The following is a 57,671-nucleotide window of genomic DNA, read 5'->3' as shown; positions in this document are numbered from 1 at the left end:
GATCTGCAAGCCGGTTCAGGCGGCACCGAAGCGCAGGACTGGGCGAGCATGTTGCTGCGAATGTATCTGCGTTGGGCTGAAGCCAAAGGCTTTAAAACCGAAATCATCGAAGAATCTGACGGTGACGTCGCAGGTTTGAAATCTGCCACCATCAAGATCATCGGTGAATACGCGTTCGGCTGGTTGCGTACTGAAACCGGCGTACATCGCCTGGTGCGTAAGAGTCCGTTCGATTCCGGTGGGCGTCGCCACACCTCTTTCAGCTCTGCTTTTGTCTACCCGGAAGTCGATGACGATATTGATATCGAAATTAACCCGGCAGATTTGCGTATTGACGTATACCGTGCTTCCGGTGCCGGTGGTCAGCACGTAAACAAAACTGAGTCTGCGGTACGTATTACCCATATTCCGACCAATATTGTGACTCAGTGCCAGAACGACCGTTCTCAGCATAAAAACAAAGATCAAGCCATGAAACAGCTGAAAGCCAAGCTGTATGAGTTTGAGATGCAAAAGAAAAATGCTGATAAACAGATGTTGGAAGACAACAAATCCGACATCGGCTGGGGCAGCCAAATCCGTTCTTATGTACTGGATGATTCCCGTATTAAGGATTTACGCACCGGCGTTGAAACGCGTAATACGCAGGCCGTACTGGATGGCGACCTGGATAAATTCATTGAGGCAAGTTTGAAAGCCGGGTTATGAGGAACTGAAATGTCAGAGCAAAAACCACAAGTCGCTGAGCAAGTGCAAGAACTGAATAGTGAATTACAGGCGCGTCGTGAAAAATTGGCTGCACTACGTGAGAAGGGTATTGCTTTCCCGAACGATTTTCGTCGGGAGAACCTCTCAGATCAACTGCATGCTGCGTACGGTGATAAAGATAACGAAGAATTAGAAGCGCTGGGCGTAGAAGTGACCGTGGCTGGCCGCATGATGACTCGTCGCATCATGGGTAAAGCCTCTTTTGTTACCTTGCAGGACGTCGGCGGTCGTATCCAGCTGTACGTTTCCCGTGACGATTTGGCAGACGGCGTTTACAACGAAGAGTTTAAAAAGTGGGATCTGGGGGATATTCTCGGCGCTCGCGGTAAGCTGTTCAAAACCAAAACTGGGGAACTGTCTATCCACTGTAGCGAACTGCGCTTGCTAACCAAGGCGCTGCGTCCGTTGCCTGACAAATTCCACGGTTTGGCCGATCAGGAAACTCGCTATCGTCAGCGCTATCTGGATCTGATTGCCAACGATGAATCGCGTAATACTTTCAAAGTGCGTTCTCAGGTAATGTCCGGCATCCGCCAGTTCATGGTGGAAAAAGGCTTTATGGAAGTTGAAACGCCGATGATGCAAGTGATTCCTGGCGGCGCATCTGCTCGTCCGTTTATCACTCATCATAATGCGTTAGATATCGACATGTACCTGCGTATTGCGCCTGAGCTGTATCTGAAACGTTTGGTTGTTGGTGGTTTTGAGCGCGTATTCGAAATTAACCGTAACTTCCGTAACGAAGGCGTTTCTCCGCGTCATAATCCTGAGTTCACCATGATGGAACTCTATATGGCGTATGCGGATTACAAAGATCTGATCGTTCTGACTGAAGAACTGTTCCGCACGCTGACAGAAACCATTTTGGGCAGCAGCGTCGTTAAATACGGCGAGCAGGAATTCGATTTTGGCAAACCATTTGCCAAACTGACCATGAAAGAAGCGATTTGCAAATATCGTCCTGAAACCAACGTTACCGATCTGGACGACATGGATAAAGCTGTTGCTATCGCTGAGTCTCTGGGAATCAAAGTCGAGAAGAGCTGGGGGCTGGGGCGTGTTCAGTGTGAAATCTTCGAAGAAACCGCAGAGAGCCATCTGATTCAGCCAACCTTCATCACTGAATACCCAGCAGAAGTTTCGCCATTGGCTCGCCGTAATGATGATAATCCATTCATCACTGACCGTTTCGAATTCTTTATCGGCGGCCGTGAAATCGGTAATGGTTTCTCAGAGTTAAATGATGCGGAAGATCAGGCCGAGCGCTTTGCGGAGCAGGTTCGTGCTAAAGATGAAGGCGATGACGAAGCAATGTTCTACGACGAAGATTATGTCACTGCGTTGGAACACGGCTTGCCGCCGACCGCTGGTCTGGGCATTGGGATCGACCGTATGGTTATGTTGTTTACTAACAGCCACACCATTCGTGATGTGATTCTGTTCCCTGCGATGCGTCCGGTTAAGTAATCCCGAACTTTATCGATGAGGGCGCTTAGGCGCCCTTTTTTACAGCTATCAAATAAGCCAGTTAAGAAAATAACAACGCTAACAGCTTAAAATTCCGGCAGTTAAAGCATATCTTTCCTTGCCCCTAAGGCATAACCGGTTATAATGCCACTCGCACATAGACGCGGGTGTAGTTCAATGGTAGAACGGCAGCTTCCCAAGCTGCATACGAGGGTTCGATTCCCTTCACCCGCTCCAAAAACATGTCTCAGAATATTTCCCAACCTCTAATAAATCCATTTATATCAATGAATTAAATTTTTCCCCCTCGTTGTATCAGTCGATACTCATAGATTCTGTCTGCAAAACGCATAGTTATCCGCAGATAAATTTCCCACCTTAAAAATTTATACATGCCATGCTTTCTACGCGTGGATCTTGATATGAATAGAACGAAGCGCAAGACAACTCAATGCTCGCCTAAGAACTTCTTCAGCGTATAGCCCATAAATATTGCTATAGCTATGTATGACGGCGATCATCATCCTATTGGGAAAATGGCGATTAGTGCTTAAATAAGCTATTAGCCCACTCGTTGTGTGCACAACAATCTAAAAATAATCTTAAACTAGAAACCGCTATAAATTTAGAAAGTTGCCGTTTAACTTGGGCATAATACTTGCTCCAAGCATTGCTTTAGCGTCAGAAGAGAACACTTATATTTAAAGTCGGAAGCATCAATCACAATACCGTCCCTGATGGTTGTATTTGCTGTAAACGTATCTAAGGTATTCCCAGCATCAAATTATTTGAGCCATTGAAAATCATCTAACTTTGTATTGTGCGGGCAATGTATCGTTGGGCGAAAATAAATCCCATCCTACCTTCTTTACTCACCGCATAGCAGTTAGCATCGTGTTCACAGTGGATGCGGTCAATTTTCATTGTAAAACGTATCCAGCCGCGGCTAAGCCTATCCTTTGGCTTAAGTTCATTTTTATTACGCTGGGTCGCTACCTCATCAATATTGTATGTATATACTTCCAATTTCTGAGCTGGCTTTTCAGCTTGCTTTATAGTGCCTTGATAGAGTTTATTTTTTTAGGCCATTTTCTAAATGCTGTAATGCAAAAAAAACTATAAATTCACTAACTACCGAACACGATAAAGCCACGTCTATTACATATTACACCCAACTTTTTAATTTTAATTTTATTGAATTTTTGAGTAAGGATTGATTAATTAAATAAAAAATAGCGGGTTCGGTCTATGAGAGGATGTTTAAATTTAATGGCTTTCAGTAAAGCAAATAAGCTATTCTTGCGAGTTGGCTATGCTAATGTATTATTATCACTAACCTTAAGTTGGTTAGCGTTGGTCTCCGTTTTTAATTGATAAACTTATGTCGTAATTTTATTTAATTGGAGTTTCACTTTGTGAAGTAATAGTTTTTTCTTACAATGTAACAGCATGTAGTAAATTGAACTTAATATTATCCACATCGATGTTAAAAATAAAAATTTCTATTTTATTAATAATTTTATATAGTGTGTGTTGAACTATAGATAATAATAAATTAAATGTTCACGCAATATTAAATATATAAACATCATTAATAAAATATTCTTATTGGAATCAATTCTATTAATTTTAATTTGTGTTCTTTGATTGTTTAGTCTGGATTCGTATTGTGTGTTAACTTAACTTAACTTAACTTAACTTAACTTAACTTAACTTAACTTAACTTAACTTAACTTAACTTAACTTAACTGATTTTGATGTGATATTCGTATTCAATACAAAATTATCATCAAAGATATAAATAATTCATTAGCTAGTGAATTTAGATGTAATTATATAATTCTTATAAAAGTAAAGATGTCTTATGAACTATAGTTACATGATAATAATTACTTATTTCAGCGGTATAATGAATGATAACTCATATTAAATGGTATTCTGTTATAAGTTTAAGTTTAACTGTTATATATAGGTTGCTTATTTCGATAAATTCCTCTTTTCAAATGCAGTAATTATCTGTACTTTTAACAGTAAGGCCTAAACCTTCTTAAAGATTAAATGTAATTATATGGATATGCATAATGATTAATTAGTATGATTTCGATGTGAAAAGGGACTTTGATAATTTAACATTCAAAAATCATTGCTCTTTGTTTTGTATTTTTCTTTCATATATTCAGTGAGTTGCGTGCGTTTGAGTCTATGTGAAAGATTGCTTTGGAAAACATAATATATAAAAATATATCTTTTTATATAATTTGATTTGCTTTATCTAACGGATGATAACAATAATTATTACCGTACTTATTATTTATTGATAATTATGATTTTACGTATTTTTTGTTTTTATTATTTTACTTGGGGAGTTATCTATGTATGTTAATACTGTGTCAGTAGTTACTGAGAGTAAGTTTATCGACATTAACGGAAAAGGCATCATTGACTATGGTTCTGAGGTATCCGTTGATTGTTGCATGAATAAAATCCACTTTCATAACAGAAAGCTAACTATCAACATTAATGAAAAGCAAAAACGCTTGGTTATGTGCTTATTCAATGATGTGAATAGAAAGCAAGATATTATAAAGGTTGTTTGGTATGAAAACCATAAAGGTATTTCAGATAATAATTACCATCAATTAATTCACAAATTTAGAACCTTACTGTCTGAATTTGAGATTCCTGCCGATATCATTAAAACCATCAACAGATATGGCTTGCGCCTTGATACAAGTTTGCTGTGTGCTACAGGAAATAATCATTGTGATGATCGTTTTTATGGCTATTGTTGATCTCAAGTTAGTAGTTAGATAAGTGCTAAAAATAATTAGCACTTATCAGCTATATTTAAGTAACATACTTTTAATGGAAAAAGGTGGTCAATGCTTAAAATTATTAAATTAAGTTATGCCACCTTTTTGTTAAGTAGTTCTCACAGGTTTTCAATTTTTTTACCCGTAATTTTTTGTATATATAATGCATTTTTATTAATAAATGATTTTTATAACGAAACTCATGCCAACAATGACGTTGTTATTTTATATAAAAATGATGAAAGAAAGGTTAAGTTAGATCAGAAAGTATCGTTGGATAAAATTAATTACGATATAGATAGAGTAAAAGCCATTGGTATATTTGGTGAAAAAGAAAAAGCTGTTTCTACATACACAAAAAAGTTAGATGATATTGACGTTGAAAATATGAGTCGTGATGAGTTTTTACTCATTAAAAAATACTATGGGGATTCACGCCTGACAGGAACAATAACCAGTTCTAATTCATCATCTATGGCTATAGTTTCAAGTAATCAGATAAATAAAACGTATTTTAAAAATGATTTTCTTAGTGATGGTGAGACTAAAATTTTAAAAATAATTGAAGATGGAATTGTAGTTAGTAAGAATAGTGAATTATTTATAATGATTTTAAGAGATGGCGTTATGTAATCAATTCATAATCTCATAACTTAGGGGTAAGCAATGCCGCTCTCTATTATAAGAACTATTTATGTGGAAAAAAGTAAGTTTCCGTTTTTTTTGTTTTTTATTATTTTTATAAATATAAAAAACAAACTGTGCTTGTCTGTCGCCATCATAGCTGTACAGCTATTTTCGGTTGTAACTTATGCAAATGATTACACTGTAAGGTTGGAAGATGCTGATATCAGAGAGTTCGTAAACTCGGCAAGTAGGATATTAAATAAAACTATAATCATGGATCCTAAAGTAAAGGGGACAATTTCAATTCGTAGTTACGAAAATATGGATGAAGATAAGTATCGACAGTTTTTTCTTAACGTCCTTGACGTGTATGGTTTTACTGTAATTGAGATGCCGAATAATATATTGAAGGTAGTTCCCGCCAAAAGAGCAAAAGGCTCAGCATCAGTAATTATTACGCAGGATGATATTTTTAATGGTGATGAGCTTATTAATAAAATAGTGCCGTTAAAGTATATTTCAGCTAAAAATATAGCGCCGTTATTACGGCAATTAAATGATAATACAGATTCTGGCAGTATCGTACATTACGAACCGAATAACTCGTTGCTAATCACTGGAAGAGCCGCAGTGGTCAATAGATTAATATCTATTATTGATAAATTTGATCGTGAAAGTGACTCAATAGCAGAAGTCTTTAAGCTGAAACATGCATCTGCGATGGATATCGCACGGATCGTCAATGAACTTTTGAGAGCAAACAGCTCGTCAAAGAAAGAAATGCCGCAGGAAGTAAAGCTTGTTGCTGATGAAAGAACTAATTCAATCCTGATAAATGGAGATGCCGGGGCTCGTAAAAATACGGTATCAATAATAAGGAAACTTGATCAGGAACAGACGGCAGATGGAAATACAAAAGTGATTTATTTGAAGTATGCCAAGGCTGAAAACTTACTAGATGTGTTAAATGGTGTAAGTTCTAGCCTAAAAGATGATAAGAAAAAATCAGTGCCTGCTTTTTCCCCAAATAAAAAAATCATGATTAAAGCTGATAATCAGACTAATGCATTGATTATTAGTGCAGCGCCTACGGTTATGTATGATTTAGAGCAGGTTATAACTAAGCTCGATATTAGGCGTGCTCAGGTCCTGGTTGAAGCCATTATTGTGGAAGCTCAGGATGGTGAAGGCATGAACCTTGGGATTCAATGGGCAAACAGTCACGGTGGTGGTGTTAGTTTGCTTGACTCTGGAAAAATAACCAATAGTGCTCAAGGGAATATGAGTGCTGTGGTGAATGGTATGAGCGGGCTGGCGACGGGATTTTATCGTGGAAATTGGGCGGGTTTATTCACCGCTCTGGCTACAAATTCAAGTAATGATATTCTGGCTACGCCCAGCATAGTAACACTGGATAATATGGATGCTGAATTTAGCGTTGGCCAAGAAGTACCTGTTCTTTCATCACAGCAAACGACACCCACAGATAAGGTTTATAACACGATATCTCGTCAGTCAGTCGGTATTATTTTAAAGGTCAAACCACAAATAAATAAAGGGGATACGGTATTACTGGAGATCCGCCAAGAGGTATCAAGTGTGGCAGAGAACTCTAGTGCAGATAAAGATAATATAGGTTCAACGTTCAATAAAAGAATCGTCAATAATGCCGTGCTGGTTAAAAGTGGGGATACAGTCGTCGTCGGCGGGTTATTAGACAAGAAAATTACGAATGTTATAAACAAAGTGCCTATACTTGGTGATATTCCTATCATTGGCGCATTATTCAGACAAAATAAAGATAGAGTAGAAAAGAGAAATCTAATTTTGTTCATTAAGCCTACAATAATAAGAGAGGCTGATGAATATTTATATGAAACATCAGATAAGTTTAGAGCTTTCAATGAAAAAAATGAAAAAAGTAGAAGCTTGTTAGTCAATTCAGAAGTTAAGGTGAATGAATATAGTGATGTTCGTAGATTGTCTACTATAAATAATAAAGAGGTAATAAATTTAATAAAGAAAGATATTAACTCTTTTTATGGTAGAGGGGGTGTTAATTGAAGTCGCTGTCGACAACCATAATTAATAAACCTATGCCATTTAGTTGGGCAAGAAAATATGGCGTATTACTTATCCCTATGGAACATGGTTGTCATTTAGTTTGCCGTTGTTCAGCGTCGTTTGATGATTTACTCGAAGGGCAGAGAGTTGCTTCTGGAAAGGTAGTACTGGCCTTGGTTACCGATGAGGAGTTTGAATCCAGGTTGGTCGATTTCTACCAGAATGATGCCCAGCAAGCCCATCAAATAATGACGGATATCGGTAATGAATTAGCTCTTAGCACCCTCATAGAACAATTGCCAAAAGATGATGACTTACTGGATACGACCGACGATGCGCCAATTATTCGCCTTATAAATGCCGTTTTGTCTGAAGCAGTGAAGCAAGCTGCGTCCGATATTCATATCGAGCCCTTCGAGCAAAGATTGCTAATAAGATTCAGAATTGATGGCATGCTAAATCAGATTCTTGAACCGCCGGTGGAACTAACGGCCTTACTGGTGTCCCGAATAAAAGTTATGGCAAGACTAGATATTGCGGAAAAGAGAGTGCCGCAGGATGGGAGAATTGCGGTAAGAGTCGGTGGGCGAGCGTTGGATGTCAGGGTGTCAACTTTACCATCTAACCACGGTGAGCGGGTTGTACTGCGAATTTTGGATAAAAGTAGTGTGAAGTTAGATCTCAAGGCTCTTGGGGTGGAGGGCGGTAACTATAAGTTAATAAGGAAGTTATTGCAGCAACCTCATGGAATGATATTGGTGGTAGGGCCAACTGGTTCGGGTAAAAGTACGACACTTTATGCTGCGTTAATGGAAATTGATAGTAGCGTTCGTAATATTATGACAATAGAAGATCCGATCGAATTTGATCTTAATGGTATCGCGCAAACGCAAGTTAGTCCTAAAGTGGATATGAGCTTCGCTAAAGGATTACGTGCCATTTTACGGCAGGACCCTGATGTTATTCTTATTGGCGAAATACGAGACACAGAAACGGCTAAGATAGCGACTCAGGCTTCATTAACCGGCCACCTGGTACTCTCAACGCTGCACACCAATACCGCCACTGGCGCAGTAACTCGTTTGCAAGATATGGGGATCGAAACCTTTATGTTGGCAAGCTCATTGCTGGCGGTCATTTCTCAACGTTTGGTACGAAAACTTTGTGTTTACTGCCGTAGCCCTCACCAGTTTCAATTTTCTGATTTGCATGAGGCAAATAATGGCTTAATTTCCGGTTTTAAAGCCGTTGGGTGTGAACAATGCAATTTTATTGGTTATAGAGGGAGAACGGCTATTCATGAGTTACTTATTGTGGATGAAAGCATAAGGAACTGTATTTATCGACGAGGTAGTGAGATTGAGTTAGAGAAACTCGCAAGAAAAATAACAGTGGGAATAAAGAATAGTGGGATAGTTAAAATAACACAAGGAATGACTACATTAGAGGAAGTGATTCGAGTCACTCGGGAGAATATTGATGATCATATTTAAATATTCTGCCATAAATAAGAATGGCTCAAGGTGTAAGGGGCAAGTTGAAGCGGAAAGTATCCGAGGGGCAAGAGAGCTAGTACGTGCTCGTGGATTAACACTCTTAAATATAAAAAAAGTTAATGCTATAAACTGGTATGGAAGAATCAAGAAAACAATTAATAAAAGAGAACTGTTGGTTTTAACGAGACAACTTGCCATTTTAACTTCGGCATCCATCCCAGTTGATGAGGCATTATTAGCCGTATCGCAGCAAACTGAACGAAAATCAGTATCTATAACTTTAGAAAAGATAAGAAATAATATTATCTCTGGCTACTCATTATCTGATTCTCTGGAATCATTTCCACGAGATTTTAACGTGTTGTACCGAGCATTGATAAAATCTGGTGAATCATCCGGAAAGTTAGATCTTATCCTGAAACGGTTGGCTGATAATATTGAGAAGTCACATCTTAAGAAAAATAAATTCATTCAGGCATTAGTCTATCCTGTCATGCTTATATTAGTGTCTTTTGCAGTTATTTCGGTCTTACTCACTGCGGTAATCCCAGAAGTCATAGAACAGTTTGTTTTCATGAAACAAAATCTCCCTCTATCAACTAGGGTTTTAATGTCGATAAGTGACTTTATGAGCAGTTATTTTTCATTGTTAATGATATCCATTGTCATTTTTTTAATGATTAATGTTTTTGGTATGAGGAAGTTAAAATATAAATTCTATGTTCATAGAAAGTTACTTGAAATTGTAGTTATAGGTAAAGTGATTAAAAAGATACATGCTTCACGCTATATAAGAATGCTGGCTATACTGTGCTCTAGTGGGATTCCTTTGATGCAATCGATGAAAATTGGTTTGACAGTTTTAACTAACGAATCAATTAAACTAGAAATGAAACAGGGAGTATCATTGGTAGAAAAAGGAGCGAGTCTTTCGGCTGCATTGAGTCATACCAATATTTTTCCTCCATTAGCCAGACATATGATTTATTCAGGCGAGAAAAGCGGTGATTTAAATATCATGTTAGAAAAAACGGCAGATATTATAGATGAGGAATTTGAACGAATCATAGAGATCTCAATGAGTATATTTGAGCCGACACTCATCATAATAATGGCTTCATTAATTCTATTTATTGTTTTATCTGTTTTACAGCCAATACTGTTACTTAACAATATGGCTTAATTTATTTTGGGGCGGTTAAAAGATTATGTGTAAAAAAAGTAGATATTACAAAGGATTTACCTTGCTAGAGGTCATGATAGTTATCGTCATTTTGGGTTTGCTGGCGAGTTTAACGATACCTAATCTTATGGGAAACAAAAGTAAGGCTGATATACAAAAAGTTATTACTGATATCGCTACGTTTGAAAATGCTTTAGATATGTATAGGCTGGATAATGGATTATTCCCTTCCGAGGAGCAAGGAATTAAGTCATTAGTGGAAATGCCGTTAGAAGAGCCTTTACCAAAGAATTTTCGGTCTGGTGGTTATTTACGTAGGTTGCCGAAAGATCCATGGGGTAATAGTTATATAATAAAAAATCCTGGTTTTTATAACAGTATAGATGTTTTATCTAAAGGTCCTGATGGTGAAATCGGCACTAGCGATGATATAGGTAATTGGCTAAATGAGCATGCAGATAGCGGAACGCAAAACTAGGTTTTATGGTTTTACATTGCTAGAAATAATGTTGGTAATTTTTATTTTATCCTCCATGTCTGTAATGGCTATTTTTAAAATAAAGGATGATAAAAAAGATGCTATTACTGAGGCCGAGCATTTATATACCACTATAGATTGGATAAGAAAACTAGGGAAGTTTGAGCAGACTGTGTACATTATTAGAATAAATGTAAAGGGATGGGCTGTAGAAAAACTATGTTTAAAAGAATGTAACGGGGACAATAAAATAGCAAAGAGCAAGTTTTGGCCAGATAAATCCTGGGAGCAAGTATATTATGGAAGAAAAGCATTAAAAAGAGATTTTGGCAATTCAGTGTTAGATATGAAAGTTGTGTTGACTGGGTATGATGAATGGGGAGATGCAAACTCAGATCATCATTTTTTTTATTTCATCCTTTACCCATTATTACCAGAATCAAGTTTGTCAATAAATCTGTATGATAAATACGGAGTGAGTGTTATTGATTATAATAACTATTCTTTAAATATAACAAGAACATGAATATTTCAGATGTAATAATAAAAAAAAGTAAAGGGATGACTCTACTTGAAGTTATGTTCTCCTTAATTATATTTTCCACTACAGGTCTTGCTATACTTCAATTTATGACGCAAAGCATATACTTAAATAACCAGGTTAAGAGTGATATATTTTCTGTGTTAATAGCAGAAAATAAATTAAATGAAATGATACTTAATCGCAATCCTCCTGGTAATGATTGGATCTCTGGTGATGAATATATGATCGAGAAAAAATGGCAGTGGCGCGCCAGAAGTGAAGATGTTGAATATTTTGGTTTGATGTTAATAGATATTGAAGTGAAAATTGAAAATAATATGGATACTCCCTTACATTTTAAATATTACAGGGTGATAAATTGATTCTGAAATATAACAATGGCTTCACCTTTATAGAAGTGATTTTGGCAATCAGTATCTTTTCACTATTGAGTTTAGCCATGTACCAGGTATTGCAAGTGACATTGAGAACGACGTCAAATGTGATCAGTCATTTAGATGAACTTGAAGATATAAGAAATTCTATTTATATCATAGAGAATGATTTAACTCATGCGATAGTAAGAACGCCAAAAGAGATCACTAATAATGGTCCTATCGATTTCTTTGTTGGTAAATCAGGAGGTGTATCCAATACTATTGAAATAGTGAGGAATAATAAACTTAATGTAAATAGTGTCGGTTATTACTATCAGTTGGAAAAAGTAGGATATAAGATTAATAATAAAAGTTTAGAGAGAATTCGCGCAATTAATGTTGATGATGCGTTATTTTATCCTCAGAGATCAGGTGAAGTGATAAAAGAACGAATATTAACAGGAGTGAAAAGCATAAAGTTTAGGTTTTTCTCAAAAGGTAAATGGCAAGATTACTGGAATGAATTTAGTAAACATCCGATGGCAATTGAAATTATTATAGATCTGGATAAGTATGGTGAAATTAATAAAATAATCATGATGAATGGCAATGATTAAATGTTAATTAAGAAACAATCAGGTATTGCACTGATCTTTGTTTTAATCATAATTTCTCTTATGAGTTCAGCCTTGATGAAGGTGAATGATGTTTGGAGTAGATTCTTTTATTTTCACAAAAGAGTGTTGGAGATAAATAAAGAAAAGGAATGGTTATTAAGTGTGCAAGGCATTGCTATGAAAAAAATAAATATGAGTGCTGAGAGTGATGAAGTATTGATTGTGAATGAAAAAATAATAGTGGGTGGTACTGCATTAAATTTATCAATTATTTCTATTACAGAGTGTTTTAATATAAACGCATTTTATACTTTGAGATACAAAGCTAAGATAGATAGGGAGAAATTAGACTATATAGCTAAAAAACTTGGCGTTGACGAGAAAGTTTGGGAAGAAAGCTCAAAATATCTTATAGATATTCTGGGACGAAATAATGTGGAACATAAAATTAAAAATTTTGATAAAAATAGAGCCTGCTATTTACCTGATGATAAAGTCCATATAAATATAAACTCCATAAATGAAAGCCATGTTGAACTTATATTCATATTGTTACTCTCCAAGGTGCCAAAAGATAACATAATCAACGTAATAAAAAGTAAACCGGATGGAGGTTGGGTAGAAGTCGATGAATTTATAAACCTGTTATTCACTGGAATTAACTCTACTATCAGAAATGAGTTATCTTCATATTTCCGTGATATGCTATCCATAGAACATAAATATCTAATGTCTATTATTAAGCTAGATAATGACGTTGGGAATTATAAGTTGATTACATTGTATAAAATTCAAAGTGGTCGAGCTACGCTAATACAAAAAAGGTATGAATTAAGGGGGTGGGATGCGGAACTATAATTAAAAATAGATAGCATTTGCGCCGATTGTTAAATGAGTTTGAGGCTTTGCTCATATTCAAAATTTTTATATTCCGAAAGCATGATTTTTTCTGTTTACAATAATAAATTATTGTCTGTGATATTGAGTTTAACAAACTGTTGGTAATAGTTGTTGTTGGTTTTTTCTCAAGAGTAAATATAAGATAGCCGACGCTATAGCTGTAGGCAATCTCGATTAGTTAGCTCTTAATTAAACGTTCTTTTTTAAAAGTAAAACCTATTTTTCTTTAACAATAGCTGAGGGGGGCGAGATAACTTTTGAGATCAACGCTTTTGCCACTTTTTGCTTAAGATATTTGGCCAAAACGCCGACACCAGTGGTACCTGCATCTCGAATGGCATCATTTGCTGTTGGTGTCGGGATATAGGCTGGGTTGGCCCCTGATGCTATCAATTATATATCTTGTTCACTGTCAAAACTGTCTGCCAGCACAATTGTGACTATCTCACTTGTTAATCTTATGATTGTATATATTTCACCCTGACGTTAGGATTCAAACCTGCGTGCCATTATTCCTGTTACATTATGGCCTACATTTGAGCGTTTCCTTCGTTCGGCTTGTTCGTCTTCAGATACGTCTGAAGGAATAGCCCTTGTTTGATAGAGTTCACCCTTGGGATTCGGTGTTCATCAATAAGTGTTCACGATTCTTTAGTATTACTATTTAATCTCTCTGAAAGAGAAGGCGAATTGGAAAACTCTTCAACTATCTCTCCTTCAAATTGTAATTCCGGGTGTTCAATCCATGAAATGTTTTCGCGGATTCTTGGTATCGTTTCTGATATTCGTAGCTGTTTAATGTTGGCTCATAAATATCTAACGGGAGAAATTGAGCAGCCTTTGGATCTGTCCCTATTCCATCAAAACGAACCATTTACTTCTAAAGATCTACCGACATATTAATTATGTCTTTTTAGGCGTTCACCATGCAAAAAGCCCGATTCACTGAGCACCAGAGCATTGCCGTTCTGAAGTCCGTCGAAGCCGGACGCACCGTTAAGGATGCCTGCCGCGCAGCTGGGGTTTCTGAAGCCTCAGACTACAACTGGAGAGCCAAGCAAGTTGGGATGCGAGCCTCTGATATGAAAAAGATGAAAGATCTTGAGGATAAAATCATCTTCTGAAACAGATGGTTGCAGATCTGAGTCTGGAATGCTGAGCGCTATCCCCGCTATGTTATCGTAATCCGACTCCGCTGCCACGCCGGGAGTACTCAATCAGAGCGGGTCTATCGATTTTATGCACGACGAGTTGGTGTGCGATCGACGTTTTCGGCGCTTCAAGGTAAAGGATGATGTTAACCGTGCAGCTCTGGCTATCGAAATTGACCTGACTATCCAAGCGCAGCGTGCTGTCCGCGAGCTGGACAGGATAGAGGAAAACCGTGGATATCCGCTGAAGATGCGGATGGATAATGGGTTGGAACTGATATCACTGGCTTTGCACAATGGGCTGAAGACCCATGGTGTGCGGCTAGAATTCATCAAACCGGGTAAGCCGACACTGAACGCGTTTATCGGATGTTTTACGTTTTAACAAGACGTACTGGACCGAAATACTGGATTTTGCCTATTTAGAACGTTGAATGAAGCACGGGAAATGACGGATCGCTGGCTGAATATAACATTGAGCGGCCCCATGCATCCCCGGATAATCTGACACCAAAAGCATACCGGCTGATGGCCGATAAACTGGAAATTTCAAAAAGAATGTGGAACTGAAGCGAGGATACTTACATGAGAATCGCCGATGTTTTTGTGTGATATATGATGTAAAAATCTATTTTTCGGATTTCTATATTGAATTTTGCGCTTATGTGGTGTTTTATAGTTTATTGATTTTTTGTTAGAACATTCATGGATTGATATTTTTAGGGGTTGTGTAGTTATTTCAATGCCATACTGAAACTTCTATTGCTATGGGACAGGTCCAAGCAGGCCGACAAAGCGGCATGGATGTTGAAACGGAGGACTAATGGATAGGATTTTTATTGGAGATATCACTTTTACCCCTAAGATTAGAGCGGTTGAACACGATGGGAATGAGGTAAAACTTAGAAATAAAGAGTCCGAAGTTCTTGCTCTATTGTGTGATAATTATCCAGACCCTGTCTCTCGTGAGCAAATAGAAAAGACAATCTGGACTGATAGCTATGTTACGGACAATACCTTGACGCAAACTATCAGTAACCTGCGCAATGCGCTAAATGATAAAAAACATGAATTAATTATTACTATACCAAAAAAAGGATATTGTTTAGGTTTGGAGCCTAAACGGGTATTTTATAACGCTGATGAAAATGAATTAACTCCTAAAGTGCTAGAGGTAATTAATGACGACGCTCAATTAATTTCTCGTAATGTAAGAAAGCCTTTCCAGTTAACACAGTTATTGCTTGTTGTACTTTCTTTTAGCGCGGCTTTTTATTTTTCATTTGTTTTCTTCTTTAATGAATACCAAATTAACATCTTCAAAGTAAAGTATCAGGATTTGCCTATACTTATTAATCTGGATGAAAAGAAAGACGCGGATTTTTTAAAGCTTTATCGTAAGCATCCTAACCTTATGTTGAAAAAAAATAGTGACGGAAGCTATAACGTTTGTGGGCGAGTGGACGGTGAGTTTTTATGTACAAGAAAATAATTGGTTTTTGTGTTCTATCTGCATTTTTGGGTGGGATTATTGGTAGTAGCTTTGGTTTTCTGTATGCCTACTTCAATCCCATGAGAGAAATAGAGGGGTATTGGGAAGTAAACCAGTTAATTAAAACACCATTAGACCAGTACCATCTTAATGCCAGAGTTACCATTTTGGGTCGTGAGATTACTACCTCTGCTGATATTTATGATGATCATGCAAGCTTTAAAGTTAATCGGGAAATGTTGTTTAGAGTTTTAGATATCAAGATGAATATCTTTAATGGAAAAGTAGTCTCTATGGTTCCTGAAGAGAGCAATGATGAAGAGCTAAATAATTTACTCAAAGCGCCTTATGTAATAAGTTATCCTCTATTTTTCTTGTTGGATTGTAATACGGTTATTATGGAGCAATCCCAAGGTCATCCTTTGGGAACGGCAAGACTATTGGAACGAGTCAATAATATTAACTGCAAAAAAACCTGAATCTTGCTTTTATATTTATAAATTGTATGATTTTTTTTTCGTATATAAGTGGCGATTTAAACAGTGGGTTATGGGGCGGGTAAAAAGTGATATGCGTTTTACCAAAAAATTATTCTATATTCTTAAAGTTGCGCAAAAATAAGTTGTCTGGTTGATTGTCAAAATAAATGAATCAACCAGACTCGTAATATCTCTAAGGTATAGCTTCATTTAACATCTGAGTCCATCCCGCTGGATCTCCAAGATATTGTCCAGCATTAATAATCTGCATTTCGCCCTTTTCATTTTGTAGAATAAAGGTCGGGAAACCTTGGCCATGTACCTTAGCCAAAAAAGCTCTGCTATTAGCAATATGCTGAGCCGTCGCCGTGCTTAAGGTTTCCTGAAATACTGGGCTAAATGACTGTACATCTAAACCTAGTTCTGTAGCTAACTCGATCAACACTGGCGTATCTGCGATCCGACGACCTTCAAAATAATGTGCGTGCTGAATACGGTGCAACATATCTAAACCGCGTTCTGCGATTATTTCTGCCGTAAGAATAGCGGTAATTGGTGGAGCCGAATCTAGTATGGCTGAAGTATCTTTCAGCAACCCATCGAAATAGCGATCGCCAAATGGCTGTCCGGTCAGTCCTGAAATGCGCTGGTCGTGAGGCATAACATAACTACGCCACTCTGCATTTATCTGACGGCGGTTTTCTCCAGTCATCATTCCACCTCCGTGGAAACTGATGGAAAGCCCTGGTATGGCCTGCGCCGCTTTTACCAGTGGGGCGGCGCCGTAGCACCATCCGCACAGTGGATCGAAAATGTAGTGTAATGTGGTACCGGACATATTTATTTCCTCGTGAATGCTTTAAATGCTGCAGCTCTGATAGATGGCAATTATTGTGGCCATTTCATTTCACCTTTCAGCACCTTCGCACTTAATTCCAAGCTAGATTCATCTTTAAGATTTGGATAATGTTTTTTCATCGCCGAAATCAATTCCGCTGAATCTTTTGCTTTCGGAATTTCAGCATTTAGCGTTGTCAGGTATTTTTGTGTGAAATTCACTGATTCCAATGTTTGCGGCGCATCACCCAGGAAATGACCAGGTACTACGGTAACGGGTTTTAATGCCTTAATCGCATCCAGTGTTTTTAACCAATTATCGCGAGATTCCACAGTTTGATTATCGGCGGCCCACAGGTGAATATCCCCGGAAACCGCCACGCCACCCACAACGGCTTTCAGTGCTGGAATCCATACGAAAGTACGCTCTGGCGATGGGCCATCTAAACCTTCTACGCTAATTTTTTCACCGTCAACGGTGAAGCTATTGCCTACTAACGGTTGAGGTACAATGACAGTTTTTGGTGCATTATCTTTCAGAATCCCGCTCCAATACGCAATTTTACCGTCTTTTGTTTCTTTAATTTCTTCGATAGTTTGAGGTGTTGCGATCACTTTTGCTTGAGGGAAAGCTTTGGTGATGACATCAAGGCCGAAGTAGAAATCAGGATCAGATTGGCTGATATAAATGGTGGTCAACTTTTTGCCACTATCTTTGATTTTCTTAATCAGAGCTTCTGCATCATTACGTTGGAACTGAGCATCAATCAATACAACCTCAGTTTTTCCACTGATAATTTCAGAAGAAACAGGGAAAATACTTTTCTCGCCAGGGTTATACACTTCCATTTTCAGCGGTTCCGCTGCAACGGCGGTGGAAATAGCCCCGAAAGTTGCAATGCTGGCAAATGTCATCTGTAAAAGGGTTTTAGTAAACATATTAGTCATCCTATTGGCTGTTAGCTGCTGGGTACGGGAATAATAATAAATTGCATATCACGCAATAAAAACCGGATAATGAGCAATTGTTTGTTGCTTAAATAGGACTAATTATGGATAGAGTAACGGCCGCTGAAGTATTTGTAGCCATCGTCGATCGGGGCAGTATGATTGCTGCCGCAGAAGCGCTAGAGATGTCCCGAGCGATGGTGACACGCTATCTGGCGCAGATGGAGCAATGGGCTGGTGCCAGATTATTGCATCGGACAACGCGTAAACTTAGTTTAACTCACGCGGGAGAAACCACTCTGGAGCGTTGCCGGAAAATGCTGGCTTTGGCTAATGAAATGGATCTGGTTGATGGGCGCGAAAGCGATGTATTGCGTGGATTACTCAGGATCAGTTGTTCCCAATCCTTAGCTCAAACTGCGCTGGGCATTGCTGTCGCGGCATTTTTGCAGCGTTACCCTCAGGTTGCTATTGATTTACAGATGAATAACCGCGCTATCAATTTGGTTGAGGAACGAATAGATCTGGCCATCCGCATCACCAATGAATTAGATCCTAATTTAATTGCTCGTCCGCTTTCTACCTGTTATTCCGTAGTCTGTGCTGCTCCTTCCTATCTGAAAAATAAGGGAATTCCCCAGACTCCCCAGGATTTGGCTCTGCACAATTGTCTGACCTATTCTTATTTTGGCAAAAGTTTGTGGCATTTCGATCAGGAGGGGATTAAATCTTCGGTACCGGTTAGCGGCAACCTGAGCGCTAATGAGTCGGTTGTCCTGCTCAGCGGAGCTTTGGAAGGCGTAGGAATTACTCTTCAGCCCAGTTATTCGGCTATGCCACATATTATCGCTGGTGATTTAGTCCAGCTATTGCCAGATTACCAACCTCAGGCGATGGGCATTTATGGTATTTATACTTCGCGGCGACAGATGCCTACAACGCTAAGAACTCTGCTGGACTTCTTAATTGAGTGGTTTGCGACCAGTGAACAATGGCAAGGCATGATGAAATGAATCGAGTTAGTAACCTTCTCGAACATATTTATATTCAGGTTCAGAGGAAAGCGTTATTACTATCTTCATATAGTTAACCTAGGATCTCTTTTTCAAACCTGATTGATTTCGCTTAACTCTGGTTTTTCTATTTGCATTCATGTTACTTCTGTTTCGCAGGATGAGAAAATAAATACTTGAAATTTATAAGGTTATATTGATGAGCCTACACTCGCTCCCACTTATTCTGTCATTCTTTTCGACTCAATAACCCGTCGGTTTTTTAGGCCGAGCATAAGATCTTTACATTGTTAATCCGTCCGCGTAACGGCTGAGGGATATTTTTGACTGGGAGTTTTTGTATGCCTGTTTCGCTACTGGCACTGGCGTTAAGTGCTTTTGCTATAGGTACGACCGAGTTTGTTATTATGGGGTTATTACCGGAGGTGGCCGGTGATTTACATATTTCTATACCAACAGCTGGGTGGTTAATTAGTGGTTATGCTCTGGGCGTAGCCATTGGCGCGCCTATTATGGCGGTACTAACGGCAAAATTGCCGCGTAAAAAGACGCTATTGTTGCTAATGGTTATTTTTATAATTGGCAACGTTATGTGCGCTTTAGCGTTCAGCTACGATTTTTTGATGCTGGCTCGCATTATTACTGCGTTATGTCACGGTGCTTTCTTCGGTATTGGTGCCGTCGTAGCGGCCAATTTGGTGCCGCCTAATCGCCGGGCTTCCGCGGTAGCATTAATGTTCACCGGACTAACGCTGGCTAATGTGTTGGGCGTACCGCTGGGAACAGCGTTGGGGCAGGCATTTGGCTGGCAATCGACTTTCTGGGTTGTGGCCGCGATTGGGCTGTTATCACTGTTCGCCCTATATGCCAAACTCCCTGATTCTAAAGATGAAATACCTACGGATTTATGCAAAGAAATCGCTGCGTTGCGCGGGGCGGGAATTTGGCTTTCACTGATGATGACAGTGTTATTCGCCGCCTCTATGTTTGCTCTGTTCACTTATATCGCACCGTTATTGACTGAGGTAACCAAGGTTTCCGCCTCTGGCGTCAGTTGGACGCTATTACTGATGGGATTAGGTTTAACTCTTGGGAATATCGTTGGTGGTCGTTTAGCAGACTGGCGCTTGTCAGTGAGTTTGACCATGACCTTTTTGCTGATTGCCGTATTCTCTGCCTTATTTAGCTGGAGCAGTTATTCATTGCTAGCAGCAGAACTGACTTTGTTCTTATGGTCTGCGGCGGCATTTTCTGCCGTGCCAGCGTTACAAATCAACGTTGTCGCTTATGGGAAAAAAGCACCTAATCTGGTTTCTACTCTGAATATTGCTGCTTTTAACGTGGGTAACGCATTAGGTGCCTGGGTCGGCGGTGTGGTTATTGCACAAGGCTTAGGATTAAATGCAGTGCCTTTAGCTGCTGCATTGCTTGCACTGCTTGGGCTGTTCTTGTGCCTTTATACTTTCCGGCGTTCGCGACTCGCTGGTGTTAACCAAGTTAGCGGGTAATGACGTTGGTCAGACGTGTCTTAAAGCGTGTTACCTGCTGTTTTAGATGAGCAATAAAAGTGTCGACTAATTCGGAAGAGGGGCGGTGCAATGGCCGAACTAGACTAACCGTGAAAGGAACCTCGACGCTAAAGGGGCGCACGCAAACGCCTTGCCCATGATGGCTTGCCGCATAATCGAGTGCGGTAAGCGGATTCACGATAGACACGCCGACGCCTTCTCGTACCATTGAACAAACTGATGCTGCGCTGTGGGTTTCCATCACTAAACGGCGACTAATTCCTTCTTCATTAAACAAATTATCCAGCAATTGTCGGTAGCTATCGGTTACCGACAGGCTGATAAAATTCTCACCGTTGAAATCCTGCGGTGTTAACACCTTTTTGCTTTGCAATGGATGGTCCGCAGGCAAAACGCAAACCTCATTGAGCGTCATTAATGTATATCGTTGGGTTCCCGCAGGCGTTTGTGTATTTTCGGTCAGACCTAAATCATGATGTTGAGCCGATAACCATTCTTCCAACAACGGCGATTCCTGCGGTATTACATTCAAGCTCACTTCCGGGTAACGATCGATAAAAGGCTTACACACCGCCGGTAGTAGTGATTGTGAAAAAACGGGTAAACAGGCAATTGAGAGCTGCGCCTGTTGGAACTGGCGAATACTGTCCGCGGCTTGCACAATGCGGTCTAAACCGTAATAAGAGCGCTGTACCTCTTCGAAAAGTCTTAATCCTTGCGCCGTTGGGTAGAGCCGACCGCGTACACGATCAAAAAGCTTAAGTTGAATTAACTGTTCAAAACGAGCCAGTTCGCGGCTTACCGTTGGCTGTGAGGTTTGTAAGAGAGCTGCGGCCTCCGTCAAATTGCCAGTTGTCATAACACCATGAAAAATCTCTATTTGTCGTAATGAAATAGCGGGCATTATTCGCTCCTGTGCACCGGCGATTTGATCTGTTTCAACGCATTCATGCTATATCATAAATGAATAGACTGTGCGTAAATAGATATTTTGAATGCCAAAGTGAATGACTAATAATGAGTTAGCCAATAAATTAATCAGAATAGATTTACCCAAAAGGAAACCCTATGCCGCTCTCTCTGACTGATACTTCCTCCGCCCTGAATGCCGAAAACCTGCTGGCATTACCTGCGCGCTTCGGATGCCCGGTTTGGGCTTATGACGGAGATATTATTGCACAACGTATCAATCAGTTGCGTAATTTTGATGTGATACGCTTTGCGCAGAAAGCGTGTTCGAATATTCATATTCTACGTTTAATGCGTGAGCAGGGTGTTAAGGTCGACTCCGTTTCATTAGGGGAAATTGAAAGAGCTTTGTTAGCCGGTTTTCAGCCGGGCCAAGAGCCTGCAGAGATTGTATTTACCGCTGATTTATTGGATCAGACGACTCTGCTGCGTGTTGTCGAGTTAGATATACCGGTTAACGCTGGATCAATTGATATGCTAACTCAGCTTGGTGAGCATGCACCGGGGCATCCCGTATGGCTCCGGGTAAACCCCGGATTTGGCCACGGGCACAGTCAGAAAACTAATACCGGTGGAGAGAACAGCAAACACGGTATCTGGCATCAAGATCTGCCTGCGGCGATAGCCGAAATCCAAAAATACTCGTTAAAGCTGGTTGGCATTCATATGCATATTGGTTCTGGTGTTGATTATCAACATTTGGAACAAGTCTGTGCTGCTATGGTACGTCAGGTAATCGAATTGGATCAGGATATCAGCGCGATATCTGCCGGCGGGGGCTTATCCATTCCCTACCAATATGGGGAGGATATTATCGATACCGAACATTATTACGGCCTATGGAATAAAGCCAGACAGCAAATCGCTGAACATTTAGGCCACCCAATTAGCCTTGAGATTGAGCCTGGCCGTTTTCTTGTTGCTGAATCAGGCGTTCTGGTTGCACAGGTTAGGGCGGTAAAAAATATGGGTAGCCGTCATTATGTATTAGTCGATGCTGGTTTTAACGATCTGATGCGACCCGCCATGTACGGTAGCTATCACCATATTTCGTTATTACCTGCCGATGGCAGAGATATTACCAATGAGCCTTTGATTGATTCGGTGATTGCCGGACCATTGTGTGAATCTGGTGACGTATTTACTCAGCAAGCTGGCGGTGGGCTGGAAACCAGAGCTTTGGCCCGGGCTGTAATAGGTGATTATTTGGTGTTCCATGATACCGGGGCATATGGTGCGTCGATGTCTTCCAATTACAACAGTCGCCCATTGCTGCCAGAAGTTTTGTTTGAAAATGGGAAACCGAGATTGATTCGCCGCCGCCAAACTATCGAAGAACTGGTTGCCTTGGAAATGCTTTAAAGATTGGCGAAGACTGATGCTTAGGCTGCCGTTGGCGGTCTGAGCCTTGCGTTGCAAACCCCCACTCCCTTTCCCTGCATGATTCTGCCCTGATATTTTTGAATACCCGCGCTGTTGATGATAGAGCCTTAAATTGCTCAGGTATTCTCCGTCACGAATGTGAGTTAGCCGCTTTGTATTTCTCAATCCAATGATTTTAAACATTAATACCTCCATTCTCGTCCTGTGAAATATGAGGTTGGCCAAGTTTTAAAGCAGAATGAAGCATTTTTTATCCCAAGGGAAATGTCAGGATAAAGAATGCGAAACGCCTCGCATCTTGGCGAATAAGGTATGGCGAGCGGTTTTGTCTAACAGTAACTTAGGGTTTATAGGGGCCGGGAGAGACAGATTCGCGAATTTTTAACTCGCCGATGAAAGGTGATAAGGGATTAACGCTTTTGCCATCGATTAATTTTAAAGCTTGAGTTATCGCAGCCTCGATCATCGCGTCAATAGGCAGGTATACGGTGGACAGCGCCGGCTGCAGATAGGCTGCGCTGGGTTCATCGTCAAAACCGAATAGCGATACATCTTGGGGCATTTTCTTTCCAGCTTGATTAAGTGCTTTCATAGCACCTATTGCCATATCGTCATTGCTGGCAAAAAGAGCGGTGAAATGCCGATTATGATGCAGTAATTCATGACAGGCGGAATAGCCGCTGGCCACGTTGCTGTCGCCCTGAACAACCAGCGAATCATTACAAGGAATATCATGAACGGCCAGTGCCTGACGATAACCAGACAGACGGGATAGCGCAGTCGGCGTATTAATAGGGCCAGTGATACAGGCAATATCTCTGTGACCCTGCTGGATCAGATAACTAACGGCGTTAAAAGCGGCCTGTTGCTGCTCAAAGAATACACACCTCTCACGCGCTTGAGGTAAATCGCGATTAACCACCATAAGCGGAGTGGGTAGGCTGGTAAGTAACGCCATCAGGTCAGCCTCAGCCATAAAACGCGTATAGAGAATGATGGCGTCACAGCGCCTGTCTGCCAACAGCCGGACGGCTTGACGCTCTCCTTCTGGTGTATCGTGGCCATCAGTTACGATCAGGTGTTTGCCGCTGGCTTCGGTGAGCGTGGCTGCTTGATGTAGCAGGCGACCAAAGTAAGGGCCGTTAAAATTGGAAACCACCAGGCCAATGCTGTTTGAGCTTCTATTCGCTAAAGATTGGGCTAAAAAGTTAGGGCGATAGCCAAGTTCGTCCATTGCTTTGAAAACCGCAGCCCGGGTGCTTTCTTTCACTTGCCCAGTGCCGTTTAATACGCGAGAAACCGTCGCTTTTGAAACGCCAGCACGTATAGAGACATCTAGCATAGTAATCATTAAGCACTAACCTCTTAGCCAGTCTGATATCCAGGGCGCGCAGTTTAACATAATAGGGATAAGTGCAGGTTACTCCGTATGTTCTGTACGATTTGGCGGATTGGTCACCGAGTGCCGACGAACCAGCGTTGGGCTGAACATGTTGGTGATTTCAGGGAGTGGGGTCTGGTTAGCCAGAGCCAAAGCCAGCTCTGCTGCCTGAGTTGCCATCGCAACTACCGGGTAGCGAATAGTGGTAAGGCGAGGGCGTAAATAACGAGAGATCAGAACATCATCAAAACCAATAAGAGAGATTTCCTGTGGTACATCAATGCTGTTATCGCTAAGTACTGATAAAGCACCAGCGGCCATTGAATCGTTGTAGCAGGTTATTGCAGTGATTTGCTTGCCGCGACCTAATAACTCGGTCATTGCCTGCTCGCCGCCCAGTTCATCTGGTGTGCCATAAGCGATCAGTTTTTCATCCACGGGAATATCATGCTCGTTTAGCGCATCCAGATAGCCCTGAAGACGGTCAATAGCGTCTGAAATCTGGTGGTTTGAACAGATAATTCCAATGCGTTTATGACCTTGCTGAATAAGGTGACGGGTTGCCAGCCAGGCACCGTAACGATCGTCAAGAGCGACACAGCGTGTTTCATATCCTGCCAGTGTCCGATTGATTAAAACCATTCCGGGAATTTGTTTCATCAATGAAACAAGCTCTTCATCGGGCAGCTTTTTCGCATGTACTACTAATGCGGCACAGCGATGGCGAATCAACTGCTCAATGGCTTGCCGTTCTTTATCGGCATTATGGTAACCGTTACCAATTAGCAGGAAATTCCCTGTGGCATAGGCAATTTGCTCAACAGCCTTGACCATTGCACCAAAAAAGGGGTCCGAAACATCGGAAACGATGAGGCCAACGGTTTCTGTTGATTGTTGTGCAAGAGCTCTGGCATTGGCATTTGGGTGATACTGTAGCTGTTCCATTGCGCTTAAAACCGCCGCGCGGGAACTTTCACTGGCTTTGGGGGATTGGTTGATTACGCGTGAAACTGTAGCAACAGACACGCCTGCCAGTTTGGCAACATCCTTAATAGTGGCCATTTCTTTTCCATAAACTTTTAGGGTAATCGCTTACATCCTTCAGTTTTGCGGAAAAAAATGCTTCTCGCAAGGGGGAGAGATCGCAACTTGGCCAGATAAAACCAAATAAAACGGAAAAGAGAGCATTTTCTATTGCGACTTAAGGTGAGTACCGGAAGGTTAGGCAAAATAGAACTTGTTTAGCTTAATTAGTTCGTTGAACTAGCTAGCTGGCGAAGGTATTTTCATCTGCAGGTTTATCTATTTTACTGATCTATATGAGAGCGCCATGACCATTACTCGTTACCCGCAGCTTGCTCATTGGGGCGCTTATACCGCCGTGGTTGAAGACGGAAAACTCATTCGTTGTGAACCTTTTGTAGAAGATCCCGATCCTTCGCCGCTATTAAACTCTATCGTACCTATGGTTTATTCCGATAAACGCATCCGAAAACCGGCGGTACGCCGTTCATGGTTGCAGAAACGAGAGGGAAGCGATCGTACCTTACGCGGGCGGGAAGATTTCGTTGAGGTAGATTGGGATGTTGCGCTGGATCTGGTTGCGGAAGAAAACCGCCGAGTCAGAGAGCAATATGGCCCGTCTGGCCTATTTACCGGTTCTTATGGCTGGTCTTCCGCAGGGCGAGTACACCACGCTCGTTCGCTAGTTCGGCGTTTTTACTTTAGCGGCGGTGGCGGCGTTGACCAAATGGGTAATTACAGTTGGGGTGCGGCTCAGTTTTTCCTGCCCTACGTCATTGGAACGTTTAGCCCACTGACTGGACGAGTGACTTCCTGGCCAAGTGTGGTGGAACACTGCGAGATTTTTATCGCTTTTGGCGGTTTAGCGTTAAAAAATGCGCAGGTATCATCCGGTGGTGCTGCGGAGCACTCTCTCAAGCCCTGGCTGGAAAAACTGGTGAGAAAAGGCACTCCGGTCGTGAATATCAGCCCTATGCGTGATGATTGCCCGGAATTCGTAAATGCGGAATGGATACCCATTCGTCCGAATACTGATGTCGCGCTGATGCTGGGGCTGGCCTATGAAATTCAGCGCCGTGGTGCTGAAGACAAGGCTTTCCTTCTTAGTCACTGCGTTGGCTACCAGCAGTTGGCGGAGTATATTCGCGGCACTCATGACGGTGTAGCCAAAACTCCGGAGTGGGCCAGCCAGATTACTGGTATTCCTGCCGATCGCATTGCAAAACTTGCACTGCAATTGATTGGTGTACGTAGTTTTATCACTTGTTCTTATTCCATCCAGCGCGCTCATCGAGGTGAGCAACCTTACTGGATGATGATTGCGCTATCGGCGATGTTGGGGCAAATCGGCTTACCCGGCGGCGGATTTTCTTTCGGGCACGGCTCAATGAATGGCGTTGGGAACCCGCGTATAGATACACCGGCACCGACTATGTCGGTGGGTAAAAATCCGTCCGGGCTGGCAATTCCGGTTGCCAGAATTTGCGATATGCTGCTTCAACCGGGGCAGAGTTACTCATTTCAAGGGGAAACCCATACCTACCCCGATATACACTTAGTGCACTGGGCGGGAGGAAACCCTTTCCATCATCATCAGCAACTGAATCGGCTAGTGAAAGGGTGGCAAAAGCCAGATACCGTTATTGTGCAGGATATCTGGTGGACGCCAGCGGCTAAAATGGCGGATATCGTGCTACCCATCACCAGCTCTCTGGAACGCAATGATATTGGTGGTTCCTCGCGCGATCGTTATGTTTTAGCCATGCATCAGGCGATAGCTCCGCAGCATCAGGCGCGAAACGATTTTGATGTTTTTGCTGATTTAGCCGAACGTTTAGGTTATCGGGAAGCTTTCACTGAAAATCGGGATGAAATGGCGTGGATCGCGCATATCTATCAACAGTGCGGTGTAGCGCAGCGTGCCGAAGGCGTGGAATGGCCGGACTTTGAGGATTTCTGGCGGCAGGGCTATGTTGGCTTGCCTGCCCCGCAGAAAGAGTTCGTTTTCTTCGATGAGTTCCGTTCGAATCCTCAGGCGCATCCCTTACAGACACCCAGCGGTAAAATAGAATTGTTCAGTGAGAAAATTGCGGGCTATCAATACGAAGATTTTGCTCCTCACGCTGAATGGAAACCGCCGGTAGAGTGGTTGGGCAGTGTCGATGCTGAAAAATGGCCATTGCATTTGATCTCAATCCAGCCAGCGGATCGGCTACACAGCCAGCTTGATCCCGCGCCGCTGGCGCAATCAAACAAAACTGCCGGACACGAAACTTTATTTATGCATCCAGATGATGCCGCTACACGAACTATTACCGAAGGTATGGAAGTGCTGGTTAGCAACGCTCGCGGCAGTTGTCTGGCCGGTGTGAGCATTACGGACGGTGTGACGAGAGGCGTCGTTTTGATGGCGACTGGAGCCTGGTTTGATCCCGGTTTTGGCCAACAGCGGCATCAGATAGAGCAGTCTGGAAACCCGAATGTATTAACTTTGGATATAGGAACGTCACCACTAACGCAGGGCCCAAATGCAATGAGCTGTTTGGTGGAGGTCAGAGCGTTATAATAATGGCGCAATTGGCAGGGATACAGTTGATGAGAAGCCGGTAACTTCAGCCTTAAATATGGCCGTAGTTACATGAATTAACAGCATATATCTTGTTTCTGACAAAGTTCATTGCTGGTTACACTTTGCGCGTAAATATTGCGATTATTTGCTGGCTGAGCTTTGGGTTAAGTCGGTACAGTTGATATCCCAGAGGTATTAATTGGTGAGTAATCAACATACGCTGTGTGTTAGAGCCAGTTTTTTATTTACACCGACCTACGTAGATACGTAGGTTTTTTTTTATTCTTTTTTCCATGCAGATTCTCTTACGTTGGTTAGCGGAATAAATGCTGTGATTATAGTATTCTGCATTTATCTGACTCATCGACTGATAGAGAAATGGATATGATTCTCCGCTTACTGCGCGCCCTTTTTCGTCGACTGTTTCGCGTCACCATTGAAGGTATCGGCGATCAGTTCTCCCATCAAAAAATTCTGATTACTCCCAATCATGTTTCATTTCTCGATGGAATATTATTGGCGTTGTTCTTACCGATAAAACCTGTGTTTGCCGTGTATTCCAGCGTGACGGAAAGTTGGTATATGCGTTGGCTAAAGTCTTACGTAGATTTCGTACCACTAGATCCAGAAAAACCTATGTCGATCAAGCAGTTAGTAAGAATGGTCGAGCAGGGAAAACCCGTCGTCATTTTCCCAGAAGGCCGGATTACCGTGACCGGTTCATTGATGAAGATTTATGATGGTGCGGCCTTTATTGCGGCGAAATCAGGTGCGACAGTTATTCCCGTGCGTTTAGAGGGGCCTGAGTTGAGTCACTTTGGCCGCCTGGGGGGGATATTAAAGCTTCAATGGTTCCCCAAAATCAGTATTTACGTCCTGCCAGCAACCCAATTACCGATGCCTGAGGCACCCAGAGCCAAAGAACGCCGAATACTGGCAGGAGAAAAGCTTCATGAGATTATGATGGCGGCACGTATGGCTATAATCCCACGTGAAACGCTGTTCGAAGCTTTGCTGTCTGCCAGAGATCGTTATGGTCGCCATAAGCCGTGTATCGAAGATATCGCTTTTAAAGAAGATAGTTATCAGACGTTATTAAAGAAATCCTTGGGAGTGAGCCGGATATTACAACGTTTTACCGAATCGGGTGAGCGAGTCGGTATGCTTTTGCCTAACGCAACTATTACCGCCGCGGCTATTTTCGGTGCTTCACTGAGTGGGCGTATTCCGGCGTTACTTAATTACACTTCCGGCGCTAAAGGGCTGAAAAGTGCCATGACTGCGGCCAGCCTGAAAACCATTGTGACGTCGCGCCAGTTCCTTGAGAAAGGGAAGCTAACTCATTTACCTGAACAGGTGAGCGAGGCCCATTGGGTCTATCTGGAGGATTTAAAGGATACGGTTAGTCTGACGGATAAACTCTGGATTCTATTCCATCTCTTTCTCCCTCGTCGCGCTATGGTGGCTCAGAAAGCGGAAGATGCAGCGCTGATTCTGTTCACTTCAGGTTCGGAAGGCCATCCCAAAGGTGTTGTGCATTCTCACGGAAGTTTACTTGCCAACGTCGAGCAAATTCGCACTATTGCTGATTTTACGCCTCGAGATCGCTTTATGTCGTCATTGCCGTTGTTCCACGCTTTTGGTCTAACGGTTGGATTATTCACGCCATTAATGACTGGTAGTCGGGTATTTCTCTATCCTAGCCCGCTGCATTATCGGGTCGTGCCAGAACTGGTCTATGATCGAAACTGTACCGTGTTGTTTGGTACTTCGACTTTTCTTGGTAATTACGCTCGTTTTGCTCATCCTTATGATTTCGCCCGCTTGCGCTATGTGGTTGCTGGCGCAGAGAAATTGGCGGAAGGAACCAAACAGATTTGGCAGGATAAATTCGGTATTCGCATCCTTGAAGGCTACGGCGTAACGGAATGCGCGCCGGTGGTGGCGATTAATGTGCCAATGGCGGCTAAAGTCGGTACGGTTGGGCGAATTTTGCCGACGATGGAAGCTCGATTGATCAAAGTTCCTGGAATTGAACAGGGTGGCCGCTTGCAATTGCGCGGCCCAAATATTATGAAAGGTTATCTGCGCGTTGAAAAACCTGATGTGCTGGAGCCACCGGTAGCGGAAAATGCTGATGGAGAGCTACAGAACGGTTGGTATGACACCGGTGATATCGTCTCAATAGATGAAAAAGGATTTTGCACTATTCGTGGCCGAATGAAACGTTTTGCTAAGCTAGCAGGGGAAATGGTGTCTCTGGAAAGCGTTGAACAGCTGGCACTGCGGGTTTCTCCTGATTATCAACACGCGGCTGCGGCAAAATCCGATAGTGGGAAAGGAGAGGCATTGGTGTTGTTCACAACGGATAGCAATATGACGCGTCAACGTTTATCCGCCGCGGCGCGGGAAAGTGGCGTTCCAGAGTTAGCCGTTCCGCGCGATATTCGCCCGTTGAAAGCTTTGCCGTTACTAGGCAGCGGTAAACCCGATTTTGTCACTCTGGCTAAAATGGCGGAGCACCCGGAGATGGAAGCATGACCCAGCACGGGGCAACAGATGATAAGCCATTATTATCTCGCGGAATGATGGCCGTTTTGGCGGCGCAGTTTTTTTCGGCCTTTGGTGATAACGCGCTGTTATTCGTTACGTTGGCAGTGATTAAGCAGCAGCTTTATCCCGATTGGAGCCAGCCGATTTTACAAATGGCCTTTGTCGCGACTTATATCATTTTGGCACCCTTTGTCGGTCAGTTCGCCGATAGTTTTGCCAAAGGACGAGTCATGATGACCGCTAATGCTCTGAAATTAGCGGGGGCGTTAGCCATCTGTTTTAGCTTGAATCCGTTCTTCGGTTATAGCTTGGTTGGGATTGGTGCTGCGGCTTATTCACCAGCTAAATACGGTATCCTGGGAGAAATTACTTCCGGCGATCAATTGGTGAAAGCCAACGGTTTAATGGAGGCTTCAACCATTGCCGCAATTTTGATTGGCTCTGTGGCTGGAGGAATGTTAGCGGACTGGAATCTGAGTATCGCTTTAGGCGTGTGTGCGCTGGTTTACGCCGCTGCGGTGGTCGCTAACCTGTTTATTCCTCGTCTTTCCGCCGCCCGTCGTGGACAATCTTGGCGTCCGACAGTGATGAGTCGTCGCTTTTTTGCCGCTTGTAAGACGCTGTGGCGAGATGGGGAAACGCGTTTCTCGCTGGTCGGAACCAGCCTTTTTTGGGGGGCGGGAGTCACTTTGCGTTTTCTACTGGTACTTTGGGTTCCGGTGGCATTGGGGATCATTGATAACGCGACGCCGACGATCCTTAACGCAACGGTAGCGGTGGGGATTGTGATCGGCGCAGCGGCGGCAGCGCGCTTTGTTACACTGAAAACGGTCAGACGCTGTATGCCTGCCGGGGTTTTGATCGGCGTTGCGGTAGCGGCATTCTCTTTGCAACAGAGTATGCCGATGGCTTATTTATTACTGGTGACGATCGGGATTCTCGGCGGCTTCTTTGTGGTTCCTCTTAATGCATTGCTGCAAGAGCGTGGAAAACACAGCGTGGGCGCAGGCAATGCCATTGCGGTACAGAATTTAGGTGAAAATACCGCGATGTTATTGATGCTGGCGCTGTATTCTCTGGTAATCAAACTGGGTGCACCGGTGGTGGCCGTAGGCATTGGGTTCGGTGTCATCTTCGCTTTGGCTATAGCGTCACTGTGGGTATGGCAGTGGTGGCAGAAACGACGCTGATATAATTATATAATTTTATATAGAAAAGGCCGTCCAATGTGACGGCCTTTTTGCATTTAGCGACCACTGCTACAGTTAAGGTGCGGGGAAAGTATAACGAGTGTGAATTTCTTCCAGACCTTGCAAAACTTCTTCATCCAGAATCAGATGCAGGCTATCCAGATTGCTTTTCAACTGTGGCAACGTGGTTGCACCAAGCAGCGTGCTGGCGACAAACGGTTGTTGACGAACAAAAGCCAACGCCATTTGAGCTGGGTCCAGTCCGTGTTTTTTAGCCAGCGCCACGTATTCGGCTATGGCTAACTGTGCCTGCGGCGAAGAGTAGCGAGTAAAACGGCTAAATAGCGTATTACGTGCCTGAGGTGGTTTGGCGCCGTTCAGATACTTACCGCTAAGCGTGCCGAATGCCAGGCTGGAGTAAGCCAGTAACTCTACACCTTCGTGCTGACTGATTTCAGCCAGACCTACCTCAAAGCTGCGATTTAACAAACTGTAAGGGTTTTGGATAGAAACGATTCGCGGCAGGTCGTGCTTTTCTGCTAATTGCAGATAGCGCATCACACCCCAAGGGGTTTCATTAGACACGCCGATATAGCGGATTTTACCTGCGCGGACTTGTTCTGCCAGTGCCTCCAGCGTTTCTAGCAGTGTGACCGTGGCGGTTTCCTGCGCGTAGCGGTAATTCAGTTTGCCAAAGCAGTTGGTTTCCCGCTGTGGCCAATGTAATTGATAGAGATCGAGATAATCGGTATTGAGGCGTTTAAGGCTGGCATCCAGCGCAATGCGGATATTTTTGCGATCCAATGCCATCGCAGGGCGAATGGGTTGATCGTTTCCACGTGACGGGCCAGAAACCTTGCTTGCCAGGATCACTTTTTCGCGACAACCGCGGGCTTTAAGCCAGCTACCTATATATTGCTCGGTCAGTCCCTGAGTTTCAGGTTTGGGCGGTACTGGGTACATCTCGGCGGTATCGATTAGGTTAACACCTGCCGAGATGGCGTAATCCAGTTGAGCGTGGGCATCGGCTTCGCTGTTTTGCTCACCAAAGGTCATGGTGCCCAGACCCAGCAGGCTTACTTCTAAAGAACTGTGGGGGATACGGTGATATTGCATTGCCGACCTTCCTTAATGTCCGAAATTACCAGGCGAAAATAAAACGGCCTTATCCGACTATATCGAAGCCGTAGATACGGGGGAAGGGCATGAGATGAATGTGAGCAAAAAAGAGTGATGCGGGCGCATAAGGTTGCACCCGCAGAAATTAGGTTTAAATATTATTGGTTTTATTCTTTTTGCTGCGCAGCAGGTTCAGCGTTTCAACGCCCATAGAGAAGAACATGGCGAAGTAAATGTAGCCTTTCGGAATGTGGATTTGAACGCTTTCCAGCATCAGGGTGAACCCCACTAAAATCAGGAATGCCAGTGCCAGCATTTTGACGGAAGGATGACGGTTAACAAATTCGCCAATAGGTCTGGCGGCAAACATCATCACGCCCACGGAAATAACCACCGCCGCCATCATAATAAAGAGATGATCGGAAAGTCCCACAGCGGTAATAACAGAATCCAGGCTGAAGATAATATCCAACAGCATGATTTGTACGATGGCACCAAAGAACGTGCTGACATTGCTCTGATGATCGTTATTGCTGCCTTCTACCGTTTCGTGGATTTCTTTACTGGCTTTCCAAATCAGGAAGAGTCCACCGAGTAACAAAATCAGATCCCGCGCGGAAACCCCATGTTCCATCACCGTAAATAATGGATTAGTCAGGCGAATAACCCAGGCGATAGAGGCCAGTAATGCCAAACGCATTAGCATGGCACCGGCCAGCCCAATGCGACGAGCTTTGTTTTGTTGGGCTTTAGGTAATTTTGCTACGACTAGAGAAAGGAAAATAATATTGTCAATACCCAGAACAATTTCCAGAATCGTCAACGTGCCCAGTGCCAGCCAGGCATTTGGATCGGCAATCCATTCAAACATTGCGTTTACACACCTTAAAAAATACAAGAATGTAATTATACGCTGTTATTAATGGATCATAACCTCAGTACGGCTCAGAACAATCTCTAAAGCAGGAAATGCCGAGCCAGCAAGGGCGCGGTGAAGGTTTTCTTTAGGTAAAACCCGCGCGGCAACGTCAGAATTGGCTGGCCTTTTTCGCCGATAGCTTCGGTTAAGGCTCGGCTATTCGCCGCTTTGGGACGCAATTGCAATACTTCACCGTGGCGGGCAGTGATACTTTCCACCTTACCTAACACAATCAGATCCATTAATTCTTCCCAATCGCGGCGCAGCAGCTCTTCTTCTTCTGCGTTTGGGCTCCACAACAGTGGCGCGCCGATGTGACGTTCGGCGAGTGGAATTTGTCGTTCACCTTCAACCGGAATCCATAAAACTCGCGCCAGTTTATGACGAACATGGCTACTTTCCCAGGTTACGCCGCTATTTCCGGTTAAGGGCGCGACGCACACAAATGTCGTTTCTAACGGTTTACCTTGCGCACTGATTGGGATCGTTTTTAGCTCGATGCCAATATCTGCAAAATCCTGTTCGGGCTTACTGCCAGCGCTGGCACCTAAATAAAACTCCAATAGCATACCAACCCACCCCTTATCACGCTTTAGATTCGCAGGAATAGGCCAGTTAGCCCGGGCGGCAAGCTCTCCTAGCGTGAAGCCTGCCAGCGCCTGAGCGCGATCCACGAGCTGTTGTTCGTCTACCGGTGGTGCTGGGGGTTGTGAATAAACCGACATAGTGAAAAAACTCATCAGGATGGGTTAAAAAATGCACTGCTTTAATACACCGCAGCGAACTTTAATTATCGCTGTGAATGAAAATTAATAATAGCATGATTTAACAGTGATTTTTTAGCACTTAAACCGGGCTGTGATTTTGTTTTCATCGATTTGTACACTAGCTGCCAGCAACAATGAACAGGATCTTACACCTATTTATCCACAGATTTGTGGGATAACCTGGTTGAAACATGAATACTGGTTCAATTTACAGCCTTGACGCAGGGTTTTTTTGCGAGTTTAGCCATTTTTTGTGTAACTTAGCCGCATTATCTGTGGATAAAAACCGCATTGGTGGATCTTTAATCAGCCAAGGATCATAAACGGATACAGATCACATTTTTGCACTTTACTTATACCCTGTGCATAACTTAATTTGATGAAAAATATGAGTTAATTTGTTTTTTGTTATTCGTCTATAATTTACTTAAAATGAGTTGTACCCGTCTTACCCCTGAGTTCTGCACACATATATCCACAGAAAAAGTGAATAAAATTAGCCGAGCCTGGCCGAGGGTGTTTATAACTTTGCCAATATCTGTGAGTTATCCCAAGGTCATGGTGTTTCAATCACTGATAAGCAGTGGTTTACCGCCTGTTGGTAGTGTGAAACAATCAGAGCATCTTTGAGTATTAAGCTTATCGAGGTAGTCCGGTGATCGATGATGATGGCTACCGCCCGAACGTGGGTATTGTAATTTGTAATAGGCAGGGGCAGGTGTTGTGGGCCAGACGTTACGGTCAGCACTCTTGGCAGTTTCCTCAAGGAGGAATCAACCCTGGCGAAACGCCGGAACAGGCGATGTACCGCGAACTGTTTGAAGAAGTTGGACTGAATAAAAAGGACGTCCGAATACTGGCTTCAACCCGTAACTGGCTGCGTTATAAATTACCGAAACGTTTGGTGCGTTGGGATACAAAGCCGGTTTGCATCGGCCAAAAGCAGAGATGGTTTTTACTGCAGTTAATGTGTAACGATGCCGATATCAATATGCAGCGCAGCAGCACGCCAGAATTTGATGGTTGGCGCTGGGTAAGCTACTGGTATCCGGTTCGTCAGGTGGTGTCATTCAAACGGGATGTCTACCGCCGCGTGATGAAGGAATTTGCTGCTACAGTGATGCCGATGCAGGAGGTGACTCCGCCGCGGACACCACCCGCTTATCGCCGGAAAAGAGGTTAAGTTATCCAATCATGCTCACGCGTTTACGAGAAGTCGTAGAGAAAGTTGCGATGGCAGCCAGCCTGACGGATGCGTTAGAGCTGTTGGTCAATGAAACCTGTCTGGCGATGAACACGGAAGTTTGCTCGATTTATCTGGCAGATAATGACCGTCGTTGTTATTACCTAATGGCGACCCGAGGTTTGAAAAAGCCTCGGGGTCGCACTATTACGCTGGCTTTTGATGAAGGTGTGGTGGGATTGGTCGGGCGACTGGCCGAACCGATCAACCTGGCTGATGCGCAAAGTCACCCCAGTTTTAAGTATGTCCCGCAGGTTAAAGAAGATAGCTTCCGCGCTTTTCTCGGTGTTCCCATTATTTATCGTCGGCAATTGCTCGGCGTGCTGGTGGTGCAGCAGCGAGAACATCGTCAATTCGATGAAAGCGAAGAATCATTTATGGTCACGCTGGCCACACAGTTGGCGGCCATTCTGTCTCAATCTCAGCTCAACGCTATTTTTGGTCAATATCGTCAAACTCGCATTCGGGCACTGGCTGCCGCACCGGGCGTGGCGGTTGCAGAAGGTTGGCAGGACACTACCCAGCCTTCACTGGATCAGGTTTACAAAGCCTCAACCTTGGATAGCGCGCGTGAGCGTGAACGCTTAACTCAGGCATTGGAAGAAGCGGCGGCCGAGTTTCGTCGTTTCAGTAAGCGTTTTGCCGCTAGTTCCCAGAAAGAAAGTGCGGCTATTTTTGACCTTTACTCCCACTTATTAAACGACGCTCGCCTGAAGCGGGAGTTGTTTGCTGAAATTGACGCCGGTTCCGTTGCGGAATGGGCGGTCAAGCAAGTTGTGGAGCAGTTTGCTGCTCAGTTTGCCAGCCTGCAAGACACTTATATGCGTGAAAGAGCCGGCGATCTGCGTGCTCTGGGGCAGCGTTTACTCTTCCATCTCGATGACAGCACCTCCGGCGCGAGCCAGTGGCCTGAGCGTTTTATTCTGGTCGCTGATGAATTAACCGCCACTTTGTTGGCTGAAGTTCCTCAGGATCGTCTGGTGGGCGTAGTGGTGCGCGATGGTGCAGCAAATTCGCACGCGGCGATTCTGGTGCGCGCCATGGGTATTCCTACCGTAATGGGTGCGGATATTCAGCCTTCCCTATTAAGCCAAAGATTATTGATTGTTGATGGCTATCGCGGCGAGATTCTGGTGGATCCAGAGCCGGTGCTGGTGCAGGAATACCAGCGTCTGGTTAACGAAGAAATCGAGCTGAGCAAGCTGGCCGAAGACGATGTTGAGCAACCCGCTGAGCTGAAAAGTGGCGAACGTATTCAGGTGCTGCTCAATGCGGGTTTAAGTCCGGAACATGAGCAACTGCTCGGCGGGCGCGTCGATGGCGTCGGCCTGTATCGTACCGAAATTCCTTTTATGCTCCAGAGCGGCTTTCCTTCCGAAGAAGAGCAGGTGGCCCAGTATCAGGGCATGTTACAGCTTTATCCGCAAAAACCGGTCACACTTAGAACGCTGGATATCGGTGCTGACAAACAGCTGCCTTATATGCCGATCAGCGAGGAAAATCCGTGTCTGGGCTGGCGAGGGATAAGGATCACGCTGGATCAGCCGGAGATCTTTCTGATTCAGGTACGGGCGATGCTACGGGCCAATGCCGGTACCGGCAATCTGGGGATTTTGCTGCCAATGATCACCAGTCTGGAAGAGGTGGATGAAGCGAAGCGCTTGATCGATCGAGCCGGACGGGAAGTGGAAGAAGCGCTGGGGTATGAATTACCAAAGCCGCGCCTTGGCGTGATGATCGAAGTACCGGCGATGATCTTTATGTTGCCGTACCTGAAATCTCGGGTGGATTTTATTTCGGTTGGGACCAATGACTTAACACAATATCTGTTGGCGGTTGATCGGAATAATACGCGAGTTGCTTCGCTGTATGACAGTTTGCATCCGGCTATGCTGCAAGTGCTGCGGCAAATACTGGTGCAGGCGACCGATTCCGGTTTACAGGTCAGTTTATGCGGTGAAATGGCCGGAGATCCTATGGGCGCTTTACTGCTGATAGGTCTAGGCTATCGTCATTTGAGTATGAATGGGCGCAGCGTGGCGCGAATTAAATACCTGCTGCGTAATGTTGATCTGGCCGAAGCGGAAGCTTTGGCAGAGCGTGTATTGACGGCGCAAATGACCACCGATGTGCGTCATTTAACTGCCGCATTTATGGAACGCCGCGGTTTAGGCGGGCTGATTCGAGGCGGAAAATAGCTGAGCAGTCAGAGGGCGGCGGGAATATTCGCCGTCATTGTTTACAGAACTTTTCCCTTTGCCGTTCCCCTGAATGTCGCCTGCCTATGCTATCATGCGCTCCCTGCAGCCCCCAATTTGGGGAAAATCCTAGACATATTGTGGTGATAGATGAGCAACAGCTATCTGGCGTTTCCTAATATTGATCCGATCATTTTCTCCATCGGGCCGGTGTCTCTCCATTGGTACGGTTTAATGTATTTGGTGGGCTTCGTTTTTGCCATGTGGTTGGCGGTTCGCCGTGCAAACAAGCCTGGCAGCGGCTGGACCAGAGATGAAGTAGAGAATTTATTGTATGCTGGTTTTGTCGGCGTGTTCGTCGGCGGACGTTTAGGCTATGTCCTGTTTTATAACCTGCCGATGTTTATTGATAACCCGCTTTACCTGTTTAAAGTCTGGGATGGCGGCATGTCGTTCCACGGTGGGCTGGTCGGCGTTATCTGCGTCATGTTGTGGTTTGCCCATCGCACAAAACGCCATTTCTTCCAGGTTTCCGATTTTATAGCGCCACTGATTCCATTCGGTTTAGGTGCCGGTCGCTTAGGTAACTTTATTAACGGCGAACTCTGGGGACGAGTAACCACGGATACTCCGTGGGCGATGTTGTTCCCAACCTCACGTAGTGAAGATATTGCGCTGGCAGCGACCGATCCTCAGTTACAAAGCATTCTGTTCCAGTATGGAGTGTTGCCACGCCATCCGTCTCAGCTATATGAAATGATTCTGGAAGGTGTAGTCCTATTTATTATCCTGAATCTGTTTATCCGCAAACCGCGCCCAATGGGCAGCGTGTCGGGGCTATTCCTGATTGGTTATGGCTTCTTCCGTATTGTGGTGGAATGTTTCCGCCAGCCAGATGCGCAGCTTGGCCTGTTCGACGGTGTAATCAGCATGGGGCAGATTTTGTCTGTGCCAATGATTGTGGCCGGTATTATTATGATGATTTGGGCGTACCGCCGTCCTCAGCAACAACTTTCGTGAGGTGACATGAAACAGTATCTGGATTTGATGAAAAAAGTGCTTGATGAGGGCACCCCAAAAGCTGACCGTACGGGAACCGGTACTCTGTCGGTTTTCGGGCATCAGATGCGTTTCAATTTGCAGGAAGGCTTCCCGCTGGTCACCACCAAGCGTTGCCATTTGCGTTCCATTATTCATGAACTGCTATGGTTCCTGAACGGGGATACCAACATTGGTTACCTGAAGGATAATAACGTTTCTATCTGGGATGAATGGGCGGACGAAAACGGTGATTTAGGCCCGGTATACGGTAAGCAATGGCGGGCGTGGGGAGCGGCAGACGGCCGCCAAATCGATCAATTGAGTAAAGTTGTGGAGCAGCTAAAACAAGATCCGGACTCACGCCGTATCATTGTTTCTGCCTGGAACGTTGGCGAGCTGGATCAAATGGCGCTGGCACCGTGCCATGCTTTCTTCCAGTTCTACGTGGCCGATGGCAAGCTTTCGTGCCAGCTGTATCAGCGTTCTTGCGATGTATTCCTCGGTTTGCCGTTTAATATTGCCAGTTACGCGCTGTTGGTGCATATGATGGCGCAACAGTGCGAGCTGGAAGTCGGCGATTTTGTCTGGACGGGCGGGGATACTCACCTGTACAGCAATCATATAGAACAAACTCATTTGCAACTGAGCCGGGAGCCGCGTGCTTTGCCGAAGCTGGTGATCAAGCGTAAACCTGAGTCGCTGTTTGACTATCGCTTTGAAGATTTTGAAATTGAAGGCTACGATCCGTATCCGGGGATTAAAGCTCCAATAGCTATTTAACCGTCAATACAACAGCTATAACTGACTTGTTTAATAAATGAGTCTCAGAACAGAGCGGAGCCAAACGGCTCCGTTTTTTTATTTCTCCCCAGACCTTCTTATTTTCATTTTCAGTTTAGAAATGCGTGTTGCTACGCAGATTGACAGCCGCCATTACACCACCGTTAAAGAGGTTGCGGAGCCTCTCCAGACTTCTCATTCTACCTCTGGCTTCATTTGGTGATTTCCTTAAACTCGCCGGATGAAAACTCATGTATGTATGAAACAACGCGGGTTTAGCCTGATTGAATGGCTACTGGTGCTGGCTCTGCTTGCTTACATCTCAGTCAGCAGTTTTCAACATTGGAGCCATTATCAGCAGCGGGAGAGGCTAGAGATAACCGCTCGGCAGTTACTAGGTTTCTTAACTCGCTTGCAGGCTGACGCTTTTTGGTTGAATAGGCCGGCATTGCTCTGGCACAGCTTCGATGATACCTGGTGTATTGGTAGCGGGGAGCAGCCATTACAAGGGTGTCAGGCGCAGGATGGATGGTTATTCACGCCCGATTACTCAGGTATTACTTTGGTTGAGTTAACGCCTGAGAGCCTTGGATTTTATGGCCTAAGGAACACTGCGCAACCGGGGCGAATTATTCTGGCTAATGCGGCAGGTCGTATTCGGTTAGTTATTTCGAATCATGGACGAATCAGATTGTGCGGAGAGAAACATGCTCAGTTTCGGATACCACTATGTTAGTCACTGACCCTAACCTTCGAACGAAAAGAAGCCGATGTTTCGGTTGTTGTTTCCCTGACGGATTCAGCCTGCCGGAGGTGATGGTTGCCTTGATATTTGGCAGCATGATGGTTTTAAGCAGTGTGAATATTTATCCGCAACTACGCCAGCGGCTGACGGCAGTTTATCAGCATTATCGGCTTGAATTATCAATGCAACGGGTTCTCTCAATCATTGAAAAAGATCTGCGCCGAGCCGGGTTCTGCAATGGGTTCTGTCAAGGGAAGCGGTTGTTTCTGGGGCAGTATTCAGGAGAGAAAGCCAATTCTTGCGTCATTATGGCTTACGACCTGAATCGAAACGGTCAGTGGGAGGGGATAAGGCATAAGCATTCCGAGTATTTTGGCTATCGACTACGTAAAAATCAGCTGGAAAGTGCTCGCGGGGAAACGGATTGTCAAAGTAGTGGGTGGGAAAGGTTATTTGATGCAACAGAAGTTTTTGTCACTGGCTTTGACGTACAACGAGAATATATTCCGTTAAGGGGAAATCTCTTAACCCTTAACTTATCTGGGCAGGTAGGGAAGCGAACGCAGATACGGCAAGAGTTGCAGCGTAGAGTCCGAGGTTACAACCTATGAGAAAATCTTCGCAGAACGGTAGCGCCATACTGATGACGATGACTTTCGTTTTTGCTCTGAGCCTCTTGTTGCTTCAGGCCATGCATAGGCAGTTAGATAATCTGCTACTGATGAGTCGTAATGAGCAACATTACCTGCGTAGCTATAACCTGGCGATTTCCGCCCTGAGCTGGGGAATAAGCCAGAGATGGCCTTTGCATCAGGTAGCCCCCCCCCGGCAGAGTAAAAGATTGTGGCACTGTCAGGAGCATCTTTCAGAAGCATTGAGGGTTTGTATTAAAGCGAGTGTTACACCAAATATCTTCGTATTAAGGGGAGAAGGGGGGGGGAACCGCCACGGGCACAAAATAGATCTTTATCAGCGAGTTGCTCCAGACAACGCGCAAGTTTCGCCGGAGGGACATCATATTGTTGGTATCGCTCAGGGTTGGCTGGATTTTTGCCCGGAAAAGGAGAGGGAATTTTGCTCAGGCTAATAGCAATTTCTAGCAGGAAAAATAAGACCATGGAGAGGCGGTTCATCAATCAAAACAGTCAGCAGGGTTTGAGCTTACCTGAGGTCATGATAGCGGTTTTGTTATTGTCAGTTTCCTTACTCGGAGTATTGCAATATCACCAAATATTGTTGCAGGGTTTTTATCGGGAATGGCATGGAAAACAGGCGTGGCTTTTAGCTCAGTATGAAACCGAGTCTTTTATGACCAGGGAACTTGCAGAGTCAATGACGTGGCCACCGAAGACAGGCTGGCAACGTACAGGCTGGCAACATAACAGTGTGATTACGCGGGTTGATGACTTGTGCGAGAGGTTAAACGTTGAGATCCTTACGCCGCTGCGACAGCGAGTCGAGCTTTATCGGCTTTACTGTTATCGGGGAAGTAAGGGGTTATGAATCTCTTATAGGTTTATAACCTGTTACATTAGGCTATGTCAGGCTAGAGTATTGGGTACTAGAGGGAATTCATCAGGAATGACCCGATTGACCTATAGATTATATGCGCCATTTGGGAGTCGCGATGTTCACGGTTTATCATTCTAATCAATTAGATTTACTCAAAACGCTGACTACGGCATTGATAGAAAGAGATCCGTTGGATAATCCCTTTGAGCCGGAAGTTATTTTGGTGCAAAGCCCCGGAATGGCGCAATGGCTACAGATGCAATTGGCACAACAGTTTAGCATTGCGGCTAATATCGAGTTCCCGCTGCCCGCAACATTCATCTGGGATATGTTTACTAAGGTATTACCTGGCATACCGAAAGAAAGCGCCTTCAGCAAAGATGCCATGACTTGGAAACTGATGTGGCTACTTCCCGATTTACTAAACGAACCCGTCTTTTCGTCGCTACAGCGCTACCTGAGTGACGATGGCGATAAACGAAAAATTTATCAGCTAGCGGCGCGGATCTCTGACCTGTTTGACCAATATTTGGTATATCGACCCAAGTGGCTGGAGGCTTGGGAGCAAGGGCTTAGAGTCGACGGTCTGGACGAGGCTCAGGAATGGCAGGCTCCGCTTTGGAAAGCTTTAACCGAATATACACGTCAGCTTCAGCAGCCAGAATGGCATCGTGCCAATCTTTATCAACGGTTTATTCGCACCTTACTTGAAACCGACGTTTGCCCTCCGGGTTTGCCTAAACGAGTCTTTATCTGTGGTATTTCTGCATTACCACCAATCTACCTGTCGGCGTTGCAAGCCTTAGGTAAACATATTGATATTCACCTGATGTTCACCAATCCTTGCCGCTATTTTTGGGGTGATATCCAGAATTACGCTTTTCTGGCAAAGTTGCAGAGCCGTAAACGTCGACATTATCGCGAAAAACTGGAGTTAAGCCTATTCCGTGAGCCGGAGAATGCTGCACTACTGTTTAACGAGGAAGGGGAGCAAGAGCTAAGTAACCCTCTTTTGGCTTCTTGGGGACGCTTGGGGCGCGACCATATGTATTTGTTATCTCAGGTCGATGAGATTCAAGAGGTACATGCTTTTGTCGATATTGAGCCTGATAATCTGCTGCACGCGATTCAACACGATATGCTGGAGCTAGAAGATCACGCCGTTATTGGTACAACCCCAGAAACGTTAGCCTCCAGCGATAAAAAACGTCTTTTGGATCCGTCTGATCGTTCTATCTGCCTGCATATCTGTCACAGCCCACAAAGAGAAGTCGAGGTCTTACAGGATCAACTCTTGGCCATGCTGGAGGAAGATCCCAGTTTGACGCCAAGAGATATCATTGTGATGGTTGCGGATATAGATAGCTATACGCCTTATATTCAGGCGGTTTTTGGTAATGTTTCTGCCGATCGTTACCTGCCTTTTGCTATCTCAGATCGGAAAGCCAGTCAGGCACATCCTGCGCTGCAGGCTTTCATTACCTTGCTGGACCTGCCTCAAAGCCGTTTTACCTCCGAGCAGGTATTGGCGCTACTGGAAGTTCCAGCCCTAGCTAACAAATTTGGTATTGATGAACACGGGCTGCGACGCTTACGCCAGTGGGTCGGTGAATCCGGCATTCGTTGGGGGCTGGATGATGATAATGTCCGCGAATTATCGTTACCGGCTACGGGGCAGCATACCTGGCGCTTTGGATTGACTCGCATGTTATTGGGTTACGCGATGAGCAGTGAGGCCGGCGATTGGCATGATGTTCTGCCATATGATGAAGCCAGTGGTCTGGCGGCAGAAATAGTTGGGCAATTAGCCGAAATGCTGATGCAACTGAGTCGTTGGAGGCAGCAATTGAGTGAGGCGCGAACGCTGGCGGAATGGTCGCCGCTATGTCGCCAACTGCTCGATACCTTTTTTGAACAGGATAATGAAACTGAAGCGGTGCTTGCTCTGATTGAGCAGCAATGGTTAAAAGTGATCGGTTATGGCATTAGCGCCCAGTATCCTGAATGTGTTCCCCTGACTTTACTGCGAGAAGAACTGGCTTCTCGGTTGGATAACGAGAGAATCAGTCAGCGGTTCCTGGCAGGGCCAATAAACTTCTGCACATTGATGCCGATGCGCTCAATCCCATTCAAAGTGGTTTGCTTGTTGGGAATGAACGACGGTGTCTACCCGCGCACTCTGCCCCCGTTGGGCTTTGATTTGATGGCTAAACAAATTCAGCGTGGAGATCGCAGCCGTCGGGACGACGACCGCTATCTGTTCCTCGAGGCTCTACTGTCAGCACAACAGCGTCTGTATATCAGCTATATCGGGCGTTCGATTCAGGATAATAGTCTGCGCTATCCGTCGGTACTGGTGAGTGAATTGATCGAATATATCGGTCAGAGTTTCCATCTTCCCGGCGATGAGTCTGTTAGCGTGGATGAAAGCGCACAACAGGTTATTGATCACTTACAAAACTGGCATGCGCGAGTACCCTTCGCGATAGAGAACTTTATTCAGGGTAGTGAAATGCAAAGCTATGCGGTGGAATGGTTGCCTGCTGCAGGCGCAAAGGGGAAGGCTCATCCTGATTTTAATCAGCCGCTCTCGCCGGAGCCAGTACAAGAACTGCTACTGGATGACTTAACCCGCTTTTATCGTCACCCGATTCGAGCCTTTTTCCAGCGTCGTTTGGGGGTTAACTTCGTGATCGAAGAGACGGAATTACCAGACGAAGAGCCATTCACGCTGGATAATCTCAGCCGTTATCAACTAAATACTCAGTTATTGAATGCATTAGTAGAGCAGTCAGATGTTGATAAAGTTTTTGCTAGAGCGCGAGCGAGTGGCGATCTTCCTTTCGGGGCATTTGGCGAGATTTACTGGCGCGGTCAGCTCGAAGAAATGGCCTTGCTTGCCGAGCAAGTCAGAGAGGAGCGCTGCGAGACATATAGCCTTGAATTAAATATCACTGTGGAAAACATGTCTATCACCGGCTGGATACATCAGGTGCAAGCCGATGGATTAGTTCGCTGGCGGCCAGCGGCTCTAACCGCAGTGGATGGGTTGCTTCTTTGGGTTGAACACGTGGTTTACTGTGCAGCGGGCGGAAAGGGCGAAAGCCGAATGTATGGTCGAAAAGGAACCGCATGGCGTTTTGGGCCTCTGGAGGCCTGTGAGGCTCAGGCTAATCTGCAGATATTACTCGAGGGTTACCAAAAAGGAATGAGCCGACCATTATTGCTTTTGAGCAAAAGTGGCTGGGCTTGGCTCAGTCAGTGTTTTAATGCGGAGTCTGGACAAATTCTGTGGGATGAAGACACGCAGGAAAAAGCCCGCAACAAGCTTTTATTGGCTTGGCAGGGATCTCAGCAAATAGCTGGAGAGGGAGAAGATCCTTACATTCAACGAGTTTTCCGCCACATGGACAGCGCTCGTCTGGCGATGATTTTACAAGAAACGGAACGTTACTTATTACCTGTTGCGCAGCACAATCGAGTTTAACAACAATTGGGCGGTGAAGAGTAAATGGCAATAGTATTCGAACTTTTTATTTAGCTGTTCACCTTTTGCTAACTGATTGTTTTATTGTCCTAAATATTACATTTTTTGAGATTTGCTGATGAGTATCAGCCTGTGGAAAAACTAGGTGCCAAACGTTTGGTACTCAACAAACGCGACAAAATTCTGGTGCCATATTTTTAGGGTCATGGGAGAAAGGAATGCACAAACAGCTTACCCGTATCGCCGGTGTAATTTTCTTATTATGGTTGTGGATGCCGGTTAGCTGGGCTTCGACAGGTTGGCAACCATTAGCGGAAACCATTCATAAAAGCCAACACGATCAACGCAAATATCAGGCAATAAAACTGGCTGACGGTATGACGGTACTTTTGGTTTCTGACCAGGATGCGCCTAAGTCTTTGGCTGCTTTGGCGCTGCCTGTTGGCACGCTGGAAGATCCTGATAATCAGTTGGGGTTAGCTCATTACCTTGAACATATGGTTCTTATGGGGTCGAAGCGATTCCCTGAACCGGGAAATCTTTCGGAATTCCTGAAAAAACACGGTGGTAGCCACAATGCCAGCACGGCTTCTTATCGCACAGCATTTTATCTGGAAGTGGAAAATGACGCCTTAGCACCTGCGCTCGAACGTTTGGCCGATGCTATTGCCGAGCCTCTGCTGGATCCGATTAATGCCGATCGTGAGCGTAACGCGGTCAATGCCGAACTGACTATGGCCCGTTCTCGTGACGGTATGCGCATTGGGCAAGTTAACGCAGAAACGCTCAATCCGGCTCACCCTAGCGCTCGTTTTTCCGGTGGAAATTTGGAGACGCTGAGAGATAAGCCTGACGGAAAGTTGCACGATGAACTGTTAGATTTTTATAAGCGTTATTATTCCGCAAACCTGATGGTTGGCGTAATTTATAGTAACCAGCCTCTGGATAAGCTGGCTCAGTTAGCGGCAGATACGTTTGGTCGTATTCCTAATCATGATGCCAAGGTTCCACCTATCACCGTACCTGTGGTTACCGCTGAGCAAACCGGCATCATCATTCACTATGTTCCCGCACAGCCGCGTAAGCAGCTGAAAATTGATTTTCGCATCGACAACAATAGTGCCGAATTTCGAAGCAAGACAGATACTTATATTAGTTATCTGATTGGTAACCGTAGCAAAAACACCTTATCTGATTGGCTACAAAAGCAGGGGCTTGCCGACTCGATCAACGCAGGGGCCGATCCTATGGTTGATCGCAACGGTGGAGTATTTTCAATCTCAGTATCCTTGACAGATAAAGGGCTGGCACAGCGAGATTTAGTCGTTGCGGCTATTTTTGAATATCTGAAAATGTTGGCCAAAGAAGGCATTAATAAAAGCTACTTTGACGAAATTGCACATGTATTGAACCTGGATTTCCGTTATCCATCTATCACTCGGGATATGGATTATATTGAGTGGCTGGTGGATATGATGCTGCGAGTACCGGTCGAGCATACGCTTGATGCGCCTTATCTGGCCGATCGTTTTGATCCTAAAGCCATTGCAGCACGATTGGCGGAAATGACGCCGGAAAATGCCCGAATCTGGTACATCAGCCCTGATGAACCACATAACAAAACGGCTTACTTTGTTGATGCACCTTATCAGGTGAACAAAATCACGCCGCAGCAGTTGAAAGAGTGGCAAAATTTAGAACAAAAAGTCGCGCTCTCTTTACCGACGCTAAATCCTTATATTCCTGATAATTTTTCTTTGGTTGAAGTCGATAAAAAAATGACCCGACCAGAGAAAATCGTCGATCAGCCAGGTTTACGGGTGTTCTATATGCCTAGCCAGTATTTTGCCGATGAACCTAAAGCGGATATCTCTCTCGCATTCCGTAATCAACATGCGCTGGACGATGCTCGTCATCAGGTATTGTTCGCTCTGACAGACTATCTGGCTTCACTTTCTCTCGATCAATTGAGCTATCAGGCATCTATCGGTGGCATTAGCTTCTCGACCGGGCCGGACAATGGTTTATACGTCAATGCCAATGGTTTTACTCAGCGTTTACCTCAGCTATTGACCTCTTTAGTCGTAGGGTACTCCAGCTTCACTCCGACAGAAGAGCAGTTGGCGCAGGCTAAATCCTGGTATCGCGAACAGCTGGCTATTGCGGATAAAGGAAAAGCATTTGAACTGGCGATTCAGCCGATAAAAATGCTTTCTCGCGTGCCTTATACCGAGCGTAGTGAAAGAAGTAAGCTCCTCGATACGATCACAGTGCAGGACGTGATCGCTTACCGTGATAGTTTACTTAAGGAGTCTGCGGTTGAAATCCTGGCTATCGGGAATATGGCACCTAAACAGGTTAGCGAGTTAGCTGAAGCCCTGAAAAACCAGCTGGGTTGCATTGGCACAAATTGGTGGACCAACGAAGACGTAATCGTTGATAAGGTGCAGCTGGCCAATTTACAACGAATTGGTAGTAGCACTGATGCGGCTCTGGCTGCGGTATATATTCCTACTGGCTATGATGAAATCAAAAGCATGGCTTACAGCAACCTGTTGGGGCAAATCATTCAACCGTGGTTCTACGACCGGTTGCGTACCGAGGAGCAGTTAGGCTATGCCGTCTTTGCCTTCCCGATGTCGGTAGGGCGTCAATGGGGAATAGGTTTCTTGCTGCAAAGTAATAGCAAGCAACCTAAGTACCTCTATCAACGCTATCAGGCTTTCTATCCTCAGGCTGAGAAGCGTTTGCGGGATATGAAACCAGCAGATTTCGAGCAGTATAAGCAGGGACTGATTAACCAACTGCTGCAACGCCCGCAGACGTTGGGTGAAGAAGCCAGCCGCTTCAGTAATGACTTTAATCGAAATAATTTTGCTTTTGATACTCGAGATAAATTGATCGCTCAGGTTCGGCTAATTAATAACGCCGAGCTAGCTGACTATTTCCAGCAGGCAGTGATTAAACCTCAGGGGCTTGCGTTGCTTTCTCAGGTTAAAGGTAACGGAAAGGATGTGGGGAGTTATGCTGCGCCTAAAGGGTGGAAAACTTATCCTAACGTGTCCTCGTTACAGCAAACTCTGCCACGGAAAGTATTGGTGCCATGATGACAAATTCTCCCCAACGCCTTGAACCGCTGACTTTACCGCTTTATGGCGAACGCCTGATTGAAGCGTCGGCCGGTACGGGTAAAACTTTTACTATCGGATTGCTCTATTTACGATTGTTACTCGGATTGGGGGGAAGCTCCGCTTACCCACGCCCGCTGACCGTAGAGGAAATCTTGGTGGTAACCTTTACCGAAGCAGCGACCGAAGAGTTGAGGGGGAGAATCCGTAACAATATTCATGAATTACGTATCGCCTGTGTGCGAGGGCAGAGTAGTAATCCCGCGCATCGGGCGTTATTGGCAGAGATCACGGATTTACCCGCTGCTGCGGCGTATCTACTTGCGGCCGAGCGGCAAATGGATGAAGCCGCGATTTATACCATTCATGGTTTTTGTCAGAGGATGCTGGCTAATAACGCATTTGAATCCGGGATTCTGTTCGAACAAAAACTGATTCAGGATGAATTACCGCTGCGGCGGCAGGCCTGTGCCGATTTTTGGCGTCGTCACTGTTATCCATTGCCTTTGGCTGTTGCCACGGTAGTGAGTCAGGAATGGAGTGGACCAGAAGCGTTACTCAAAGATTTATCTGCATATTTACAGGGGGAGGCGCCTAAGCTGCGACAAACTCCTGGGGATGACGAAACGATTCTCAGCCGTCATCAGCAGGTCATCACGAAGATCGATGAGTTAAAAGAATTCTGGCGTCAAAGCGCCCATGAACTGGCTGCTTTGATTAGCGAATCAGGGGTTGATAAGCGTAGTTACAGCAGTAAACATCTCCCCAATTGGCTTGAGAAAGTTGGGCTATGGGCCGAGCAGGAAACCCTAGACTATCTCTTGCCCAAAGAATTAGAGAAGTTTCGCCAGACAGTTTTGTTTGAAAAAACCAAAAAAGGTGCGGTTCCTGAACATCCACTATTTACCGCGATTGACGTTTTGTTTGAACAACCCTTAACGCTGCGAGACCTGATTTTGGCTCGAGCTATCAGCGAAATTCGAATGAGTGTTCAGCAGGAGAAACGGCAGCGGGCAGAGCTCGGTTTTGACGATCTTCTCAGCCGTTTGGATGCTGCTTTACAGCAGCCGGGCGGTGAAATGTTGTCTGACGCTATCCGGCAGCGTTATCCCGTTGCAATGATTGATGAATTTCAGGACACCGATCCTCAACAATACCGCATCTTCAATACGCTGTATGGCCGCCAGAAAGATTGCGGTCTGTTGCTTATCGGCGATCCCAAACAGGCGATCTATGCATTCCGTGGTGCGGATATCTTTACCTATATTCGTGCTCGCTCTGAGGTTAATGCTCACTACACGTTGGAAACCAACTGGCGTTCATCTTTTCCGATGGTTCGTTCGGTAAACCGCTTATTTAGCCGAGTTAAAGCGCCTTTTTTATTCGAGCAAATACCCTTTATTGAAGTTGCGGCGGCAGAGAAAAACCAGGTATTGGATTTCCAGATTGAGGGTCTTACGCAGCCTGCACTGCATTTCTGGTTACAGCATGGTGATGGCGTTGGTGTGAGTGAATATCAGCAGCTTATGTCTCGCCAATGTGCCGTGCAGATTCGTGATTGGCTAACCGCCGGGCAGCATGGAAAGGCGATTTTACAGACACCGGATGGGCCGCGTCCGGTACAAGCGTCGGATATCACTATTCTGGTGCGTAGCCGCGCGGAAGCTGCGTTAATACGTGATGCCTTAAGTCTGCTTTCTATTCCTTCGGTGTATATGTCCAACCGAGACAGCGTATTTGATACCCCAGAAGCCAAGGATTTATTGTGGTTGTTGCAGGCGGTATTGGCACCAGAGCAAGAAAGGGCATTACGCAGCGCTATGGCGACCAGTTTGCTGGGGCTGGATGCGCAGATGTTAGATGCCCTTAATCACGATGAAAAAGCTTGGGATGCGTTAGTTGAGGAGTTTGATCGCTATCGCCAACACTGGCAAAAACGTGGTGTTTTACCGATGCTACGTGAGCTTATTGCGCGTAGGGGATTGGCTGAAAATCTGCTGGCTACGGCTGGTGGTGAGCGGCGGCTGACTGACGTGTTGCATTTGGGGGAGTTATTGCAGGAAGAAGAATCGCAGTTAGAAAGTGAGCATGGTCTGGTTCGCTGGCTGGCTCAACAGATTGCTCAGCCCAACCATCAATCGGAAAATCAACAGTTAAGGCTCGAAAGCGATCGCCATTTGGTACAGGTCATCACCATTCATAAGTCGAAAGGATTGGAGTACCCCTTGGTCTGGTTGCCTTTTGTGGGCAATTTCAGGCAGCAACAGGATGTGTTGTACCACGATAGAACCAATTTTGAAGCCCTGCTGGATTTGAACGCCAGTGACGAGAGTAAGCAACTGGCTGAAGAAGAGCGATTAGCTGAAGATCTTCGCCTGTTATACGTTGCCCTTACCCGCTCGGTTTATCACTGTAGCATAGGTATTGCTCCCCTCATTAAAGGTGGCCGGAAAAAACAGGGGGAGAGTGATATGCATCTCAGTGCTCTCGGTTACCTGGTTCAAGCTGCGCAGGCAGGAGACGCCGTTTACCTGGCTGAAAAACTGGCTGAATTATCCGATGAGGATATTGCGGTCACCGTGGTCGAACGGCTGGATGATCGTCAGTGGCAGCAGCAAAACGAACCTATGCCCGAGCTGGCTGGTCGTACCTTCTCCCGCAGAATGTTCGATAACTGGCGTGTAACCAGTTATTCGGGGTTACAACAACACGGCTCGTCCAAAAATATCAGTATTCCGGCAGACGATGTGTTACCTCAGGAGCTATTACCGAAGCTGGACACCGACGCTGCTGGAGAACAAGGGCCTACGGAAGAAGCGGGTTTGACGGCTCATACCTTCCCGCGAGGCGCTGCGCCTGGAACCTTTTTACATGATTTACTGGAACCTTTGGACTTCAGTCAGCCCCTCGACGAAGCCTGGTTAGCTGAGCAACTACAGCAGCAGGGGCTAGGGGATGAATGGCAACCGGTTTTGTATCAATGGATTACCGATATCCTCACTACGCCGTTAAACAATACAGGCGTGACATTGAGCCATTTATCACCGAAGGAGAAGCAAGCAGAGCTGCAGTTTTACCTACCTATCGAGCGTTTATTGCAGCCAAATGAACTGGATGCTTTGGTCAGGTACTATGACCCTCTATCCGCCCGTTGCCCCAAGCTGGATTTCCAGCAGGTTCAAGGAATGCTAAAAGGTTTTATCGATCTGGTATTTTGCTGGCAGGGTAAATATTATCTGTTGGACTACAAATCAAACTGGCTGGGGGAAGATAGCAGCGCCTATACCAGAGAGGCGATGGAACAGGCTATGGCTGAACATCGCTATGATTTGCAGTATCAGCTCTATACCTTGGCTCTGCATCGTTATTTGCGCCATCGTTTACCCGACTATGAGTATCAGCGGCACTTTGGCGGCGTGATTTATCTCTTTTTACGTGGTGCCGACAGCCAAAAACCCGGAAACGGCGTTTTTGACTGTCGGCCGGATATCGCCTTGGTTGAAGGAATGGATCGCCTATTTAGCGGGGAATCCGTGAACGTAGAAGGAGAGTCAGTATGATAACGCTGCTGGAACAGGCGGTTAGCGACAAACTATTGCGCCCGTTAGACGTTCAGTTTGCACGGATGATTGCCACTGATAATTCTCCTTTAATCCAGTTAGTAGCAGCATATTTAAGCGCTGAAACCGGAGCCGGGCACGTTTGCCTGCCTTTAGATAGATTGCATCCGGAACGACTGTTTTGCGGGCGCCAGCCCGATTTGGCTCATGCGTTATGGCAAGCTGCCGGCGAACCGGATGCTGCAGATTTGCAGGCTGCGTTAGAAAATTCGGATGCAATCAGTGATGGCTCTTTACCTACGCCTTTAGTATTACAGCAGGAACGCCTCTATTTGCAGCGTATGTGGCAGAGTGAGGGCGATGTAGCAGATTTTATTGCCCGTGATGAAGTGAATGAACCAATCGATGAGAAACGGTTACGAGGGATTCTGGATAACCTGTTTGGTTCGTCATCGAGTGAAATCGATTGGCAGAAGGTGGCTGCGGCTGTTGCCGTGACTCGCCGAATTTCGGTGATTTCCGGCGGGCCAGGCACCGGAAAAACGACTACGGTGGCCAAGCTGTTAACGGCGCTGGTGCAATTGAATGAAGTGAAAAGATTGCGTATTCAATTGGCTGCCCCGACCGGGAAAGCTGCCGCGCGATTAACGGAATCATTAGGTAAGGCCAGTAGCGCTCTGCCGCTCAGTGAAAACGAAAGAAAGCTGTTTCCCGATCAGGCCTCAACGATACATCGCCTGCTTGGCGCTCAACCCAATAGCCAACGTTTACGCTTTCACCGGGGAAATCCGTTGAATTTGGATGTATTGGTGGTAGACGAAGCATCGATGGTTGATTTACCTATGATGGCAAAATTGATTGCGGCACTGCCACCGCAGGCTAGAGTGATTTTCCTCGGAGATAGGGACCAATTGGCATCGGTTGAAGCCGGTGCCGTTTTAGGGGATATCTGCCGGCTGGTAGAGTCAGGGTATAGCCCAAAGCGGGCAGAAGAGCTGACGCGTCTGACCGGTTGCCAGCTTGCTGGAACTGCTATCGATAACGCGGCAAATATACGCGATAGCCTGTGTTTGCTCCGGAAAAGCTACCGTTTTGATGAGAAATCCGGCATTGGACAACTGGCGTTAGCGGTCAACGCGGGTAAGCCTCGTGAGGCACTCTCCATATTGAATGGCAACTTCGAAGATATTGAGTATTTCCCGTTATCTGACGCTGAGGACTACCAACTTCTATTACACCATAGCCTCGTCGGTTATCAGCGTTATTTGCAGCAGGTGGTTGAGGGGGCCGATCCCGCTGTTATATTGACTGAATTTGGTCGTTATCAGTTGCTTTGTGCGCTTCGAACCGGGCCATTTGGCGTTAGCGGTCTGAACGAACGAATTGAGCAGATTCTCAACCAGAAAGGATTGATTCGCCGGATTCCTGGGCCATCAGGTCGCTGGTATCTTGGCCGGCCTGTAATGATTGACCGCAATGATAGCGCCCTTGGGTTATTCAACGGCGACATTGGTATTGCTTTATATGACTCTGAAGGCGATTTACGCGTTCATTTCCAGTTACCTGATGGCAGCATTAAATCGGTACAACCGAGTCGTTTGCCCAGCCATGAAACAGCCTATGTGATGACTGTGCATAAGTCTCAGGGATCGGAGTTTGAGCACACGGCGTTAGTTTTACCGAACCATTTTCTTCCGGTAGTCACCAGAGAATTGGTTTATACGGCGATAACCCGTGCTCGGAAGCACTTAACGCTCTATTGCACTGATAAGGTATTGACCAGCGCAATATTGACTCCAACTCAGCGACGCAGTGGTTTGGTGGAACGCTTAATTCGCTAGCGTTTAGCCGGTGATTTGGGTGCCATGTTTAATGGGGGAAATGGTCGCAATATCTCAACGTAAGCGGATGGAAAGCCTGGTAAAGCTTATCAGCGGAAGGGTTAGGTGATGGGCTTTCAGTTAATGTTTTGGTATGTTGATGAGCAAAAAAGAGTAACGGCAGGGGAATGTATAAATCGTTATAAATCAGTTTGTTGCTATTTTTTTGTTTGCTTGGTTTTTGACGTTCGTCGTATAAGAAATCTGTCGTTTCGACGCATCAGCATCTACGCATCGGCATCTATCTACACATAAGCGCTGCCCATAAATAAAAGTTACAGCTCGAACCCCCACTAATAATTTGTACCATCGATCATTAGCTTTACCGGTAACGAGCTGCGCTTTTTAAATTCTCAGATTCAAATTTATTTATATCAACGGGCTATTTATATCAATGAGCTATAGATCTGCCAGCAAGATCTTTGAACGCCGTTGATAATTGTACAGTTCCTGCTTCTCAACGGGCAAAACGTCCACTTCTGCGGGAGTAAAACCGCGCTCCTGAAACCAGTGAATGCTGCGAGTGGTTAACACAAACAGCTTTTTCAGCCCCATCTGGCGTGCCTGATTGGCTACCCGCTTTAACAGCATTTCACCGCGGGACGAACTGCGATAATCGGGATGAACCGCTACGCAGGCCATTTCGCCAATGTGTTCTTCTGGGAATGGATAGAGAGCCGCGCAGGCGATAGTCAAATTATCACGCTCGATGATAGTAAATTTATCAATTTCCATTTCTAACTGCTCACGGGAGCGGCGCACTAAAATACCTTGTTGTTCCAATGGACGAATAAGCTCCAGTATGCCGCCAATATCGTTAATAGTTGCACGTCTTACCTGCTCTGCGCTTTCCATTACGATTTGGGTACCGATACCATCGCGGGAGAACAGTTCTTGCACTAGTGCTCCATCTTCCTGATAACTCAGTAAATGGCTGCGACGAACGCCACTGCGACAGGCTTTTAATGCCCCACGCAGGAAACGTACCGTGCCGGAGTGGTAGTCGCCTTCTTGCTCCAGTTCTTCAATGCGTTTCTGGGCATCGTTGGGGAACAACTCGGAAATAATATTCCCATCTCTATCCGTTACCCCTTGAGATGAGCAGAAACCGATCATTTTTTCCGCTTTTAGCTTAATCGCAAGCTGCGTTGCCACCTCTTCAGAGGTCAGATTAAAGCTCTCTCCGGTGACAGAAACGGCCACCGGCCCCATCAGAACGATAGCCCCGCTATCCAGTTGACGATGAATCGCTTCTTCATCAATACGGCGAATACGGCCGCTGTGGCAATAATCAACGCCATCATCCACGCCGAGCGGCTGCGCGATAATAAAGTTACCGCTGACGACGTTGATATGAGCACCTTGCAGTGGCGTGTTGTTCAGGCTCATGGATAAACGAGCGGTGATATCTAACTGAAGTAATCCTGCTGCCTGCTTAACCAACTCCAGAGTTCGGGAATCAGTTACCCGAGTATGCTTATGATAAATAGGTTCATAGTTATGCTGAGCGAGATTGCTGTCGATTTGTGGGCGGGCACCATAAACCACCACAAGACGAATCCCTAGACTGTGCAATAGCCCTATGTCATTGACAATATTGGCGAAGTTTTCATGTTCGATCGCTTCCCCGCCGAGCATGACGACAAACGTCTTGCCCCGGTGCGCATTAATATAGGGAACTGAGTGGCGAAACCCTTGGACCAGTTCAGTACTACGTTCCTTCACGGCAGACCCTCTTTGAATTTTTATTCGGTATTTTTGTATTTTTATTCTTTTATGGCCGTGAAGGCAAGCAAGAAATTGCTATTAAATGCATGTGTATGGCTATGAGAGAGTAATAAATTGAATAACATAAAAATGTTTTCTGATGACAGAGGAGGAGTGATTCGCTAAAGTTTTGCCATCATTATCTTTTTTGGTTGTTTTTTCATCGTTTATTGGTAGTTACTTTGGAGTTCCATGGCAAATTCAGATCATAATCCCGCGCGTCGCCGTTTACTGCAAGGCGTAGCTGCAACCTGGTTACTCAGTGTTAGTCAGGTTGGATTTGCCTCCGCATCTCAGGTAGTTGCCGTTAGGGTATGGCCTTCCTCAACCTATACCCGTGTGACGTTGGAATCGAATACGCCACTTAAATATCGCCAATTTGCTTTAACGAATCCCGACAGAATTGTGGTGGATATCGAAGGCGTTCATCTCAATAGCGTACTGAAAGAGATTGGTGAGCAAATCCAATCTGGCGATCCTTACTTAAAGCAGGCTCGCGTTGGACAGTTTGATAAAAATACCGTGCGTCTAGTATTGGAACTCAAGCAAAGTATTAGCCCGCAGCTGTTTACCCTGAAGCCTGTTTCCAAATTCCGTAACCGTCTGGTTGTCGATCTTTATCCCGCTAAGGGAGGCGTTTCCGAGGAAGACGATCCTTTGTTGGCGCTACTTGAGGATTACAACAAAGGTAACGTGGAGCGAACCTTGCCGGCCGAATCGGCTCGGGCGGGTAAGGCAGGACGTGATCGCCCGATTGTTATTATGCTGGATCCTGGGCACGGTGGCGAAGACCCTGGCGCAATAGGGAAAAACAAAACTCGCGAAAAAGACATTGTGCTGCAAATTGCCCGCCGCCTTCGCGCGCTGATTCAGCGTGAGCCAAATATGCGGGTATTTATGACGCGAAATGAAGATGTGTTTATCCCGCTGAAAGTCAGGGTGGCAAAAGCCCGTAAGCAGCGCGCCGATCTGTTTATTTCGATTCATGCAGATGCGTTTACCAATAGAGCCGCTCGAGGTTCGTCGGTATTTGCGTTATCCACCAAAGGTGCAACCAGTACGGCGGCGAAATTCCTGGCGCAAACCCAGAACGAGGCTGACCTGATCGGCGGCGTCAGTAAAAGCGGCGACCGCTATCTGGATCACACCATGATTGACCTGCTACAGACCGCGACGATTAACGACAGCCTAAAATTTGGTAAAGAAGTGTTACATCGATTGGGTAAAATTAATAAACTGCATAAAAATCGAGTTGATCAAGCTGGATTTGCCGTATTAAAAGCGCCGGATATCCCTTCGATTCTGGTAGAAACCGCCTTTATCAGTAACGTAGAAGAAGAACGTAAATTACGTACCAGTCATTTCCAACAACAAATTGCTGAATCTGTATTTGCCGGAATCAAAGCTTACTTTGCTAACGGTGGGGCAGTTGCTCGGGTGTAATGGCGCTGGGAATGGTATTAAGGCGCTTTGGAATTTATCGGTCCAAGGATTGGCTGATTGGGAATGGAGTAAGGAAATACATTAGGGAAGTCAGACGGGATAGGGTAGTTTCCGGAGGCCAGAAACAAAAAAACACCCTTGAGGGTGTCTTGAGTTAGAAAACTGTGATTAAGAATTGGTTGCGGGGGCCGGATTTGAACCGACGACCTTCGGGTTATGAGCCCGACGAGCTACCAGGCTGCTCCACCCCGC

The 57,671-nt window shown here is 45.0% G+C and carries 42 protein-coding genes, 1 tRNA gene and 1 pseudogene (1 of these 44 running past the window's edge); 35 read left to right on the top strand and 9 right to left on the bottom strand.

Annotated features, from left to right (window positions below):
• From prfB to DBA33_RS16860, 16 genes and pseudogenes are all read left to right on the top strand, one after another.
• Positions 1–708 (top strand): peptide chain release factor 2 gene (gene prfB, locus DBA33_RS16940; RefSeq protein WP_120806859.1) (it extends 391 nt beyond the left edge of the window). Within the gene, positions 1–708 belong to an annotated coding region that runs on past the window's edge; the region does not span the whole gene.
• Positions 709–717: 9 nt separating this feature from the next.
• Positions 718–2,235, top strand: coding sequence for a lysine--tRNA ligase (lysS, locus tag DBA33_RS16935; RefSeq protein WP_064514889.1), 1,518 nt, complete (start codon positions 718–720; stop codon positions 2,233–2,235).
• A gap of 163 nt (positions 2,236–2,398) precedes the next feature.
• Positions 2,399–2,472, top strand: a tRNA-Gly gene (locus DBA33_RS16930).
• Between the two features lie 2,135 nt (positions 2,473–4,607).
• On the top strand, positions 4,608–5,027 hold the full coding sequence (locus tag DBA33_RS16920) for a hypothetical protein (protein ID WP_049599767.1): 420 nt from the start codon (positions 4,608–4,610) through the stop codon (positions 5,025–5,027).
• 90 nt (positions 5,028–5,117) lie between these two features.
• Complete coding sequence (locus DBA33_RS16915; protein ID WP_120806858.1) at positions 5,118–5,681, top strand: hypothetical protein; 564 nt, start codon at positions 5,118–5,120, stop codon at positions 5,679–5,681.
• A 33-nt stretch (positions 5,682–5,714) separates the two neighbouring features.
• Positions 5,715–7,739, top strand: coding sequence for a type II secretion system secretin GspD (gene gspD, locus DBA33_RS16910; protein ID WP_084414312.1), 2,025 nt, complete (start codon positions 5,715–5,717; stop codon positions 7,737–7,739).
• A 32-nt stretch (positions 7,740–7,771) separates the two neighbouring features.
• A complete protein-coding gene (gene gspE, locus DBA33_RS16905; protein WP_120806862.1) occupies positions 7,772–9,232 on the top strand; it encodes a type II secretion system ATPase GspE in 1,461 nt (486 codons plus the stop codon).
• Positions 9,219–10,418 carry a type II secretion system F family protein gene (locus DBA33_RS16900; protein WP_120806857.1) on the top strand — a complete coding sequence of 400 codons (1,200 nt, stop codon included), beginning with the start codon at positions 9,219–9,221 and terminating at the stop codon, positions 10,416–10,418. The genes gspE and DBA33_RS16900 overlap by 14 nt, the downstream gene beginning before the upstream one ends.
• 25 nt (positions 10,419–10,443) lie before the next feature.
• Positions 10,444–10,896, top strand: a complete 453-nt coding sequence (gene gspG, locus DBA33_RS16895; protein WP_064514879.1) for a type II secretion system major pseudopilin GspG — start codon at positions 10,444–10,446, stop codon at positions 10,894–10,896.
• Positions 10,865–11,422: a prepilin-type N-terminal cleavage/methylation domain-containing protein gene (locus tag DBA33_RS16890; protein WP_120806856.1), complete on the top strand. Its 558-nt coding sequence runs from the start codon at positions 10,865–10,867 to the stop codon at positions 11,420–11,422. Before gspG ends, DBA33_RS16890 begins: the two co-directional genes overlap by 32 nt.
• Positions 11,419–11,802, top strand: a complete 384-nt coding sequence (gene gspI / locus DBA33_RS16885) for a type II secretion system minor pseudopilin GspI (protein ID WP_064514875.1) — start codon at positions 11,419–11,421, stop codon at positions 11,800–11,802. Before DBA33_RS16890 ends, gspI begins: the two co-directional genes overlap by 4 nt.
• Positions 11,799–12,413, top strand: coding sequence for a type II secretion system minor pseudopilin GspJ (gene gspJ, locus DBA33_RS16880; RefSeq protein WP_162975232.1), 615 nt, complete (start codon positions 11,799–11,801; stop codon positions 12,411–12,413). Before gspI ends, gspJ begins: the two co-directional genes overlap by 4 nt.
• Complete coding sequence (locus DBA33_RS16875) at positions 12,414–13,271, top strand: hypothetical protein (RefSeq protein ID WP_120806854.1); 858 nt, start codon at positions 12,414–12,416, stop codon at positions 13,269–13,271.
• A gap of 968 nt (positions 13,272–14,239) precedes the next feature.
• Positions 14,240–15,034 (top strand): annotated as a pseudogene (locus DBA33_RS16870) (transposase).
• Between the two features lie 253 nt (positions 15,035–15,287).
• The gene (locus tag DBA33_RS16865; protein ID WP_120806853.1) at positions 15,288–15,956 is read left to right on the top strand and encodes a winged helix-turn-helix domain-containing protein; all 669 of its coding nucleotides are present in this window, start codon (positions 15,288–15,290) and stop codon (positions 15,954–15,956) included.
• The gene (locus DBA33_RS16860) at positions 15,941–16,435 is read left to right on the top strand and encodes a hypothetical protein (RefSeq protein ID WP_064514865.1); all 495 of its coding nucleotides are present in this window, start codon (positions 15,941–15,943) and stop codon (positions 16,433–16,435) included. The genes DBA33_RS16865 and DBA33_RS16860 overlap by 16 nt, the downstream gene beginning before the upstream one ends.
• Before the next feature lie 193 nt (positions 16,436–16,628).
• Here DBA33_RS16860 and DBA33_RS16855 read toward each other — a convergent pair whose 3' ends face one another.
• Together DBA33_RS16855 and DBA33_RS16850 are read right to left on the bottom strand one after the other, a co-directional pair.
• Positions 16,629–17,273 (bottom strand): DsbA family protein, encoded by a 645-nt coding sequence (locus DBA33_RS16855; protein ID WP_064514863.1) that lies wholly within the window; start codon positions 17,271–17,273, stop codon positions 16,629–16,631.
• Positions 17,274–17,323: 50 nt separating this feature from the next.
• Complete coding sequence (locus DBA33_RS16850) at positions 17,324–18,211, bottom strand: MBL fold metallo-hydrolase (RefSeq protein ID WP_064514862.1); 888 nt, start codon at positions 18,209–18,211, stop codon at positions 17,324–17,326.
• Between the two features lie 113 nt (positions 18,212–18,324).
• Between DBA33_RS16850 and DBA33_RS16845 the strand changes: the two genes are divergently transcribed.
• Positions 18,325–19,233 carry a LysR family transcriptional regulator gene (locus DBA33_RS16845; RefSeq protein ID WP_120806852.1) on the top strand — a complete coding sequence of 303 codons (909 nt, stop codon included), beginning with the start codon at positions 18,325–18,327 and terminating at the stop codon, positions 19,231–19,233.
• Positions 19,234–19,574: 341 nt separating this feature from the next.
• Complete coding sequence (locus DBA33_RS16840) at positions 19,575–20,741, top strand: MFS transporter (protein ID WP_064514858.1); 1,167 nt, start codon at positions 19,575–19,577, stop codon at positions 20,739–20,741.
• Here DBA33_RS16840 and DBA33_RS16835 read toward each other — a convergent pair.
• Complete coding sequence (locus DBA33_RS16835) at positions 20,731–21,666, bottom strand: LysR family transcriptional regulator (protein ID WP_064514856.1); 936 nt, start codon at positions 21,664–21,666, stop codon at positions 20,731–20,733. The genes DBA33_RS16840 and DBA33_RS16835 overlap by 11 nt on opposite strands.
• A 164-nt stretch (positions 21,667–21,830) precedes the next feature.
• Between DBA33_RS16835 and lysA the strand changes: the two genes are divergently transcribed.
• Positions 21,831–23,093, top strand: coding sequence for a diaminopimelate decarboxylase (gene lysA, locus DBA33_RS16830; protein WP_064514854.1), 1,263 nt, complete (start codon positions 21,831–21,833; stop codon positions 23,091–23,093).
• 361 nt (positions 23,094–23,454) lie between these two features.
• On the opposite strand, the gene DBA33_RS16825 is transcribed toward lysA, so the two are convergent.
• Positions 23,455–24,465 (bottom strand): LacI family DNA-binding transcriptional regulator, encoded by a 1,011-nt coding sequence (locus DBA33_RS16825; RefSeq protein WP_064514852.1) that lies wholly within the window; start codon positions 24,463–24,465, stop codon positions 23,455–23,457.
• A gap of 69 nt (positions 24,466–24,534) precedes the next feature.
• Complete coding sequence (galR, locus tag DBA33_RS16820; RefSeq protein ID WP_064514851.1) at positions 24,535–25,557, bottom strand: HTH-type transcriptional regulator GalR; 1,023 nt, start codon at positions 25,555–25,557, stop codon at positions 24,535–24,537.
• Positions 25,558–25,825: 268 nt separating this feature from the next.
• Between galR and DBA33_RS16815 the strand changes: the two genes are divergently transcribed.
• The 3 genes from DBA33_RS16815 (at position 25,826) to lplT (ending at position 31,830) form a co-directional block, all read left to right on the top strand.
• A complete protein-coding gene (locus tag DBA33_RS16815) occupies positions 25,826–28,084 on the top strand; it encodes a molybdopterin guanine dinucleotide-containing S/N-oxide reductase (RefSeq protein WP_120806851.1) in 2,259 nt (752 codons plus the stop codon).
• 387 nt (positions 28,085–28,471) lie between these two features.
• Positions 28,472–30,628, top strand: coding sequence for a bifunctional acyl-ACP--phospholipid O-acyltransferase/long-chain-fatty-acid--ACP ligase (aas, locus tag DBA33_RS16810; protein WP_120806861.1), 2,157 nt, complete (start codon positions 28,472–28,474; stop codon positions 30,626–30,628).
• Positions 30,625–31,830 (top strand): lysophospholipid transporter LplT, encoded by a 1,206-nt coding sequence (lplT, locus tag DBA33_RS16805; RefSeq protein WP_120806850.1) that lies wholly within the window; start codon positions 30,625–30,627, stop codon positions 31,828–31,830. The genes aas and lplT overlap by 4 nt, the downstream gene beginning before the upstream one ends.
• A gap of 75 nt (positions 31,831–31,905) precedes the next feature.
• Here the strand turns inward: lplT and DBA33_RS16800 are convergent, their stop codons facing one another.
• From DBA33_RS16800 to mutH, 3 genes are all read right to left on the bottom strand, one after another.
• Complete coding sequence (locus DBA33_RS16800; RefSeq protein ID WP_064514845.1) at positions 31,906–32,946, bottom strand: NADP(H)-dependent aldo-keto reductase; 1,041 nt, start codon at positions 32,944–32,946, stop codon at positions 31,906–31,908.
• A 154-nt stretch (positions 32,947–33,100) separates the two neighbouring features.
• Positions 33,101–33,820, bottom strand: coding sequence for a TerC family protein (locus tag DBA33_RS16795; protein WP_064514843.1), 720 nt, complete (start codon positions 33,818–33,820; stop codon positions 33,101–33,103).
• A gap of 86 nt (positions 33,821–33,906) precedes the next feature.
• Positions 33,907–34,593 carry a DNA mismatch repair endonuclease MutH gene (gene mutH / locus DBA33_RS16790; protein ID WP_064514841.1) on the bottom strand — a complete coding sequence of 229 codons (687 nt, stop codon included), beginning with the start codon at positions 34,591–34,593 and terminating at the stop codon, positions 33,907–33,909.
• 697 nt (positions 34,594–35,290) lie between these two features.
• Between mutH and rppH the strand changes: the two genes are divergently transcribed.
• The 12 genes from rppH (at position 35,291) to recD (ending at position 54,170) form a co-directional block, all read left to right on the top strand.
• Positions 35,291–35,818, top strand: a complete 528-nt coding sequence (gene rppH / locus DBA33_RS16780; RefSeq protein ID WP_049599834.1) for an RNA pyrophosphohydrolase — start codon at positions 35,291–35,293, stop codon at positions 35,816–35,818.
• Between the two features lie 11 nt (positions 35,819–35,829).
• Positions 35,830–38,076, top strand: coding sequence for a phosphoenolpyruvate--protein phosphotransferase (ptsP, locus tag DBA33_RS16775; protein WP_064514839.1), 2,247 nt, complete (start codon positions 35,830–35,832; stop codon positions 38,074–38,076).
• A 150-nt stretch (positions 38,077–38,226) separates the two neighbouring features.
• A complete protein-coding gene (lgt, locus tag DBA33_RS16770; RefSeq protein WP_049599839.1) occupies positions 38,227–39,096 on the top strand; it encodes a prolipoprotein diacylglyceryl transferase in 870 nt (289 codons plus the stop codon).
• Between the two features lie 6 nt (positions 39,097–39,102).
• Positions 39,103–39,897 (top strand): thymidylate synthase, encoded by a 795-nt coding sequence (thyA, locus tag DBA33_RS16765; RefSeq protein WP_064514837.1) that lies wholly within the window; start codon positions 39,103–39,105, stop codon positions 39,895–39,897.
• Positions 39,898–40,156: 259 nt separating this feature from the next.
• Positions 40,157–40,633, top strand: coding sequence for a prepilin peptidase-dependent protein (locus DBA33_RS16760; RefSeq protein ID WP_235601016.1), 477 nt, complete (start codon positions 40,157–40,159; stop codon positions 40,631–40,633).
• A complete protein-coding gene (locus tag DBA33_RS16755; protein WP_120806849.1) occupies positions 40,627–41,253 on the top strand; it encodes a prepilin peptidase-dependent protein in 627 nt (208 codons plus the stop codon). Before DBA33_RS16760 ends, DBA33_RS16755 begins: the two co-directional genes overlap by 7 nt.
• Positions 41,250–41,729, top strand: coding sequence for a YgdB family protein (locus DBA33_RS16750; RefSeq protein ID WP_064514831.1), 480 nt, complete (start codon positions 41,250–41,252; stop codon positions 41,727–41,729). Before DBA33_RS16755 ends, DBA33_RS16750 begins: the two co-directional genes overlap by 4 nt.
• Positions 41,730–41,758: 29 nt before the next feature.
• Positions 41,759–42,145, top strand: coding sequence for a prepilin-type N-terminal cleavage/methylation domain-containing protein (locus DBA33_RS16745; protein ID WP_064518341.1), 387 nt, complete (start codon positions 41,759–41,761; stop codon positions 42,143–42,145).
• Positions 42,146–42,269: 124 nt separating this feature from the next.
• On the top strand, positions 42,270–45,641 hold the full coding sequence (gene recC / locus DBA33_RS16740; protein WP_120806848.1) for an exodeoxyribonuclease V subunit gamma: 3,372 nt from the start codon (positions 42,270–42,272) through the stop codon (positions 45,639–45,641).
• 218 nt (positions 45,642–45,859) lie between these two features.
• Complete coding sequence (gene ptrA / locus DBA33_RS16735; protein WP_064514827.1) at positions 45,860–48,748, top strand: pitrilysin; 2,889 nt, start codon at positions 45,860–45,862, stop codon at positions 48,746–48,748.
• Entirely contained in the window at positions 48,745–52,329 is a 3,585-nt protein-coding gene (gene recB, locus DBA33_RS16730; protein ID WP_120806847.1) for an exodeoxyribonuclease V subunit beta, read from the top strand. The genes ptrA and recB overlap by 4 nt, the downstream gene beginning before the upstream one ends.
• Positions 52,326–54,170: an exodeoxyribonuclease V subunit alpha gene (gene recD, locus DBA33_RS16725; protein WP_064514823.1), complete on the top strand. Its 1,845-nt coding sequence runs from the start codon at positions 52,326–52,328 to the stop codon at positions 54,168–54,170. Before recB ends, recD begins: the two co-directional genes overlap by 4 nt.
• A 438-nt stretch (positions 54,171–54,608) precedes the next feature.
• On the opposite strand, the gene argA is transcribed toward recD, so the two are convergent.
• A complete protein-coding gene (argA, locus tag DBA33_RS16720) occupies positions 54,609–55,934 on the bottom strand; it encodes an amino-acid N-acetyltransferase (RefSeq protein WP_064514821.1) in 1,326 nt (441 codons plus the stop codon).
• Between the two features lie 234 nt (positions 55,935–56,168).
• Between argA and amiC the strand changes: the two genes are divergently transcribed.
• Complete coding sequence (gene amiC, locus DBA33_RS16715; RefSeq protein ID WP_064514820.1) at positions 56,169–57,419, top strand: N-acetylmuramoyl-L-alanine amidase AmiC; 1,251 nt, start codon at positions 56,169–56,171, stop codon at positions 57,417–57,419.
• Positions 57,420–57,671 lie beyond the last annotated feature (252 nt).

The sequence above is a fragment of the Yersinia sp. IP36721 genome (genome assembly GCF_003634395.1).
Classification (GTDB): Bacteria; Pseudomonadota; Gammaproteobacteria; order Enterobacterales; family Enterobacteriaceae; genus Yersinia; species Yersinia entomophaga.
This window is presented reverse-complemented; position numbering and strand designations above follow the sequence as displayed.

Coding starts and splice junctions, on each gene's coding strand:
- lysS (WP_064514889.1), top strand. CDS start 718: ATGTCAGAGCAAAAACCACAAGTCGCTGAGCAAGTGCAAGAACTGAAT.
- DBA33_RS16920 (WP_049599767.1), top strand. CDS start 4,608: ATGTATGTTAATACTGTGTCAGTAGTTACTGAGAGTAAGTTTATCGAC.
- DBA33_RS16915 (WP_120806858.1), top strand. CDS start 5,118: ATGCTTAAAATTATTAAATTAAGTTATGCCACCTTTTTGTTAAGTAGT.
- gspD (WP_084414312.1), top strand. CDS start 5,715: ATGCCGCTCTCTATTATAAGAACTATTTATGTGGAAAAAAGTAAGTTT.
- gspE (WP_120806862.1), top strand. CDS start 7,772: ATGCCATTTAGTTGGGCAAGAAAATATGGCGTATTACTTATCCCTATG.
- DBA33_RS16900 (WP_120806857.1), top strand. CDS start 9,219: ATGATCATATTTAAATATTCTGCCATAAATAAGAATGGCTCAAGGTGT.
- gspG (WP_064514879.1), top strand. CDS start 10,444: ATGTGTAAAAAAAGTAGATATTACAAAGGATTTACCTTGCTAGAGGTC.
- DBA33_RS16890 (WP_120806856.1), top strand. CDS start 10,865: ATGAGCATGCAGATAGCGGAACGCAAAACTAGGTTTTATGGTTTTACA.
- gspI (WP_064514875.1), top strand. CDS start 11,419: ATGAATATTTCAGATGTAATAATAAAAAAAAGTAAAGGGATGACTCTA.
- DBA33_RS16875 (WP_120806854.1), top strand. CDS start 12,414: ATGTTAATTAAGAAACAATCAGGTATTGCACTGATCTTTGTTTTAATC.
- DBA33_RS16865 (WP_120806853.1), top strand. CDS start 15,288: ATGGATAGGATTTTTATTGGAGATATCACTTTTACCCCTAAGATTAGA.
- DBA33_RS16860 (WP_064514865.1), top strand. CDS start 15,941: ATGTACAAGAAAATAATTGGTTTTTGTGTTCTATCTGCATTTTTGGGT.
- DBA33_RS16855 (WP_064514863.1), bottom strand. CDS start 17,273: ATGTCCGGTACCACATTACACTACATTTTCGATCCACTGTGCGGATGG.
- DBA33_RS16850 (WP_064514862.1), bottom strand. CDS start 18,211: ATGTTTACTAAAACCCTTTTACAGATGACATTTGCCAGCATTGCAACT.
- DBA33_RS16845 (WP_120806852.1), top strand. CDS start 18,325: ATGGATAGAGTAACGGCCGCTGAAGTATTTGTAGCCATCGTCGATCGG.
- DBA33_RS16840 (WP_064514858.1), top strand. CDS start 19,575: ATGCCTGTTTCGCTACTGGCACTGGCGTTAAGTGCTTTTGCTATAGGT.
- DBA33_RS16835 (WP_064514856.1), bottom strand. CDS start 21,666: ATGCCCGCTATTTCATTACGACAAATAGAGATTTTTCATGGTGTTATG.
- lysA (WP_064514854.1), top strand. CDS start 21,831: ATGCCGCTCTCTCTGACTGATACTTCCTCCGCCCTGAATGCCGAAAAC.
- DBA33_RS16825 (WP_064514852.1), bottom strand. CDS start 24,465: ATGATTACTATGCTAGATGTCTCTATACGTGCTGGCGTTTCAAAAGCG.
- galR (WP_064514851.1), bottom strand. CDS start 25,557: ATGGCCACTATTAAGGATGTTGCCAAACTGGCAGGCGTGTCTGTTGCT.
- DBA33_RS16815 (WP_120806851.1), top strand. CDS start 25,826: ATGACCATTACTCGTTACCCGCAGCTTGCTCATTGGGGCGCTTATACC.
- aas (WP_120806861.1), top strand. CDS start 28,472: ATGATTCTCCGCTTACTGCGCGCCCTTTTTCGTCGACTGTTTCGCGTC.
- lplT (WP_120806850.1), top strand. CDS start 30,625: ATGACCCAGCACGGGGCAACAGATGATAAGCCATTATTATCTCGCGGA.
- DBA33_RS16800 (WP_064514845.1), bottom strand. CDS start 32,946: ATGCAATATCACCGTATCCCCCACAGTTCTTTAGAAGTAAGCCTGCTG.
- DBA33_RS16795 (WP_064514843.1), bottom strand. CDS start 33,820: ATGTTTGAATGGATTGCCGATCCAAATGCCTGGCTGGCACTGGGCACG.
- mutH (WP_064514841.1), bottom strand. CDS start 34,593: ATGTCGGTTTATTCACAACCCCCAGCACCACCGGTAGACGAACAACAG.
- ptsP (WP_064514839.1), top strand. CDS start 35,830: ATGCTCACGCGTTTACGAGAAGTCGTAGAGAAAGTTGCGATGGCAGCC.
- lgt (WP_049599839.1), top strand. CDS start 38,227: ATGAGCAACAGCTATCTGGCGTTTCCTAATATTGATCCGATCATTTTC.
- thyA (WP_064514837.1), top strand. CDS start 39,103: ATGAAACAGTATCTGGATTTGATGAAAAAAGTGCTTGATGAGGGCACC.
- DBA33_RS16760 (WP_235601016.1), top strand. CDS start 40,157: ATGAAACAACGCGGGTTTAGCCTGATTGAATGGCTACTGGTGCTGGCT.
- DBA33_RS16755 (WP_120806849.1), top strand. CDS start 40,627: ATGTTAGTCACTGACCCTAACCTTCGAACGAAAAGAAGCCGATGTTTC.
- DBA33_RS16750 (WP_064514831.1), top strand. CDS start 41,250: ATGAGAAAATCTTCGCAGAACGGTAGCGCCATACTGATGACGATGACT.
- DBA33_RS16745 (WP_064518341.1), top strand. CDS start 41,759: ATGGAGAGGCGGTTCATCAATCAAAACAGTCAGCAGGGTTTGAGCTTA.
- recC (WP_120806848.1), top strand. CDS start 42,270: ATGTTCACGGTTTATCATTCTAATCAATTAGATTTACTCAAAACGCTG.
- ptrA (WP_064514827.1), top strand. CDS start 45,860: ATGCACAAACAGCTTACCCGTATCGCCGGTGTAATTTTCTTATTATGG.
- recB (WP_120806847.1), top strand. CDS start 48,745: ATGATGACAAATTCTCCCCAACGCCTTGAACCGCTGACTTTACCGCTT.
- recD (WP_064514823.1), top strand. CDS start 52,326: ATGATAACGCTGCTGGAACAGGCGGTTAGCGACAAACTATTGCGCCCG.
- amiC (WP_064514820.1), top strand. CDS start 56,169: ATGGCAAATTCAGATCATAATCCCGCGCGTCGCCGTTTACTGCAAGGC.